Raw genomic sequence first — 54,542 nt, 5'->3', positions numbered from 1 at the left:
ACCTTGAAGGTTGCGAAAGTGGCTTTCGCAACGTCGCCGGGCCAGGGGCCGTACCCGAACGCCCCCTCCCATCGCACAGATCGCGTTTAGCCCGCTAAACGCAGGTCGGGCGGTCCCGCGAGCCGAAGTACATGAAGGCCCCCTTCCTGTACCTAGGCGCAAGGAAGGGGGCCTTCATGTACCTAGGCCGCATCGGATCGCGTTTAGCCCGCTAAACGCAGGTCAGGGCCGCACGGTCTCCAGGACGAGCGGAGCGGAGGCCGGGGCCTCCGAGGAGACGGCGTAGGCGTCTTCGAGCGCAGCGAGAGCCGAAGGAACAGCGTCCGGCGTATCGGTGTGCAGCTCCAGCAGCGGCTGCCCGGCCGACACGGCATCGCCCGGCTTCGCCAGGCACAGCACACCGGCCGCGGCCTGCACCGGATCCTCCTTGCGCGCCCGCCCAGCCCCGAGCCGCCAAGCGGCGACCCCGACCGAGTAGGCGTCCAGAGACGACAAGACGCCGTCCGAAGGCGCCGGAACCACGTGCACGTGCTTAGGCCGCGGCAAAGCAGCCTCCGGATCCCCGCCCTGAGCGGAGATCATCCGGCACCAAGTCTCGTAAGCCCGACCGGAAGCCAGCACCTCGGCCGGGTCCACATCGGACAATCCGGCCAGCGACAGCATTTCCCGCGCCAAAGCCACCGTCAGCTCGACGACGTCAGCCGGGCCGCCGCCGCGCAGCACCTCGACCGACTCCGCGACCTCGATCGCGTTCCCGACCGCATATCCCAGCGGCACGTTCATGTCCGTGATCAGCGCCGTCGTCGCGACGCCGTGCGCGGTCCCGATCTCCACCAGCGTCCGCGCGAGCTCACGGGCCTGCGGCAGCGTCTTCATGAACGCACCCGAACCCGTCTTCACGTCGAGCACCAGCCCGGCCGAACCCTCGGCGATCTTCTTGCTCATGATCGAGCTCGCGATCAACGGGATCGACTCCACCGTCGAGGTCACGTCCCGCAGTGCGTACAGCTTCTTGTCGGCGGGAGCCAGCCCGGAAGTGGCCGCGCAGACCACCGCGCCGACGTCTTCGAGCTGCCGGACGATCTCCGATGTCGACAAAGCGGCACGCCAGCCCGGAATCGACTCCAGTTTGTCCAGCGTCCCGCCGGTGTGCCCGAGCCCGCGCCCGGACAGCTGCGGCACCGCCGCGCCGCAGGCCGCGACGAGCGGCGCCAGCGGGAGCGTGATCTTGTCGCCGACCCCGCCGGTCGAATGCTTGTCGATCGTCGGACGGCTGACCTTCAGATCGAGCCGCTCCCCCGACGAGATCATCGCGCCGGTCCAGCGTGCGATCTCGCCGGAGTCCATGCCTCGCAGGAAGATGGCCATCGCGAGCGCGGCCATCTGTTCCTCGGCGATGTCGCCACGTGTGTACGCGTCGATCGTCCAGTCGATCTGTTCGTCGGACAGCCGTCCGCCGTCCCGCTTCGCGCGGATGACGTCGACGGCGGCGAACGCGCTCACGGCAGGTCGTCCGGCCCGAACGCGTCCGGCAGCACCGCCGACATCGGCAGGATGCCGCTCGGGGTGTCCACGAGACAGTCGGAACCGCCGTGCTCGAACAGGATCTGACGGCAGCGCCCGCACGGCATCAGCAGATCACCGGCGCCGCTGCGGCACGCGACGGCGACGAGCTTGCCGCCGCCGGTCAGCCGCAGCTGCCCCGCCATCGTGCATTCCGCGCACATTCCCAAGCCGTACGAGGCGTTCTCGACGTTGCAGCCGACGACGATCCGGCCGTCGTCCACCACCGCGGCGACACCGACGTGCAAGCCCGAGTACGGCGCGTACGCCGACTTCGCCGCCTCGATGGCCTGAGCCCGCAAGGCTTCCCAGTCGTACTCAGCCATGTCAGTCCTCACCTCGCCGATAGGTGGCGCCGATCGCCTTGGGCGGCCGCAGCCGCTGTGAGGCCACCGCCAGCACGATCAGCGTCACGAAGTGCGCGGTGTACGGGATGAGGTCGCTGGGCAGGTCGTCGTTGGTCCAGTAGATCGCGTACAGCGCGGCGGCGCCGACGACGCCGAGCGCGGAGGCGATCCACTGACGGCGGAACAGCTGCACCGCCACGATCACGGCCAGCAGGATCACCGCGCCGTACAGCAGCGCGAGCACCGCGGTGCCGCCACCGGCGAGCTGGAGACCGTCCGCGTACCCGAACAGCGCCGCGCCGCCGAGCAGGCCACCCGGCCGCCAGTTGCCGAAGATCATCGCCGCGAGGCCGATGTACCCGCGGTTGTTGGTCTGGTTCTCCAGGTAGTCCGCACCACCGGCGAGCAGCACCAGCGACGCGCCACCCATTCCGGCGAGCCCACCGGAGATGATCATGGCGACGTACTTGTGCAGGTAGACCTTCACACCGAGGGACTCGGCCGCGACCGGGTTCTCACCGCAGGACCGCAGCCGCAGGCCGAACCGCGTGCGCCACAGCACGAAATAGCTGATCGGCACCAGCGCGATCGCGATCATCGTCAACGGCGCGACCTCGGTGATCAAGCCGTTCAGGATGCCGGCCAGATCCGAGATGAAGACACGCTGCATCTTTTCCAGATCCGACAACCAGTCCGAGAGGAAGGTCGCCGAGTAGGTGTCGAACTTCGGCACCGGCGGCGACTGGCGCGGGTTCCCCGAAAGCGGGGTGAACACCAGGTTCGCCAGGTACTTCGCGACACCGAGGCCGAGCAGGTTGATCGCCACACCGGAGACGATGTGGTTGACGTTGAAGGTCACCGTCGCGACGGCGTGCAGCAGCCCGCCGAGCGCGCCGAACACGACCGCCGCGATCAGCCCGGCCCAGACACCGCCGTGGTACGCACCCCACGCGGCGCCCCAGGTGCCGAGGATCATCATGCCTTCGAGGCCGATGTTGATCACGCCCGCGCGTTCGGCCCAGAGACCGCCGAGCGCGCACAGCAGGATCGGCAGGGCCAGCCGCAGCGCGGTGTGCGCGGTGTTGGTCGAGGTCAGCGTGTTGACGCCGGTGGCGTACGACGCGATCGCGAGCACACCGACCGCCAGCAGGCCCCAGATGGCGCCCTTGAGCCAGCCCGGGATGCGCCGCTTCGGCGGCTTCACCGGCATGGTGGTGCCGCCGGTGTTGGGCGATAGAACGTCCGCGGTGGTCACACCGCACCTCCCTCGGACACGCTGGAACCCTTGCGGCCGTTACCCGCCAGCGCGCGACCCACGCGGCGTTGCTCGGCGGCCAGGTCCGCGCGGCGCACGATCTCGTACGCGATGACGACCGACAGCACGATCACGCCCTGCATGATCGTGGCGATCTCTTTGGACACGTTGATCTGTTCCAGCGAAACGGCGGACCGGTCGAGGAACGCCCACAGCAGGGCGCCCAGCGCGATCCCGGCCGGGTGGTTACGCCCGAGCAGGGCGACCGCGATACCGGTGAAGCCGTACATCTGGGTCGAGGTGATGCCGTAGCTGAAGTCGCGGCCGAGCAGTTCCGGCATCGCGACCAGGCCGGCGACACCACCGGAAAGCAGCATCGCGATCAGCGTCATCTTCTTGGCGTTGACACCACCCGCCGCGGCGGCCGTCGTCGATTCACCGGAGGCCTTGAGCTCGAAGCCGAACCGGGTCCGGTTGAGCATGAACCAGTAGGCCCCGCCGATCAGCGCCGCGATGACCACGAAGCCGAACAGCTCGCCGGACCCGATCGGGATTCCGGGGATCCGGCCGGTTTCGGCGATCTCGCGGGTGGCGATGTTGTTGCCGGTCTGCACGCCGAACTGGTCCGCGTTGACCAGGAACGCCACGATGCCGCCGACGATCGCGTTCAGCATGATCGTCGAGATGACCTCGGAAACGCCGCGGGTCACCTTCAACACGGCGGGAATGGCCGCGTAGAGCATGCCGCTCGCCACCGCGACGATCAGGATCGCGATCACGTGGATCACCGGCGGCAGTTGCAGCGCCCCGCCGATGATGGCGGTGACGATGGCGGCGAACCGGTACTGGCCCTCGACACCGATGTTGAAGAGGTTCATCTGGAAGCCGATGGCCACCGCGAGCCCGGACAGGTAGTAGACCGTCGCGAGGTTCACCGTGTCGACGGCCGTCGAGCCCTTGAAGAGCTGGCCGATCATCGTGCCGTAGGCCTGGAGCGGATCCGCGCCCGAGATGATCAGCGCGATGGCCGTCAGGATGACCGCGAAAACGATCGCGAGCAGAGGCGGCAGCAGCCTCGTACGCCAGCTACTCACGCTGCACCTTCTTCAGTGTCTTCGGAGGCACCCGTCATCGCGGAGCCCAGTTCCTGCGGGGTCACGGTGGCGGGGTCGGCCTCGCCGACCAGTCGTCCGCGCAGCATGACCTGGATGGTGTCGGAAAGCCCGATCAGCTCGTCGAGGTCGGCCGAAATCAGCAGGACGGCCAGTCCCGCGGCACGCGCCTGGCGGATCTGTTCCCAGATCAGCGCCTGCGCGCCGACGTCGACACCGCGCGTCGGATGCGACGCGATCAGCAGTACCGGGTCGCCGGAAAGCTCGCGCCCGACGATCAGCTTCTGCTGGTTGCCACCCGAAAGCGCGGCGGCCGGGACGTCGATACCCGGTGTGCGGACGTCGTACTCCTCGACGATGCGGCGGGTGTCCTCCCGCGCGCCGTCGATGTCGAGCAACTGTCCTTTCGCGACCGGCTTGCGGGTCTGGTAGCCGAGGATCCGGTTGACCCACAAGGGTTGTGTGAGCAGGAGGCTGTGCCGCGTGCGGTCTTCGGCGATGTAGCCGATCCCGGCCTCGCGGCGAGCGAGCGTCCCCAGTTTGTGCAGTTCGACGACCTTGCCGTCGACCTCGGTCAGTTCGATCCGGCCGCCGCCCTTGCGCATGCCCATGATCGTCTCGACGAGTTCGGTCTGGCCGTTGCCCTCGACGCCGGCGATCCCGAGCACCTCGCCCGCGTGCACGGTGAAGGAGATGTGGTCGAGCACGTTCCGCTCGGAACCCTCGACGCTCAGGCACACGTCGTCCAGGCGGAGGACGTCCCGATCGGTGACGGTCGACTCGCGGGTCTCCGGGCTGGGCAGCTCCGTGCCGACCATCATCTCGGCCAGCTGACGTGAGGTGATCGTCTTCGGATCCGCCGTGCCGACGGTGGTGCCGCGGCGGATCACGGTGACCGTGTCGGCGATCGCGCGCACCTCGTCGAGCTTGTGCGAGATGAAGATGAAGGTGAAGCCGTCCTTCTGCATGGCGCGGACGGTCTCGAACAGCGCGTCGACCTCCTGCGGCACGAGCACCGCGGTGGGCTCGTCGAGGATGATGATCCGCGCGCCGCGGTAGAGCACCTTGACGATCTCCACGCGCTGGCGGTCGGCGACGCCGAGCTCTTCCAGCAGCGCGTCCGGGCGGGCGCGCAGGCCGACGCGTTCGGCGAGTTCCGCCAGCTTCGCCCTCGCCGCGCGGCCGATGCCGTGCAGGTTCTCCGCGCCGAGGAAGACGTTTTCCCCGACGGTCAGGTTGTCGGCCAGCATGAAGTGCTGGTGGACCATCCCGATCCCGGTCTTGATGGCGTCCTGCGGGTTGCGCAGTTTCACCGGTTCGCCGTTGATCGCGATGTCGCCCTCGTCCGGCTGCTGCATGCCGTAGAGGATCTTCATCAGGGTCGATTTGCCCGCGCCGTTCTCGCCGCAGACGGCGTGCACCTCGCCCTTGGTGACGGTGAGGTTGACGTCGGAGTTGGCAACGACACCGGGGAATCGCTTCGTGATCCCGGTCAGCTGCACGGCCGGTTCACCCCGGTCGGGGGCGTCGGTGACCTCGGCCTGGGGAGCGCTCATGAAAAAGCCATCCAGTTCTGGGTAAACAGGTTGGGGCTCGGAAGGGGTTACCCTCCCGAGCCCCGTACCTGGCGAAGCTTACTTCTGCGGCTTGTCGGAAACGGTGATCGCCCCGGAGACGATCTGCGCCTTGTAGCCGTCGAGGACGTCCTTGATGTCATCGACCTTGCCACCGGAGGTGGCGTAGCCGATGCCGTCGACCTTGAGGTCGAACCGCTTCGGCAGGGTCGTCAGGTCGCCCTTCGCCAGCGCGCGCAGGTAGTCGAACACCGCCACGTCGACGCGCTTGAGCATCGAGGTGATGATGACGTCCTTCGACGCCTCGACCGTCTTCTGGTTGTACTGGTCGGAGTCGACACCGATGGCCATGGCGTTGTTCGACTTCGCGGCCTCGAAGACGCCCTTACCGGAGGCGCCGGCGGCGTGGTAGATCACGTCCGCGCCCTTGGCGATCTGCGCGGCGGCCTTCACGTTGCCCTTCGCCGGGTCCTGGAACCCGGAGAAGTCACCGGCCGGGGTGAGGTACTCGTCCTCGATCTTGGCCTTGCTCGAAGCGGCCTTCACGCCCTGGAGGAAGCCGGCCTCGAACTTCTGGATCAGCGGCGTGTTCACGCCACCGACGAAGCCGACGTGGCACTTCTTGGACTTGTAGGCGGCGGCGACACCGGCCAGGAACGAGCCCTGCTCCTCGGCGAAGACGAGCGGGGTGACGTTCGGCGCCTTGACGGAGTCGTCGTCGACGATCGCGAACTGGGTGTTCGGGTACTTCGGCGCGATGGCGCCGACGGCCTTGGCGTAGGCGAAGCCGACCGCGATGACCGGGCTGAAGCCCTGCGAAGCGAGCTGGTCGAGACGCTGCGACTTCGCGGCCTCGTCCTCGGTCGCGGCGGCGGTGCTCTCGGTCACCGAGGTGACGCCGAGTTCGGCCTTCGCCTTGTCGGTACCGGCGGCGGCGGAGTCGTTGAACGACGCGTCGCCACGGCCGCCGACGTCGAAGGCCAGCGCGACCTTGAGCTTGCTGCCGTCGACCTTCTCACCGGCCTGGCTGGAGCTGGTCGAGGCGGCCGCCGCGGCGGGCGGCTTCGGCGCCGTCACGCAGCTGGCGGACTGGTCCCCGGAGCTCGCGTTGTTGTTGTTCCCCCCACCCGAATCCTTCGCGCACCCGGCCAGTACCAGAGCACCGGCCAAGGTCGCGGCGGCCAGCGCGGTTCCACGCATGCGACGCAACGTGTGTCTCCCTCCCCGCTGATCCAGCGGATGGTCCGAAGAAAGCGACCCGGCGACACTGCCGGGTTCGACCGAGGAACGGTACCTAACGGCCGCTTTGCTGCCATAGGAAAGGCACGCTACGTAACACAAACGTTTACTCATGAGTCGTAAGCGCGACGAACGGAGTACGCACGGTGATCGGAATGGAGTAATCGCAGGCAGTGCGCGGCCCCCGGGCCGCGTGACGCGCCGAAGATCGTCACACACCGTTCAGACGCTCCGGTCGGCCGCTCGCGCGTCCACAGTGGACGAACCGGTGAGTTACCGGCCCGCGTCACTCGATCGTGCGAGGGCCCCGATGTCTGGTCCATCACACAGAGGAACCCGGAGGTGAGCCCACCGTGAGGTGCGGGTCTAGCATCCTTTTCATCCACGCTCGATGACCATGATCTCGGCACCGTCGCCGGAGCCGTCCCCAGGTGGACGTCCCGGCGGCAGGCGCGGAAACCAGCGGTCAGCGGGCCCAAGCCATGACGTTGGAGGCCGTTCACCGATGTCCACCACGGCTAGCACCGCCACTGAGGCGGCCGCGAGCGATCGGGCGGGTGCCTCACGCCGGCAGGGGACCTTCTACCGGGGCGACCCCGGTATGTGGTCCTGGGTGCTGCACCGCATCACCGGCGTGCTGACATTCTTCTTCCTCTTCGTGCACGTGCTCGACACCGCGCTCGTGCGCGTGTCGCCGGACACGTACAACGAGGTCATCGAGACCTACAAGACCCCGCTGGTCAACCTCCTCGAGGTCGGCCTCGTCGGCGCGGTGCTGTTCCACGCGCTCAACGGCATCCGGGTCATGCTGGTCGACTTCTGGGAAAAGGGACCGAAGTTCCAGAAGCCGATGCTCTGGACCATCCTGGCCATCTGGGTCGTGGTGATGATTCCCGGTGCCTTCTTCATGATGAAGCGCACCGTCGAAGTTATGTTCGGGGGGCACTGACCATGGCAACCGAAGTTCTCGCACTCGACAAGCCGCGTTCGCCGAAGCGCCCCGCTGCCCGCCGCAGCAACTTCGAGCTCTACAGCTGGCTGTTCATGCGCATCTCGGGCCTCGCCCTGATCGTGCTGGTGCTCGGCCACCTGTTCATCATGAACATCCTCGACGGCGGCGTGCACCGCATCAACTGGGGCTTCGTCGCCGGCCGCTGGGCCTCGCCGTTCTGGCAGTTCTGGGATCTGTCGATGCTCTGGCTCGCCGAGATCCACGGCGGCAACGGCCTGCGCACGATCATCGACGACTACGCCCGCAAGGACAGCACCCGGTTCTGGCTGAAGATCGTGCTCTACGTCTCGATGGTGCTGATCCTCGCCGTCGGCACGATGGTGATCTTCACCTTCGATCCCGGTATCTCGGCCAACTGACGCCCCACCACACGTTCAAAGCGGAGTCCTCAATGCAGTTCCACAAGTACGACGTGGTGATCGTCGGCGCCGGTGGCGCCGGCATGCGCGCGGCCATCGAATCCGGCCAGCGTGCCCGCACCGCGGTCCTCACCAAGCTCTACCCGACGCGTTCGCACACTGGCGCCGCACAGGGCGGCATGTGCGCCGCGCTGGCGAACGTCGAAGAGGACAACTGGGAGTGGCACACCTTCGACACGATCAAGGGCGGCGACTACCTGGTCGACCAGGACGCCGCCGAGATCATGGCGAAGGAAGCCATCGACGCGGTCCTCGACCTCGAGAAGATGGGCCTGCCGTTCAACCGGACGCCCGAAGGCAAGATCGACCAGCGCCGCTTCGGCGGGCACACCCGTGACCACGGCAAGGCCGCGGTGCGCCGCGCCTGCTACGCCGCGGACCGCACGGGGCACATGATCCTGCAGACGCTGTACCAAAACTGCGTCAAGCACGGCACGGAGTTCTTCAACGAGTTCTACGTACTCGACCTGGTACTGACCCCGGACGAAAACGGCAACCCGGCCGCCTCCGGCGTCGTGGCCTACGAGCTGGCGACCGGCGAGCTGCACGTCTTCCAGGCGAAGTCGATCGTGTTCGCCACCGGCGGCGCTGGCAAGATCTTCAAGACGACGTCGAACGCGCACACCCTCACCGGTGACGGCCTCGGCATCATCTTCCGCAAGGGCCTGCCGCTGGAGGACATGGAGTTCTTCCAGTTCCACCCGACAGGCCTGGCCGGGCTCGGCATCCTCATCTCCGAGGCCGTGCGCGGCGAGGGCGGCATCCTCCGCAACGCCGACGGCGAGCGGTTCATGGAGCGCTACGCCCCCACCATCAAGGACCTCGCGCCGCGTGACATCGTCGCCCGGTCGATGGTGCAGGAAGTGCTGCAGGGCCGCGGTTGCGGGCCGAACAAGGACTACGTCGTCCTCGACGTCACGCACATCCCGGAAGAGACGCTGAACGCGAAACTCCCGGACATCATGGAGTTCTCGCGGACGTACCTGGGTGTCGACCCGGTCACCGAGCCGGTGCCCGTGTTCCCGACCTGCCACTACGTGATGGGCGGCATCCCGACCAACATCCACGGCGAAGCGTTGCGGGACAACGAGAACGTCATCCCCGGCTTGTACGCCGCCGGCGAGGTCGCGTGCGTGTCCGTGCACGGCTCGAACCGGCTCGGCACCAACTCGCTGCTCGACATCAACGTGTTCGGCCGTCGCGCCGGCATCGCGGCCGCCGAGTACGCGCTGGCGCACGAGCACATCGAGCTGCCGGAGAACCCGACCAAGGTCGTCGAGGACCAGCTGGCGCTGCTGCTGTCGGAGCACGGTGACGAGCGCGTCGCCGACATCCGCACCGAACTGCAGCGGACGATGGACTCGCACGCTTCGGTGTACCGCACGGAGGACACGCTCAAGCAGGCGCTGACCGACGTGCAGGCGCTGAAGGAGCGGTACAGCCGGATCACCGTGTCGGACAAGGGGAAGCGGTACAACACCGACGTCCTCGAAGCCGTCGAGCTGGGCTTCCTGCTCGAACTCGCCGAGGTCCTGGTCGTCGGCGCCCTGGCGCGCAAGGAATCCCGCGGCGGGCACGCGCGCGAGGACTACCCGAACCGCGACGACACGAACTTCATGCGGCACACCATGGCCTACAAGGAGGGCGAAGGTCTCACCGCCGACGTCCGCCTGGACTACAAGCCGGTGACCTTCACCCGCTACGAACCGATGGAGCGGAAGTACTGATGACCACGGCAACCCCCGAGAAGTCGGAGGCCGTGTCCTCCGACCACACGCCGATCACCGTCACGCTGAAGATCCTCCGGTTCAACCCCGAGATCGACAACGAGCCGCACTGGGAGTCCTACGACGTCCCGGCGCAGCGCACCGACCGGCTGCTGAACCTGCTCTTCTACGTGAAGGACTACATCGACGGGACGTTCTCGTTCCGGCGCTCGTGCGCGCACGGCGTCTGCGGTTCCGACGCGATGCAGATCAACGGCATCAACCGGCTGGCGTGCAAGGTCCTCATGAAGGACCTGCTGTCGCAGGACGGCAAGAAGACGACGATCACCATCGCGCCGATCAAGGGCCTGACCACGCTCAAGGACCTTTACGTCGACATGGACCCGTTCTTCGAGGCGTACAAGGCCGTGAAGCCGTACCTGATCGCCTACGGGAACGAGCCCACGCGCGAGCGGATCCAGTCGCAGGCCGACCGCGACCGGTTCGACGACACGACCAAGTGCATCCTGTGCGCCTGCTGCACGTCCTCGTGCCCGGTGTACTGGAACGACGGCTCGTACTTCGGCCCGGCCGCGATCGTCAACGCGCACCGGTTCATCTTCGACTCGCGTGACGAAGGCGCCGAAGAGCGTCTCGACATCCTGAACGACTCCGAGGGTGTCTGGCGGTGCCGGACGACGTTCAACTGCACCGACGCGTGCCCGCGCGGTATCCAGGTCACCAAGGCTATTCAGGAAGTCAAGCGCGCTTTGCTCTTCAAGCGCGTCTGACGCCCCTGGCAGTTTGCTGGACTGTCCGTGAAGGCCTCCTTGAGGGACTCTGGGTCCCTCAAGGAGGCCTTCACGGATTTCTGGGCAGTTATCCACAAGGGGTGGGTTATCCACAGGTCGAAGAAGTGTGTCTGGTGATCGCTATGTCGACAGGCCCACTCTGTGAACATGAACAAGCGCGGCAGATGGGCTGAGCACCCCGAACTGCTCCAGCAGCGGAGCCGACACGGCGTCATCAAGGCGACGACCCTGGAGTCGCTCGACATGAGCAGCAAGGTCATCTATCGAAGATGCCTGCCCGGCGGTCCATGGCAACGCCTGCTACCAGGGATCATTCTGCTGCACCAGGCGCCCCCGACAATCGAAGAGCGGGTGATCGGCGCGCTACTGCACGCGGGCCCTCGCGCGCTCGTGACCGGCGTGGAGGCCTGCCGCCGGCACGGGCTTCGTCCCCGCGAGCTACCTCCGGACGAGGACATCCACGTCCTCATTCCCCACGAACACAAAATCCGCAGCGCTGAATTCGTAACTGTCGAGCGAACCCATCGTCTACCTGAAGCACGAATCCAGGAAGGCATTCCCCTCGCTCCGCTCGTTCGCGCGACCACAGACGCTTGCCGACGCCTGCGGACGGTCGAGCCCGTCGGACGTCTTCTCGTCGAAGCCATCCAGCGCGGTCGGTGTTCGCCTGAAGCGCTGGCCCACGAACTTGACAAGGGTTCCAAACGAGGCACTGCGATCCCGCGCAGACTTCTCGGTGAATGGAAAGATCTCTACTCGGTCGCGGAAGCAAGAGCCAAGATCTTGAGCCGCAGTCTCGTCGTTCAGCCGAGCCACTGGAATCCGGAGATCTGTGACAGTCGCGGCGGCTACATCGGTCGTCCTGATGCTTGGTGGGACGACATCGCACTCGCGTGGGAGATCGACTCGTTCGACTTCCATTTCTATCGCGAGGACTACAAGCGCACGGTCATGCGCAATACGCGCTACGCGACCGCCGGGATAGTCGTCGTACAGACCTTGCCTTCCCGCTTGTTGACTGACCCGGCCGGAGTCCTGGCCGAGCTGGAAGCGGCTCGTCTCGCAGCCTCCGCTCGCCCGCGCCCACCTGTCAGTCTGACCTCTCGTGCGGCTTGAGATCTGTCCGTGAAGGCCTCCTTGAGGGACCCTGGGTCCCTCAAGGAGGCCTTCACGGACAAGACGCCCTACTCCAGCACCCGGGCCAGAGCGGCGGAGTCGGCGGTGCCGGGCAGCAGGTCGAAGGCCTCCGGATCGATGCGCTCGACAGCCCCCGTGCTCACGTCCCGCAGCATGTTGTACAGCCCGGCCATCACCGCGCGCGTGAAGTGCTCCCGGTGCTGCTGCCCGAGCGTCTGCGTCTGCCCGCGCACCTCGAACAGCACCGTCCCCGTCCCGTTCAAAGCAAACGAACACCGCGCCTGCCCCGGCAGATCCCGGTCCGGCGCGTGCGGATACCGCGCGCCGACGAAGCCGCGCGACGTCATCCCGTTGAACGCGCTGATCGCCAGCTGCCGGGATTCGTCCTTTGTGTACACGTCACGGTACTGCGCGTACTTCTGGCCGGGTTCGAAGAACTTGTCGGGCAGCGGCGGATAGTCGATGCCGACGTCGAGCAGCCGGTTGCTGCCCTCCTGCCGGACGCAGGCACCTTGGTGGTGCAGGTCGACGTAGACGTCGGGCACCTTCCCGCGCCGAGCGGTCAGCTCCAGATACACCGAACGCAGAGCCCGCGCCTCGGGCGTGATGAACCAGCCCGGCTGATCCGGCGCGCCCGGGATGTCCTCCGCGCGCGGGACGTAGTTCAGGTCCGGATTGAAATCGCGGTTGACGTCGAACCCGGGCCGCTTCCGGTAGTCGTCGCCCTGGAGGACGCCGCTGAGGTAGTTCCAGGCAGGCGGACGGTCCTTCAGCTGAGGGAACTCCCGCTGCACTTCGGCCCACGACAGGTCGTTGCCGCGCCGGTCGAGTTCCGCGCCGTCCGGGTTCAGTTTCGGCACAGCCACGAAGGTGATCGTCTTCCGCAGCCGCTCGGCGTCCCGCGACTCCGAAGTCCCGAGGTAGTCGAGGATCCGCAGCAGGGCGTCGGTGCCGGTCTTCTCGTTCCCGTGGATCTCGCTGGAGACCACGAAGACCTTCGGCCCGGTCCCGACGGTCGCCTGATGGATCACCCGGCCGCGGTTGGACCGCCCGACCTCCTTGACCGCCACTCGCCCCTTGCTCGCGCGCTCGAGCCTGTCGAGTTCCCGCACCATCTCGCGATAGTCGGTGAACTGGTCGATGGGCAGCTCCCGCGGTTCCTCGCTGCAGGGTGCCACCGAAGGAGCCGCCGACGCGGGCGTGCCGGCAAGCGGGAGCATCGCCAGCCCCACCACCACGGGAACCAACCGACCGAGCAACGACATCGTGAACTCCCCACTGTCGAAGGTGCTCATAACGTAGCGAGAAGGACCCCCATCGCGAATCCGGCGAAAGTTCCCGAAACGAAACCGGGACCGGCCCACGAACGTGGACCGGCCCCGGCGAACGCGAAAAACTACTTCACCGCGTCCAGCGCGTTGACGCGGCCGTGACCGTAGTACGAGTTGTCCTTCGCCGGACCTTCACAGACCGGCGCCGCGGTCCCGCAGGGAACCGCGTCGGCCTGGTGCTCCAGCAGCCACCTCAGCGCCGCGGGCGGAGCGTGGCGGTAGCGCGACGCCAGCAGCGCGGCGACACCGGCGGCGTGCGGGGACGCCATCGAGGTGCCGCACTTGGCGCCGTAGCCGCCGTTGAAGATCGTCGACAGCGGGCAACCCACACCCTCACCGGTGGGGGGAAGCTGGGCGCGGTCGCCGCCGGGGGCGGTGACCGAAACGTCGTCACCGTAGTTGCTGTACGACGACTTCGTGCCCGCGTAGCCGATGGCCGAGACGTTGACGACGCCGTCGATCGCCTTGGGCAGGATGCCGCAGCTCTCGTCGACCGGGTGGGGGCGGTTCGGGTCGGTCGTCTGCTCGTCCGGGTCGAAGCCGCTGTTGCCGGCGGCGGCGACGTTCAGCACGCCACGGCCGGTCGAGTAGGTCACCGCGCGGCGGACGGCCTCGTACGCGGCCGCGTCGCCCGGCTCCTTCGAGCAGTAGAACATGCCCGGGTCGATGTAGTAGCTGTTGTTCGTGACCGGGAAGCGGTGCTTCGCCGCCCACATGAACCCGCACACCGCGGCCTCGGGGAGGATCAGGCCGTCGTCGTTCACGACCTTCACCGACGCCAGCTTGACGCCGGGCGCGACACCCGTGAAGCCGCGCGCCGCGTCCTTGCCCGCGATCGTGCCGGCGACGTGCGTGCCGTGGTCGGAGTTCGTGGGCGCCCAGGCGGCGGGGGTGGTGTCGGGCGCGCCGCTGTTGCAGCCGGCCGACACCGACGGGTCGAGGGCCGCCTTCAGCGCCGGGTGGGTGGGCTCGATGCCCGAGTCCAGCACGCCGACGGTCACCGAGCGGCTGCCGCCGGAGATCTTGTTCGCCTCGGGAGCCTGGATCGCCCGCATGTCCCACTGCTGGGCGGACAGGTCCTCCTCGACCGCGACGCTGGTGGTCTCTTCGTTCTCCTTGGTGTCGACCACGGCGGAGCGGGTCGAGCGAGTGGTGGCCGCAGGCGGGAACGCGACGTCACGGCCGCCCGAGTAGGCGCGGAAGACACCGATCTTCGCCTGGAAGTCGGCGTTGCGCGAGGTCGCCACCGCGACCCCGATCTCCGGGTAGTACGCGACCTTCTCGCCGCACTTCGCGCGCAGCTCGCTGTCGACCTTGCGCTCCGGGGTACGCGGGTTGTAGAGCACCACGTAGTTGAACGGCGCGCTCGCGGTGTCGCATTGCGGCGCGGGCGCGGCGCTCGCCGACGGGGCCGCGAACACGCTTCCCGCCGCCGCCGCGACGAGCGCGGGGACGAGCAGGCGTCTGATCCGGGACATTCCACCTCCATGATTCGGTGGAGTGAACGTAAGCGAGCCGGAGCCCGCCCAACACCGTCAAAAGGACGACAAAACCCGATCAGGCGTCAGCCTTTTCCGCGTCCCGTGACTTGGCGCCACGAAGCGTGCGCAGACCGATGACGCCGATGATGGTGCCGAGCACGAACGAGACCACCGTCAGCACCGCGTGCACGATGAAGTAGGCGGTGGGCGAGCCGTCCGCGGCCCAGGCGCGGTCACTGTCCCAGAGGTTCTTGGCGAACGTGATCCAGATGATCCACGACCACACGCCGAAACCCAGCAGGAACATCGAAGTACCTCGCGAAATGCGCATGCCCCTGAGTATGCAGCGGGCCCGGCGACGCTACATTGCTCGGGTGCACAGCGCTATCTCCCGGTCGCTCCTGGTCCTCGTTTCCGGTGTGCTCGCCCTCGCGGTGACGCCGGTGGCCACAGCCGCCCCGAAGCCACCAGCCCAGGCGCAGCCGTGCGCGAACAAGGTGACGCCTCCCCCGCCCATCGACACCTCCGAGAAGCCGCGCCCCGGCGAGGCCGCTCCCGCGCCGCTGCCGGTCCCGCCGGTTCCGGTGGGCGGCGACCGGATGGCCGAATGCGGGCTCGTGCTCCCGAAGCGCGCGCTGAACCCGCCCGAGGGGAGCACGGCCGCGGCCTGGGTGCTGCAGGACCTCGACAACGGCGACATCATCGCGGCGAAGGACCCGCACGCCCGTCAGCGCCCGGCGTCGCTGATCAAGGTCCTGCTCGGGCTGGTCGTGGTCACCGAACTCCCGCCGAACAAGGTCGTCGTCCCGACCAAGGAGGACGCCGAGCAGGAGTGCACCTGCATGGGCATCGCCGCGGGCGGGCAGTACACGGTGGACCAGCTGCTGCACGGCCTGCTGATGCATTCGGGCAACGACGCGGCGCACGCGCTCTCCACCGTGCTCGGCGGGGTGGACGCGACGCTCGCGAAGATGAACACGCTGGCCACCCGCATCGGCGCCACGGACACCCGGGCCGCGACCCCGTCCGGGCTCGACGGCCCCGGCATGTCGACCTCGGCCTACGACATGAGCCTGATCTTCCACTACGCGATGAAGAAGCCCGAATTCGCCAAGGTGGTCAAGACCAAGAGCTTCGAAATCCCGCCCACCGCGGGGAAACCGGTCATCACGATCTACAACGACAACAAACTCCTCGGCAGCTACCCCGGATTCACCGGCGGGAAGACCGGTTTCACCGACGACGCGCGCCACACCTACGCGGGCAGCGCGCTCCAGAACGGTCACCGGGTCGGCATCGTGATGCTTCGCGCCGAACAGCGTCCGACGCGGGTCGTCGAGCAGGCGGCGAAGCTACTCGACTACGGCATCGCGCTGCGCGAGGCCAAGGCCGAATCGGTGGGACGCATCGAATACCGGTCGCCGGAAACCGTGAACGCGGACCCGGCCAACGCCGCGCCGAACGCCGACGGAGCGTCGAACAGCGGCGCCGCGGCCGCGGCCGAAGACCCGTTCGGGGTGACGGGCTGGATCATCACGCTCGTCGTGTTCCTGATCATCGTGGCGTCGTTCGTCATCGGCCACCAGCGCAAGAAGGCCATGGCCGGCGAATAACGTCAGGACTTGCGGCGGCCGAACCAGCCCAGCAGCGCGCCGGTCGCGAAAGCCCCGCCGACGGCGCCGAGTCCCGGTCCCTGCTGAACGGTCACCCTCGGGTGGATCAGCACCGGGGCGGGCGGCTCGACGACCGTCTGCTGGTTCTCCTTCGCCGTCGCCGTCCAGGCGGTGACGAACAGCAGGAACCGCGAAACGAGGTTCGCGAACACGAGCAGACCGATCACCGGCCCGAACAAGGTGAACGCCGGTGATTTCGTGACGCTGCCGAGGTAAATGGTCGCGGCCTGCTGCAGCACGATGAACCCGACGGCGGCGAAGATCGCGCCCTTGACCGCGCTGCGCAGGGCGACATGTTCACGAGGCAGCCTCGCGATGACCCACAGGAACACGAGGGTGTTCGCGAGGAGGCCGAGCAGGATCGTCGCGACCTTCAACAGGAACACGGCCCAGCCCTGGTTCTCGAGGCCGACCAGTTCGAGCAGGAACCGCCCGACACCGCTGCCCGCCGCGGTGAGACCGAACGAGACCACCAGCGCGAGACCGAGCCCGACAAGGGACAGCAGGTCCTTGATGGTGGTCGAAACCAGCGGAAGCTTCTGCTTTTCCTGCCCCCACTGGGCGGTCAGCGCGTCACGCAGGTTCGACATCCAGCCGACGCCCGAGTACAGGGCGAGCAGCAGACCGAACACCCCGATACCGCCGCCGGATTTCAACGCCGCACCGACGATCTCGCCGACGAGACCCCGCAGCCCGTCCGGTACGGACTTCGTGATGCCGTCGACGAGTTGGTTCGTCACCGAGGTGTCGCCCCTGAGCACGATCCCGATGATCGCGAAGGCGACCATCAAGATCGGGATCACCGAAAGCACACTGAAGTAGGTGATGGCCGCGGCGTAGTGGTTGCCGTAGCGCTCGGTGAAGGCGTCGTTCGCCCGGATGAGGTGATCGAGCCAGCCGTACTTCCGCCTCAGACGCGGTAACAGCTTGTCCTCTTCCGGCTTCGCGCCGTCATCTTTCGCCACCTTCAAACGCTAACCACGCGGCCGCGACCGCGCAGCGCGAATCAGCCTGCCGGGGGAAGGAACCCGATGTTCTCGTAGACGTTCCGCAAAGTCACCGAAGCGACCTCTCGGGCCCGTTCCGCACCGAGTGCCAACGCCTTGTCGAGCTCGGCGACGTCGTCCAGGTACGAGCGGACGCGCTCCTGCACCGGCGTGACCCACTCGACGAACGCCTCCCCGACACCCTTCTTCAGGTCGCCGTAGCCCTTGCCCTCGTAGGAGTTCTCGAGTTCGGCGACCGGCTGGTCGGTCAGGGCGGACAGGATCGTCAGCAGGTTCGAGACGCCAGGCTTGTTCTCGGCGTCGAAGACGATCTCGCGGCCGGTGTCGGTGACCGCCGAGCGAACCTTCTTCGCCGACTTCTTCGGGTCTTCGAGCAGCTCGATGAGGCCGTTGCCGGTCGACGAGGACTTGCTCATCTTCGCGGTCGGGTCCTGCAGGTCGTAGATCTTCGCCGTGTCCTTGACGATATGCGGCTCCGGCACGGTGAACGTCTTGCCGTAGCGGTTGTTGAACCGCTGCGCGAGGTTGCGCGTCAGCTCCAGGTGCTGCCGCTGGTCCTCGCCGACGGGGACCTCGTTCGCCTGGTACAGCAGGATGTCCGCGGCCTGCAGAACCGGGTACGTGAACAGGCCGACACTGGCGCGATCCGTGCCCTGCTTCGCGGCCTTGTCCTTGAACTGCGTCATCCGGCCCGCTTCACCGAACCCGGTCTGGCACTCCAGCACCCAGCCCAGCTGGGCGTGCTCGGGCACGTGACTCTGGACGAACAGCGCGCTGCGGGCCGGGTCGACGCCGAGCGCGAGCAACTGCGCGGCCGAGCGGCGCGTGCGATCGCGCAGCACCTTCGGGTCCTGCTCGACGGTGATCGCGTGCAGGTCGACGACCATGTAGAAGGTGTCGTGGGTGTCCTGCAGCCGCACCCATTGCCGCAGCGCACCCAGGTAGTTGCCCAGGTGGAACGAGTCGGCGGTCGGCTGGATCCCGGAGAGCACGCGCGGGCGCTTCTGTTCGTCGGACACGCCCGGATTCTGTCAGGCCACGCCGCGGCGGGTCATCCGAGGTCGGCCCGGCCGAACGGACTAAACGGTTAACCGCCACATACTTCCGACGGTTCTGGCCACGGTGCCCGATTCCTAGCGTTCATGGCACCGGATCTTCCGGCCACACCGAAGGAGAACCCAGATGAAGGCACGATCCCTGCTGATGGGCTTGGCCATGGCGGCTGCGGCCGTCTTCTCGCTCTCCGGCGTCGCGGCGGCCGCCGAGCCCACCGGAGGCGTCCAGCCGAACATCGTCGGCGGCGGCAACGCGACCCAGGTCTACTCGTTCATGGTGTCCCAGCAGTCGAGCTCCGGTGGCCACCAGTGTGGTGGCTCACTGATCAGCTCGACCTGGGTGGTCACCGCGGCGCACTGTGGCACGCCGTACCAGGTGCGCGTCGGCACCACGAACCGCACCAGCGGCGGCAGCGTCGCCCGCGTGGCCCAGCGCATCGCCCACCCGACCGCCGACCTGGCGCTGCTGCGTCTCTCGACGGCGGTGTCGCAGGCGCCGGTCACGATCGCCGACACGTCCGGGGCCGTTGGCACCGCGACGCGGATCATCGGCTGGGGCCAGACCTGCCCCATCCGCGGTGGTTGTGGCGCCCCGATCAACCTCCAGGAGCTGAACACCTCGATCGTCGCCGACACCCGGTGCAGCGGCATCAGGGCCGCCAGCGAGATCTGCACCAACAACCCCAACGGCAACTCGGGTGCCTGCTACGGCGACTCGGGCGGCCCGCAGGTCAAGCAGGTCAACGGTGTCTGGCAGCTGGTCGGCGCCACCAGCCGCGCCGGGAACAACAGCAGCACCTGCGCGACCGGGCCGTCGATCTACGTGGACGTCCCCTACTTCCGCAGCTGGATCCGCACCAACTCCGGAGTCTGATCCGGTCCCCGCGTCGCCCCACCGTCCCCGGGGGCGACGCGGGCCGAGCCGGTTCAGCAAGGAACCGTGCGGTAGTTCGAAGAGCCGCTCCAGCAGCGCGACCGCCTTCAGGGAGTCGCACCGCTCGGGGCGGCTTCTTCCTGTCCGCCAGTAGCTCAAGGTCGCGACACTGATCCGGACGCCCTGCTGGGCGAGCCGGTGCCGGATCCGGTCGAGGCCGAGGCCGCTTTCCGTGATCGCCCGGTCCAGGGCGCGGGGGAAGGGGTCACCGGGCCGGCTGCGACGCCGCGTCACCGTCATGGACCCGAGCGTGGCGATCAGGGCGCGGCTAAACAATCCGGGCCGGACTAGGTGTACCTACCCAAGAAATCCGCCGACCTGCGTTTAGCGGTCTAAACGCGATCCGCCGAGCGCGTCGCCTTTAGCGGGCTAAACGCGATCTGAACCGGGGAAGCGCAGGTCAGGGGTGCTGCTGGCGGGTGAGGGCGTCGTCCGCGAGCACGGCCTCGGCCATCGCGGCGACGTGCGGGGCGGCGGGCTCGGCGGGAGCGGGGGCGACGGCGGCCGCGCGGGCCTTCCGGCGCTGACGGAACACACCGAAGGCCATGCCGACGATGCCGAGCGCGACGGCGATCAGGCCGACCGGGCCCAGCAGGCCGAACGCCATCTCCGAACGTGACGCCGACTCCGCGGCCGACGCCGGCACGGCGCCGGCGACGAGCAGCGCGACCGGGATCGCGATGACCGCCGCGGCCCTGGCCGCGGGCACGGACGATCGCATCAGGAGATGAACTGGGTTCCGCACCGGAGTGCCTCCCGTGACGTGACTTTGCCGAACCGGAACGCTAACCCGAACGAGTGAGCATTTCCAGGTTGCTGGTCAAAAAACTACCGAGCGTGTCAAGACCTGTGGGTTCTGATCAACTCGGGGCCCGAGACTAGCCCCTCACAGGGGGGATGTTTCGAGCACCCCTCGCCTCAGAGTTGTCGTGCAGGGAATCGGTTTCCGACAAAACCGGACAACGGTTAGGCCATTCGGTTGTCACACGCGGCCGAACAGGCAAGATCCGGCTTTCCCCGGTTGGTTTCTTGTGCGCAATGGTCTATACCTGTTGGCCATACCCCTTAAAAGGTATAGACCAATATCTCCCTGCATGGTCCCCTCGTACGAAGGAGCCACCGATGTCTCTTCGACGTATCCTCGCGGCGGTCGCCGCCACCTTCGCCGCCACCACGGTCGCCGTCGCCGTCCCGGCCCAGTCCGCCTCCGCCGCGGACTGCGTGGCGCCGTGGAACGCGAGTTCGGTCTACTGGGGCGGCAACACCGCCTCCTACAACGGGCACAACTGGTCCGCGAAGTGGTGGACGCAGAACGAAACCCCCGGTTCGGCGCAGGTCTGGGCCGATCAGGGCGCCTGCGGCGGCGGGACGACCAACCCGCCGAACCCGTCCGGCTTCGTGGTCAGCGAGGCACAGTTCAACCAGATGTTCCCGAGCCGGAACCCCTTCTACACCTACAACGGCCTGGTCACCGCCCTCAGCGCGTACCCGGCCTTCGCGGGCACAGGCAGCGACACCGTGAAGAAGCAGGAAGCGGCCGCCTTCCTGGCGAACGTCAGCCACGAGACCGGCGGCCTGGTCCACATCGTCGAGCAGAACGAGGCGAACTACCCGCACTACTGCGACACGAGCCAGTCCTACGGCTGCCCCGCCGGCAACGCCGCGTACTACGGCCGCGGCCCGATCCAGCTCAGCTGGAACTTCAACTACAAGGCCGCAGGCGACGCGCTGGGCCTGCCACTGCTGACCAACCCGTGGCTGGTGCAGAACGACGCGGCGGTCGCCTGGAAGACCGGCATCTGGTACTGGATGACCCAGAACGGTCCCGGCACGATGACCCCGCACAACGCGATGGTCAACAGCCGCGGCTTCGGCGAAACGATCCGCAGCATCAACGGCAGCATCGAGTGCAACGGCGGCAACCCCGCCCAGGTGCAGAGCCGCGTGAACAAGTACCAGCAGTTCACGGGGATCCTCGGCGTCGCCCCCGGCGGCAACCTGTACTGCTGATCCATCCAGGGAACTGAAGGGGCCCTTCGCCGCATGTGACGCGGCGAAGGGCCCCTTCAGTTTTCGTCGAGGGACGCCAGTAGCCGACGCAGTGAAGCGTCGAGGACACCGAGGTCCTTGCCCAGCGGCGAGAGCAGCTTCGCGACGTTCGCCGTGTGCTCCGTCATCGCGGCGTCGACGACCTCGAAACCGCGTTCGGTCAGCGTGACCCGGAAGCTGCGCCGGTCTCCGGGATCGAGTGCCCGCTCGACCAGCCCCGCCGATTCGAGCCGGTCGATCCGGCTGGTCATCCCGGCCCTGGACATCATCAGGGTCGCGGACAGTTCGGACGGGATCAGCGTGTACGGCTTCCCGGACCGCCTGAGCGCCGCGAGCACGTCGAACTCCCCTTGTTTCAAGCCGTGTTTCGCGAAGACGGCCTCGACCATCGGCGTGGTCAGCATCGTCACGCGGCCGAGGCGTCCCGCGACCCCGATCGCGGTCAGGTCCAGTTCCGGCCGCTCGCGGTGCCAGGCGTCGACGACGGCGTCGATCGCGTCGGCGCTTCGTTGTTCACTCACGAACGCAGTCTATTCGACGGGAGATAGTTTGACAGCGAACTATCAGCGGTGGAACTATCGCGGTCATGACACAGCGCATCGAAACCCGTGAACCCGTCCTCGTCCGTGCCGCCGAAGCCGAGACCGTCGGCGCGGCCCCCACCCTCGTCACACTGCTCGCCGACGTCTCGACCACAGGCGGAGTCATGAGCAGCGCGAGAACACGGCTGGGCATCGGCGCCGACGGCGCGGCGCCGCACTACCACACCGGCTCGTCCGAGATGTTCTTCATGCTCGGCGGAAAGCTGGAAGTCCTTGTGGGGGAAGAGATCGTGACCGTTTCCGAAGGGGACATGCTCGTCGTGCCGCCGCTGACCACCCACGCCTTCCGGGCGGCCGCAGACTCGCCGGCGGACGTTCTGGTCGTGTTCATCCCTGGTGTGGAACGGTTCGACTACTTCCGGCTGTTGGAGAAGGTCGGGCACGGCGAGGCGACCGTCCAGGATCTCTTGGACAACCAGGAAAAGTTCGACAACCACTTCGTCGAAAGTCCAGTGTGGACGGAGAACGCGAAGTCCCGTCAGTAACCGCGCGGCGGGTAGCCCGGCGGCGGATACTGCGGTGGGTATTGCTGCGGCGGATACGGCTGCCCGCCGTACTGCGGCTGCGGATACTGCGGCGGGTACGGCTGTTGCGAATATTGGTGCTGTTGCGAATATTGGTGCTGTTGCGAATATTGGTGCTGTTGCGGGTACTGGGGTTGCTGCGGGTACGGGGGCTGCGGCGGTGGCGCGGCGGGTTGCCCGCCGCCGAGGTGGAACGGCAGGAGCGACACCAGTTGCGCGAGCCTGCCGAGCGTGGAGAGCACCTCGTCCGGTTTGGTCCGGCCGAAGGTCGGATTCTCGACGTACACCAGTTCCGCGCCCACCAGCGACCACGTGTGCAGCTTCGACGACCGCATCGTGGCGGCGACCTGCGGCGTCAGCACTCCGACCGCGACGTTCGGGTCCGTGTCGATCAGCTTGTACCAGCGGTTGAACTTCCGGTCCGCGGTGGCGGGCTCCGGGTACTGATCGACCTCCCAGGCGGACTCGATACTCGACACGATCTGGAAGTTCGGCATCGGCGCGGGCAGGGTGACGACCCAGACCGTGTCGATCGAGATCGTGTCGAGCTCGTTGACCTTCTTGTTGGTCCACCGCGTGTGCACGCTCGTGACCGTGGGGCGGCGGTGGTAGTCGAAGACGGTGAAGCGAAGCCCGTTGTACGCGCCGCTCAGCGCGCCGAACGCCATCCGCTTGTCGCCGCGCTGGTTGAACGGCAGGACCGTCCAGCGCTCCAGCAGGTTCGGCGCGTCCGGGCTGAACTCCCACCCGTACTGGCCGGACATCGCGTAGCGCTCGGCGTTCGTCGCCTCGATACGCCTGGCTTCGTTCGTCTCCATCGCACCCCCGGATCTCGTGCGCGCAGATTATCCGGAGTACGTCATCGGTGCGTGGCCGGATCTAGGCATCCTGCAGCCGCCGCAGAACGTCGATCAATCCGGGAAGCCTCTCAGTGAGCACTTGCCACACCAAGGCATCGTCAACCGTCGCGTAACCGTGGATGAGGATGTTGCGAAAAGCGACGATTCGCCCGAGATCCGGCACCTGCGCCGCAAGGCCGCTATCCACTTTGGACAGCTGATTCAGCGCCTCACCGATGATTTCGAACTGACGCTCGACCGCCGAGCGCAGCATGGCGTTCGACCGGTAACCGTCGAAGTCCTCGCCCTCACTGAACTTGCTTAGCAGTTCCGCCGCCTTTGAGGCATCCCAAAGGTAAGCGCGAGCATCACGCTGCATAGAGAAGCTCCCGAGTCTCCAGCACCTGCCGCTTGAAGAACGGGTTGCGAATGCTGGTCACGCTGACGAGGTCGACCGGGCGACCCAGCACTCGCTCGAGGCCTTCCTTCAGGTCGAAGTAGTTCCCGAAGTAGTCGAACCCGGGCCCCGCGTCGAACTCGACGAGCACGTCGACATCGCTGGACCGCAGGTCGAACCTGTCACTCACAGCCGAGCCGAACAGATCGAGGCGGCGCACTGAGTTTGCCCGGCAAAGCTCCTCGATCTCACGTTTCTTGAGTTCGATCGACTCGTGCATGATCGCCACCTCCTGAGCATGATTGTGCCTGACCGGATCCCGAAGGTCACGGTGAAGGCCATGACTTCCACGGTCACCGGCCGAGCGCTCAGTTCCCGTACGTCGCCGTCACCGGCGCGTGGTCGGACCAGCGCTGGTCGTAGGACTCGGCGCGCTCGACCACGACGGAGGTGCACCGCTCGGCCAAGCCGGGGGTGGCGATCTGGCAGTCGATACGCCAGCCCGTGTCGTTGTCGAACGCCTTCCCGCGGTACGACCACCACGTGTACGGGCCGGGGCCTTCGGGATCGAGCTTGCGCTGCACGTCGACGTAGCCGGCCTCGCTGAACACGCGACCGAGCCACTCCCGCTCCTCCGGCAGGAAGCCCGAACTCTTCTGGTTCCCGCGCCAGTTCTTCAGGTCGATCTTGTCGTACGCGATGTTCCAGTCGCCCACGACGACGACCTCCCGGCCGCCGGCCTCGGCCTTGGCGCGCAGATCGACGAGATACGGCAGGAACGCCGCCATGAAGCGCTCCTTCTCGTCCTGGCGCGGTGTCCCGACGTCGCCGCTGGGCAGGTACAGGCTCGCGACCACGACGTTCGGCAGGTGGATCTCGGCGTAGCGGCCGCTGTCCTCGAATTCGGGCTCGCCGAAACCGATGCGGACCTCTTCCGGCTCCGCCCGGCTGAAGAGCATGACGCCGTTGCGCCCCTTCTGCACCGATGGCGCGTGCACCACGTGCCAGCCTTCGGGCGCGGCGGCACCGGCCGGGAGCTCCTTGAGCTCGGCCCGCACCTCCTGGCAGGCGACGACGTCCGCCTTCGTCGAGCCCAGCCACTCGACGAAGCCCTTTTTCGCGGCGGCACGGAGGCCGTTGACATTCACAGTGGAGACGGTCAGCACCCTTCGCACGCTACCCGGAGGGTCCGACAGAAACGGCACTGGGAGACTGCGCGCATGAGCGAGCTGACCGTGCTGGGCAGCTGCGGCGCCTGGCCGGAACCCGGCCGGGCCTGCGCCGGCTTCCTCCTGGTCCACGAGGGTTTCAAGGTGGTGCTCGACCTCGGCTACGGCGCCGCGTCACGGCTGTTCGAGTACTGCCCCGAAGGCCGGGTCGACGCGGTGGTGGTGACGCACGAGCATCCCGATCACTGCGCCGACGTGAGCGCGCTCGGCCGGGCCCGCGCGTACGGGCTGCCGGACGAGCCGAGGATCCCGCTGCACTGCACGCCGGGCACGGTGCGACGGCTCGAAGCGATGGAACCGCGACCGCATCCGACGACGATCTTCGACATTCACGAACTCGGCCCGCCGCGCGAGGTCGGGCCGTTCCGGATGACGACGTTCCTGCTCCCGCACCACGTGCCGAACCACGGGGTGCGGCTGACCGCGCCGGGGCTGACCGTCGCCTACACCGGTGACAGTGGGCCCAGCCCGATGCTCGCGGAGCTGGCGCACGACGCCGACCTGCTCATCGCCGACGCCACCCTCCAGGGATCGTCCCCCGACGAGACGCCGCGTCTGGTGTCGACGGCGGGCGAGGCCGGGTACTGGGCCGAGCGTGGGGGTGCCCGGCGGCTGTTGCTCACCCACTTCTGGCCCGGCTCCGACCGCGAGATCTCGGTGGCCGAAGCGCGGAAGGAGTTCAGCGGCGAGGTGCTGGCGGCCGCGGAAGGTGCCCACCTGCGTTTAGCGGGCTAAACGCGATCCCGCAGGCCAGCGCACCCCACTCGCCTTTAGCGGGCTAAACGCGATCCCGCAGGTCAACGCCCACTCGCGTTTAGCGGGCTAAACGCGAAAACGCAGGTCACGGGCCACATTTCGCGCCTTCGACCGGGCGCGCGAACTCGGCCGAAACCCATTTGCCCTCGGCGATCTTGCGGAAGCCGTTCTCGACCACCGGCTGCGCGTCGATCTTCGCGTCCTTGACGTACTTGCCGACGATCTTCTGCCCACCGGGGGCGTCGCGCGCGTTGAGCACGTCCGCCGTCACCACGACCTGGCAACCGGTCGGGCTCGACGCGCTCGACTCCCTGTCCTGTCCCGAGATGGCGACGACGACGATCAACGCCAGTCCGCCGCCGATGAACAAGACCGGTTTCGAGATGGCCATGATGGTCACTCCTCGAACAAGGGAATCGTTTTCCGTCCGGTCCAGAGTGGCAGAAGCCGGGGCGGGCGCCCAGATCCCGGATTGCCTACCACCCGGAGGCGCCAATCCCGCTACCCACCGTCACAGCGCGAAAAGGCCCCCTTCCGCGAGGGAAGGGGGCCTTCAGGCGCTTACGCGGCTCAGCCCTGGGCGATCTTCTTGGCCAGGTTGGCGTCCAGCGTCGCGAGGAACTCCTCGGTGGTCTGGAACGCCTGGTCCTTGCTGATCAGCAGCGCGAGGTCCTTGGTCATCTTGCCGCTCTCGACGGTCTCGACGACGACCTGCTCCAGCTTGTTCGCGAAGCCGATCAGCTCCGGGTTCGAGTCCAGCTTGCCGCGGTGCTCGAGACCACGGGTCCACGCGAAGATGGACGCGATCGGGTTGGTCGAGGTCGGCTTGCCCTGCTGGTGCTGGCGGTAGTGCCGGGTCACCGTGCCGTGCGCGGCCTCGGCCTCGACGGTCTTGCCGTCCGGGGTGCGCAGCACCGAGGTCATCAGGCCCAGCGAGCCGAAGCCCTGCGCGACCGTGTCGGACTGCACGTCACCGTCGTAGTTCTTGCAGGCCCAGACGTAGCCGCCCTCCCACTTCATCGCCGCGGCGACCATGTCGTCGATCAGGCGGTGCTCGTAGGTGATGCCCTTTGCGTCGAAGTCGGCCTTGAACTCGGCCTGGTAGATCTCCTCGAACACGTCCTTGAACATGCCGTCGTAGGCCTTCAGGATGGTGTTCTTGGTCGACATGTAGACCGGGTACTCGCGGTCGAGGCCGTACTGCAGCGAGGCACGCGCGAAGTCCTCGATGGACTTGCGGAAGTTGAACATGCCCATGGCGACGCCGCCGCCCTCGGGGTACTGCGCGACCTGGAACTCCATCGGCTCGGAACCGTCGGCCGGGGTGTAGGTCATCGTCAGCGTGCCCGGACCGGGGACCTTGAAGTTGGTCGCCTTGTACTGGTCACCGTGCGCGTGACGGCCGATGATGATCGGCTTGGTCCAGCCCGGTACCAGGCGCGGGATGTTCTGGATGACGATCGGCTCGCGGAAGATCACGCCGCCGAGGATGTTGCGGATCGTCCCGTTGGGCGAGAGCCACATCTTCTTCAGGCCGAACTCTTCGACGCGCGCCTCGTCCGGCGTGATGGTGGCGCACTTGACGCCGACGCCGTGCTTCTTGATCGCGTTGGCGGAGTCGATGGTGATCTGGTCGTCGGTGCGGTCCCGCTCCTCGATGCCCAGGTCGTAGTACTCCAGGTTCACGTCCAGGTACGGGTGGATCAGCCTGTCCTTGATGAACTGCCAAATGATGCGGGTCATCTCATCACCGTCGAGCTCGACGACGGTGCCCTGGACCTTGATCTTGGCCATGAGCAGCGGTGCTCCTTCCGCGGATCTTCGCGTTCTTCTTCAGTCTCTCCGGTAGCGGTACAAGCGTACTGCTTAACGGTCCTGGATGGTTCCAGTAGTGGTCGGTATCAAGTCTCCACGAGGCGGATGTGTCGGACGTCACCCGGTCGCACGACGGCCATCCGGCCGTCACGGGAACGACGGCGACCGCGTCATCATCGAACCGAACCCGACAATCGGCACGTCGGCCACCGGAAAGGCGGGACCTCATGACCACCGACCCCTACGCCGTGCCACCGCACGGGCAGCAGGCGACACCGGAGCCTTACCTCCAGCCTAGGCAAAGCAGCCGGGCGGTGCCCCGGGTGATCAGTGGTCTCGGCGGTGTCCTGCTCACGCCGGTCGCGCTGAGCGTGACGATCTACGGCGGCTCGCTCCTGCAGCGGGGTTTCTCGCGCTCCCTGTCCATCAGCGACGATCCGCTCGGCATCGTCCTGTTGTTCCTCGGTGGGCTGCTCCTGCTCGGCGTCGCCTTCCTCGGGGCACTGTCCGGGCTCGGGCCGGTGGTGGGCGGACTGCTGTGGGGTGTGCTGCCGGGGGTGGCGTTCCTCCTGAGCCCCCGCGACGTCATGAGCCTCATCTACGACGCCGGCGGCAGCGGGCTCGGCGTCGGGCTGGTGACCTGGCTGGTGATGGGCGCGCTGGTCGGGAGCGGTTTCCTGTTGATCGGGGCGGGTCTGGTCGGCACCCTCTCCCGGCGTCGCTCAAATCGCGTTTAGCGGGCTAAACGCGCTCCGCGAAGATCGAAGTGAACCGAAGGGGGCCGAGGGCCGTAGTCCGGTTAAGGGAGGTGACCCGCCCATGTCATCGCACCGGTACGTCGCGGAGTACGACGACGAGGACTACCAGGAGTACGGCGAGTACGAGCAACCCGAAAACCCGCGAGACCCCCGGAGGCCGTACGAGGACGTCGAGTCGTATGAACCGTACGAGCCTTTCGACGACGACCTGGGCGCCGAAGACCCGCGCGCCGGCCGAGGCGTACGTCGCGTCCTCAGCGGCGCGGGCGGTCTGATCCTGACGCCGGTCGCCCTCGGCCTGCTGGCTTGGGGCGGGCTGCGGCAGCAGATGCTCGTCCAGGCGACGCTCAGCACCCAGCGTGACGTCTTCAGCATCGGCCTGCTCGTGGGCGGCGGGATCCTCCTGCTGGCCGTCGGGCTGCTCGGCGCGCTCTCGGCGACCGGCCCGATCCTCGGCGGTCTCGTCTGGGGCGTCGCACCCGGCGTGGCCACCATCGCCGTCCCGGAGTGGGGTTTCCGGCTGGTGAAACTGCTGCCGCAGAACGATGTCACCTACGGCGTCACGAGCTGGCTGTTCATCGGCGGCCTGCTCGCGACCGGCTTCCTCCTGATCGGCGCCGGCCTCGCGTCGAGACTCGCCCGGAGGCGCCGCTGAGCGGGCTGGGACCATCGGCGCATGGGTCTGTTCACCGTTCCCGAAGCCCGCGCCGAGCTCGCCCGGCTACGCCCGGTGCTCGACGAGCTCGTCCGTCTCCGCGCCGACGCGGCCGAGCTCGCCGCTTCCCTGCGCCCCGGCGGCAGGGAGACCTCGCTCGGCGGAATGCCGGAGTGGAAGGCCGCGCAAGCCCGGTTGGACGATCTGATGACCACCGTCCAGCGGACGGGTGCGGAGCTGAAGGGATTCGCCCCGCTCCTGGTCGACTTCCCCGCCGAGCTCGACGGCGTCGACGTCCTGCTGTGCTGGCTCGAAGGCGACCAGGAACTCTGCTGGTATCACCGCGTCGACCTGGGTTTCGCCGGACGCCGCCGTCTCCCGGATAGGGTCGCGGTCGTGAGCGAGGAGATCGCGGCCGGGCTGTTCGACGGCATCGCCGCCCACTACGACGAAGACACCTTCCACGGCCTCGTGGCCGACGCGCTCGTCGACGGTCTCGGCCGCACGGCACCCGAACGTGTACTCGACGTCGCGACCGGGACCGGAGTGGCCGCGTTCGCCGCGCTGCGCCTGGAGCCGGGCGAAGTGCTGGCGATCGACATCTCGCCGGGCATGATCGCCCAGGCCGAGGCGAAGGCAGCGACCCACGATCCCGGCAAGCGCATCACCTGGCAGGTCGCCTCCGCGGTCCCGGCGCCGGTGGAGGACGAGGGCGCGGACGCCGTGCTGTGCGCCTCTTCGCTGCATTTCCTCGGCGCGGCCGCCCTGCGCGACTGGCTGCGTGCCCTGCGCCCGGGCGGGCGGGTCGGTTTCAGCCTGCCGCTGGCGTCGGCGTTCCGGCCGTCGGAGGCGTTCGCCGCGATCGTCCCCGCCGACCTGAAGCTGCCGGAAACCGAGGACGACGCGGCGGAACTGGCCTCCGAAGCCGGCTTCACCGAGGTGACCGTGAAACGCCTCGACGTCGAGAGCGGGGATCGGGTCCGGTCGGTGTTCGTGGTGCACGCGACCAGGCCCTGAGCCCTACAGCGGCGCGAAGAACGGCACGCACTTCGGCGCGGGCGCGTTCTCCGGGTCGAGCGCCTTGAGGATCAGGCTCGTCACGTTCGGGTCGATCGCCTGGCTCAGATGCCCGGAAACGTCGGAGCCACATTTGTCCTGCAGCACGATGTCGGTCGCGCCCGGCTCGTCCAGCACCCCGCTGGTGTACGGCGTGACCACGAGGTCGTACTTGCTGACGATGCTCGTGTACGTCGGCCCTGGCACCGTCACGCCGTTACGTGCGAGATCGTCGAGGAAGTCCGACGGCGCCAGGTATTCGCGGCACGCCCCGCAGACGCCGTCGGCGAGCAGATCGATGCCGGGCAGGGAGAGCACGGCCTTGGCCAGGCCGGAGAAGCCGTTGAGCGACGTGCCCTTGAAGTTCGAGCCGAAGCCGACGAAATGCTTCACCTTCTCCGCGCCTCCCTCGAATTTGAGGTAGTACGCGGGCATCGTCGTCCCTTCGGAATGCCCGACGATGTCGACCTTGTCCGCGCCGGTGCTCGTTCGCACCCGGTCGACGAACGCGCCGAGTTCGACGGCGCTCTTCCGCATGGAGGCGAGCCCGCCGAACAACTGTCCGCCCAGGACGGTGGCGCCGTAGGTCAGCGAATAGACGCAGTACCCGGCGTCCTTGAGCTTCGGCGCGTGATGGAACCAGTTGGTCGTCGCGTTGCCGCCGAGGCCGTGCACCAGCACGACCGGCTCGGGATGGCTCGCGCTCGGCTTGCACGACCAGTCGTTCCACCCGCTCGACGGCGCCGCGCTCGCCACCGCCGGGGCGGCGATCGTGAACGTCAAGGCCGCGATCAGCGTAGTGAGGATCCGCGAGCGCATCCCTACCTCCGGTTACTCGTCAGTATGTGATGCGAGTCATCATGCGTCACAAACCGACGGCCGGATCCGGGAGAACGACCAGACTTGCCCGCGGCTTCTTGTGATGGATCACAAGGGCAGCAGCACTCGCCGTTCGATCGGGCTGGACATCACGATCGACGTCGTCGTGGCGCCCAGCGCGGACAAGTCCTCCAGCAGTTCTTCCAGGTGGCCGGTGTCGCGCACGGCGATCTTGAGGATCCAGCAGTCCTCGCCCACCACATGGTGCAGTTCGAGGATTTCGGGGCGGTCCATGATCTTCCGGGTGCGCGGATGCCGGACGGTGAACCCGCTGTGCGGCGCCATCCGCACGAACGCCCGCAGCCCGAGGCCGATCCCGGACGGCGAAACGAGCGCGGCGTAGCCGGTGATGGTGCCGTCGGCTTCGAGGCGTTTGACGCGTTCACCGACGGCGGCGGGGCTCAGCGAGACACGTCGCCCGAGTTCGCTCAGGGTGATGCGGCCTTCCTCCTGAAGGAGTTCGAGGAGTCGCCGGTCGATCACGTCCAGTGAGCTTTCAGTCGAACCTCGATTTGACCGAGATTCTTTCAGCGATTCCGCCATTTCACCCATGTTCTCCCCTTCAAACACCCGGATCGCCACCGTAACACTGGCGGACATGAAGAAAGTGCTCGTTCTCGGCGGAAGCCGGTACTTCGGCCGCGGGGTGGTCGAGCGGCTGCGCGATGCCGGGATGGACGTCACCGTCCTCAACCGCGGCTCCACCCCCGCGCCGTCCGGCGTCGCCCACCTGATCGCCGACCGCGACGACGAAGCCGGGCTCAAGGCCGCGCTGGGTTCCCGTTCTTTCGACGTCGTGCTCGACCAGGTCTGCTACACGCCGGTCCAGGCGGAAATCGCGCGCCGCGTCCTGCGCGCGGACCGGTACGTGATGACGTCCACGATCGAGGTCTACGACCAGATCCGGGCCGAGACCCCGATGGCCGAATCGCTGCTCACTCCGGCGACCGCCGAGCTTCCTGAGTACGACTACGGCGAGGGCAAGCGCCAGGCCGAGGCGGTCTTCGCGCGCGGAGACACGCCTTTCGTTTCGGTGCGCGTCGCCCACGTCCTCGGTGGCGAGGACTTCACCGGGCGGCTGCGGCATTACGTCGAACGGCTGGACGCCGGCGACGCCGTGGACATCCACGCGGATCCGCGACCCTCGACGTTCATCCACGCGCGTGAGATCGCGGACTTCCTGACCTGGGCCACGCTCGCGGACTTCACCGGTCCGGTCAACGCCGGTTCGCACGGCGAGCTTTCGGCACTCGATCTCGCCGCCGCCATCAGCGCCGAGCCCCGGTTCCGGGTCGTCGACCGGGACGCCTCGCCGTTCTCGTTCGACCGCTACGCCGTCTTGGACACCTCTCGCGCGACCGGTCTCGGCTTCTCCTTCTCCACCACCGCCGACTGGCTCGGCGAAGCCGTCGAAGAACTCAGAAAGGCTTGACCCACATGCGTTACCGCATCATCGGAGACGTCGAAGTGAGCGCGATCGGCCTTGGCGCGATGCCGCTGTCGATCGAGGGCCGTCCGGATCGGGATCGCGCGATCGCCACGATCCACGCCGCGCTCGACGCCGGGGTCACGTTGATCGACACGGCCGATTCCTACCACTGGCACGCGGACGAAATCGGCCACAACGAAGAGCTGATCGCCGAAGCTTTGGCCTGCCACCGCGGCTCGGACCCGGTGCTCGTCGCGACCAAGGGCGGCCGTGGCCGTCCCGGCGACGGCTCGTGGACCGTCACCGGGACTCCCACGCACCTCAAGAACGCCTGCGAGGGCTCGCTCAAACGGCTCGGTGTCGACGCGATCGGGCTCTACCAGCTGCACAAGCCCGACGAGAACGTGCCGTGGGCGGAGTCCGTCGGCGCGATCAAGGAGCTGGCCGACGAAGGCAAGATCCGGCTCGCCGGGATCTCCAACGTGTCGCGGGCACAGATCCTCGAAGCACGGGAGATCCTCGGCGACACACTGGTTTCGGTGCAGAACGAGCACGCGCCCGCGCAGCTGGCGCACGAACCCGAGCTGGCGCTGTGCACCGAACTCGGGCTCGCGTATCTGCCGTGGGGCCCGCTCCGCGGCATCGGCGGGGAATTCCATTCCGTGGCCGAGGAATACGGCGTCAGTCCCCAGCGGGTGTGCCTGGCCTGGCTGCTCGCGAAATCGCCGTCGATGATCGCGATCCCCGGCTCGACGAGGCCCGCCACGATCCGCGATTCGGCGGCCGCGGCCGAGCTCGTGCTCACCGCCGCCGACCTGGCCCGCCTGCCGTGATCAGGCGCTGGCGACCAAGGTCACGCCGAGCGCGATCATCGTCGCGGCGACCAGGCCGTCCAGCACCCGCCACGACGACGGTTTGCGGAAGAACCCGCTGAGCAGCCGCGCGCCGAAACCGAGCGCGAGGAACCAGAGCACGCTGGCCGACACGGCACCGACCCCGAACGCCCATCGGTCGCTGCCGTGCCCGGCGGCGACCGCGCCGAGCAGGAGGAGGGTGTCGAGGTAGACGTGCGGGTTCAGCCAGGTGATCGCCAGGGTGGTCAGCACGATGCGGCGCAACGATCCGCCGGTCTCCGGGCCGCCGGTTTCCAGCGCGGCAGGCTTGAACGCGCGACGGGCCGCGAGAGCGCCGTAGCAAAGCAGGAAGGCACCGCCGATCAGGGCGACGACGGTCAGCGCTTCGGGTGACGTCCCCACCAGCGCGCCGACCCCGCCGACGCCGAGGCTGACCAGGATGGCGTCCGAGAAGATGCAGATCAGCACCACCACGAGGACCGCCTCACGACGGATGCCCTGGCGCAGCACGAACGCGTTCTGCGCGCCGATCGCCACGATGAGGGCCATGGTGGCGCCGAATCCGGCACCCAGGCTGAACAGAACGTCTCCCATACGGACCAGGCTAGGAAGCCGATCGTCAACAGTACAGCTAAAGATTCTTACGTAAGATTAGCGTTCGTGATGACAGATCTGCCGCTCGACCTGGTTCGCACGCTGCTGGTGGTCGCCGACGAAGGCACGTTCGACGCGGCGGCCTCGGCGCTGCACGTGACCCCGTCGGCGATCAGCCAGCGGGTCAAGGCGCTCGAACAGCGCACCGGCCTCGTCCTGCTGATCCGCACGAAACCGGTGCGCCTGACCGAATCCGGGCAGGCGGTGGTGCGGTTCGGCCGCCAGCTGGCCCTGCTGGAGGCCGACACCCGGGCCGAACTCGGGCTGACCGCCGGCGACGAACCGGTCCGGCTGCCGATCGCGGTCAACGCGGATTCGCTGGCGACGTGGTTCCTGCCCGCGCTCACGCGGGTGCCGCCCGAGCAGAAGATCTGCTTCGAACTGCATCGTGAGGATCAGGACCACACCACGACCCTGCTGAGGGAAGGCCTGGTGATGGCCGCCGTGACGTCGTCACCCGATCCGGTCGCGGGGTGTTCGGTGCACCGGCTCGGGCATATGCGCTACCTGGCCGTCGTGAGCCCGGCGCTCGGCACGGATCTCGACCTCGCCGAAGCACCCGTCGTCGTCTTCGACCGCCGTGACGACCTTCAAGACCGCTTCGCTCGCGAGCGCGGCACACTCGCGAGCCCGCTGCGGCACTACGTCCCGTCGTCCGAAGGGTTCTTCGACGCCGTCGCGGCCGGAATGGGCTGGGGCATGGTGCCGCTCGCGCAGATCGGCGACCGCCTGCGCGACGGCACCTTCCTCTGCCTCGACCCGGATCACCCGATCGACGTACCGCTGTTCTGGCAGCAGTGGAAACTCGACTCCCCCGCGCTGGCGGCGGTGTCGGAGGCCGTCACCACGGCCGCCGCGGACCTGCTAGGCGCTGTCCTGTGAGGCTGTTCGATGGGCTTCGTGATCCAGGTGCTTCCTGGCGGTGCGGGCGGATCGGCCTCGTACCGGGTCGTACTCGGCCGCATCCGCCCGTGCCACCAGGGACCACCTGGGCGCGAAGACCGCGAACAGACTCACAGGACAGCGCCTAGGACCCACACGGATGAGGACGCGCGTACCGGCCCGGTCGTGAGATCCTGGGCGCATGACGCGCGCATTGCACCTGGTCGGAGACGAGGAAGCGGACCGGCTGCTCACCGAAGACCCGTTCGCGCTGCTCGTCGGGATGCTCCTCGACCAGCAGTTCCCGATGGAACACGCGTTCCGCGGCCCGCAGAAGATCGCGGACCGGATGGACGGTTTCGATATCAAGAAGATCCACGCGATGGACACCGAGACCTTCGTCGAACTGTGCGTGGTCCCGCCCGCGATCCACCGCTACGGCGGCTCGATGGCCCGCCGGGTGAAGGATCTCGCCCAGCATGTCGTCGAGGTCTACGACGGTGACGCGGCCGGCATCTGGACCGCCGGACGGCCCAAGCCGGACGGCCCCGAAGTCCTCAAACGGCTCAAGGCGCTGCCCGGCTACGGCGACCAGAAGGCCGCGATCTTCCTCGCGTTGCTCGGCAAACAGCTCGGCGTGCAGCCCAAGGGCTGGCGCGCGGCCGCGGGCGCGTACGGCGACCGTGGTTCACGGCGTTCGATCGCCGACGTCGTCGACGCGAAGACCCTCGGCGAGGTACGCGCGTTCAAGAAGGCGGCGAAGGCGGCCGCCAAGGCTCCGGCGAAGTAGCTACTTCTTCCCGGCTCCCGGCCACGGTCCCGGCGTCTCGGCGGGCAGTTCGGCCTGCTCGACCTCGGTGCGGAACAGCCGGAAGCCGCGCGCCTGGTAGTTCTTGAGCGCGGCCGGGCCATCGGTGGTGCAGGTGTGGACCGTGACGCGGCGCGTCGGCGTCTTGCCCGGCCAGCGCTCCGCGAGCGCCCACGCCTCCCGCAGCGCGACGGTCAGCAGATGCCCTCCGAGGCCCTTGCCCACGAAGGACGACATCAGGCCGAAGTACGCGAGTTCCACTTCGCCCTCGACAGTGCCGTCGAGCTCGAAGTAACCGCACGGCGTCCCCTGCGCGTACGCCACCCAGGTCTCGACGCCCGGCCTGTCCAGCCACTCGATCCACTGATCCCACGACCAGCCGAGCCGGTCGATCCAGAACCAGTCGCCGCCGACGGCGGTGTAGAGGTAGCGGTTCAGCTCCGGGCTGACCAGCTCGGCACGGGTGACCGTCACCGGGACGGCGGGCGGCCTCGCCGCGCTCAAATCGTCCGGCGAGGTCTGTTCGAGGTGCCAGGTCGTGATCTCCATACGGCGATCATTTCAGCCAGACCCGCAGCGGTCCCAGAGCCGTGTAGCCGTTACGGAGGGCGGCGTCGAGATCTTCGCCGCGTTCGTATCCCGTGATCGGCAAGCCGGGGAAGCTCGCCGCGACGGCCGAGGTCGCACCGCGCCATGCCTCGTCCAGATCGCCGTGAGTGTACAAATTGGACAGTCCGGCGAAGCCGCCGTCCCGATTGGCCGTCACCCCGGCGACGCCGTTCGACCACACGGCGACGGACGGATCGTCGAACTGGTCGCCGACTCGGGCCCAGCCCGGTTCGAGCGGCACATCGGCCATCCGCGCGATCCACGTGGCCTCGAAGAGCACCTCGAAACCTTCGCGCGCGAGATCCAGGCAGCCGAAGCTGTCCTTCACCGCGCAACCCGGCGAGGTATCGATCCCCTCCAGCACCTCTGCCGCCGTCGCGTCCGGGACCAGGGTCACCGCGTCGGGATACAGCGGCGGTGTCCGGGTCGCCGACTTCCAAACACGGGTGGTGAAGACGCCCGTCCGGCACACCACATCGCACCAGCGGGCGTTGACGCGCGCGGCGTCGGCTACACCCGCGCGAACCACAGCACGTCCGGTTCTCCTTGCGGCACCGGGATCTTCAGCTCCCGCACCTCGCCGAACCGCGCCCGCAGCCGTTTCGCGAAGGACGGCACGGACTCGGCGCTCCACACCGCGAGCACCCCGCCCGGCCGCAACCGTTCGGTGAGCATGTCGAGCCCGTCGTCGGAATACAGCTTCGCGTTGCCGTCGGTGACCGTCCACTCAGGACCGTTGTCGATGTCCAGGCACAGCGCGTCGAACCGTTCTTCCGTCCGGCTCAACCACTTCACCAGATCGGCCTCGACCACGGTGGCCCGTTCGTCGGACAGGGCGTCGTCGTGGACGTCCTTGAGCGGGCCCTCGCGGTTCCAGCCGATCACGGCGGGCTCCCGCTCGACGACCACGATCTCGCCGACGCCTGGGTGGTCGAGCGCGGCGCGCAGCGAATAGCCGACGCCGAGACCGCCGATCAGCATCCGCGCCTTGCCCGGCACCAGATCCGCCGCCACCGAGACGAGCAACCGTTCGGATTCACCGTTACGGGTGTCCATCAGGAAGACGCCGTTGGCGATGACCTCGAAATCGTCACCCGCCCGGCGGAGCACCAATTCGCCGCTCTTCCCGGCCACCTTGTCGAGTACGTCGGTCATCCGGGCAGCCTATCGGCGACGGTCACAGCAAGCCCGCCAATTTGTACAGCACCAGGCTGCCCGCGACGGCGACGTTGAGGCTCGCGCCGGTGCCCACCATCGGGATTTCGACGACGGTGTCGAGAAGGTCGAGCGCGTCCGGCGGAATCCCCTGCTGTTCGTGGCCGAGCACGGCGATCGTCCGGCCGCGCGCGGGTGGGAGATCGGCGAGGCGCACGGCTTCGTCGGCGAGTTCGACGCCGACGATCGCCGTGCCCGCCGCCTTCTCCCGCATCAGCCAGCCGGGTGGATCGTGCACCCAGTGCACACAAGCCGGACGCCGCAACGTGTTCCCGCGGCGCAGCGCCTCCGGCACCCAGGGAAACCTCGGCACGGCAAGGCAAGCGCCCACGGCGTCGCAGGTCCGCAGCAGGGTGCCGAGATTCGCGCCGTGCAGCGGCCACAGCGGTGCCGCGACGAGATGGCCCCAGCAGGAATGGGATTTCCTTCTTCTGGCCGCACGCAGCTCCGCGGGCGTGCGGACCCGGATCGACGGGCTCACCGGAGGTGAGGCGTCGCGCCTCCAAGGATTTCGAGGATCATGCCGACACTGTAGCGGGATCAGTCCGACGCTCCTAACCTTGAAACGTCGGAGGTGATTCTCATGCAGGCGACCGTCGGAGACGAAATCCACGTGCACGGACGCACGGTCGGCTCGGCCGAACAGCACGGCGAGATCCTCGAGGTACGCGGCGAACACGGTGCTCCGCCGTATCTCGTCCGGTTCGCGGACGGACACGAAGGGCTGGTCTTCCCCGGCCCCGACTGCGAAGTCCAGACGCGCGCCGAGTAGCCGTCACTCGGCCATGGCGGGCTGCTTCACGCGGCTCCGCCAGCCCGCCACGACCACGACCGCGCCGATCGCGGTCAGCACCGCCGCGATCTCGGGCAGCAGGAGCGGCCCGCCGCCGCTGAGCACCGCTCCCCCGACCAGGCCGGAGAGGCCGACGCCGAGGTAGATCGCGGACGCGTTGAGCGAGAGCACGAGTCCGGCGTTCTGCTTGGACAGCTCGATCAGCCGGTGCTGGATCGGCGGGTTCACCGACCAGGTGGCCAGACCCCAGAGGAAGAGGACGACGGCCGCGCCCGCGACGGTGGTCGCCACCAGCGGAAGCATCGCGAGCACCACGGTGATCCCGCCGAACACGATCAGCAGCGGTCCCCTGGCGCCCCAGCGGTCGGTCGCGCGGCCGCCGATGATGTTGCCGAGCGCGCCGCCCGCGCCGTAGACGAACAGCAGCAGGCTGACCGTCGTGCCGTGGATACCCGCGGTGGCCGACAGGACCGGCGAGATGAACGTGTAGACGGAGAACGCGGCGAGGCAGCCGAGCACGGTCGCGCCGAGCATGGCGAGCACGCGCGGGTCCTTGGCGACGGTGAACCGTTCGGCCAGCCGGACCGCGGGCGGCGCCGGGACGGCGGGCAGGACCAGCCGGACGGCGAAGGCGCCGAGAAGCGAGAAGGCCGCGACGAGCGCGAAGACGGCCTGGTAGCCGACGCTCTGCGAAAGGACGCTGCCGAGCGGGACCCCCAGGATCGTCGCGACGGTGAGCCCGCCGAAGACGAGCGCGACCGCGCGGCCACGGCGTTCCGGCGAGGTGAGTTCGGCGGCGACGGCACTCGCGGCCGGTGTGAAGACCGCCGCGCCGATCGCGGTGACGACCCGCGCGAGGAGCAGGGTCACGTAACCGGGCGCGAGGGCGGCGAGGGCGTTGCCGATGGCGGTGACGACGAGCGCGGCGACCAGGAGGGTGCGGCGTTCCCAGCGGCCCGTGACCGCGGCGAACAGTGGCGAGCCGACCGCGTACGCGATGGCGAAGGCGGTGACCAGCTGGGCGGCGGCCGTCTCGGAGACCGCGAGCTCGCCGGTCAGCGCCGGCAGCAGCCCCGCGACGACGTAGCCGCTGGTGCCGACCGCGAAGGTGCCGAGCGCCAGCACCGCGGTCCTGGGTGGTGCGAAAGTCATGACTCCCCAGCTCCAGACCCCGCGGACCGCGTTTAGCCCGCTAAACGCAGGTCGGCGCCGGATCGCGTTTAGCCCGCGAAAGGCGACACGGGGTCGTTGTTCGATGGTTGTCGTAGTTCGATGGTGACCGTACTACGAACTCGCGGGAAGTTCGAGGGGCGTCGTACTATGGACGAATGGCCGCGACGACCCCGCAGTACGTCTATCCCGATCAGGACGAGATCCGGATCGAGGCGGTCCTCGCCGCGCTCGCGGACCCGGTCAGGCTCGACATGGTCCGCCAGCTGGCGGAATCCGAAACCGAGATCTCGTGCAGCGGTTTCGACGTCGCGGTGACCAAGTCCACACTCACCCATCACCTGCGCACCCTGCGCGAAGCGGGCGTCATCATGGGCCGCCAGCAGGGCACCACCCGCTACAACTCCTTGCGCCGCAACGATCTCGACGAGCTCTTCCCCGGCCTGCTCCAGGGCGTGCTCGCCGCCCGCCGCTGAGGGTGGTCAGCCTCACCCGAAACCGGGATGACAAACGCCCCCTCGATCCGTTGAACTGGACGCAGGACAGCTCGTCGACGCTGGGGCCGCACGCGCTGTCTTCTTTTGTGCCCGAGACCTAAATCGATTCAGCTCCCCATCCGCGACGCTGGGCGAGTAATCGTTTACTCACGTACGACCCTCGAAGGGAGAGCCGTGCCCGTCGCGCTGCTCGCGCTCGCCATCGGTGCCTTCGGCATCGGGACCACCGAATTCGTCATGATGGGCGTGCTGCCCGAAGCCGCCGCCGACTTCGGCGTGTCGATCCCGTCCGCCGGTTACCTCATCTCCGGCTACGCCCTTGGCGTCGTGGTCGGTGCCCCGCTGCTCACCGCCGCCGCCGTGCGGCTGCCACGCAAGACGATGCTGCTGGCGATGATGGGGCTGTTCACGCTCGGCAACATGCTCTTCGCGCTTTCGCCGAACCAGGAGTTCGGCGTCGCCTTCCGCTTCCTCGCCGGCCTGCCGCACGGCGCGTTCTTCGGCGCCGGCGCGGTCGTCGCGTCCAGCCTGGCCAAGCCGGGCGAACGCGCGAAGGCCGTCTCGATGATGTTCCTGGGCCTGACCCTCGCCAACGTCGTCGGCGTGCCGCTGGGCACCCTGCTCGGCCAGAAGGTCGGCTGGCGCGCGACCTTCGGCGTCGTCGCCGTGATCGGCCTGATCGCCATGGCCGCGATCGCGAAACTGGTCCCCCACCAGGGCAAACCGGCCGAGCCGTCGCTGCGCGGCGAACTCGGCGCCTTCCGCCGTCCGCAGGTGTGGCTCGCGCTCGCGATCGTCACGTTCGGCCTCGGCGGCGTATTCGCCTGCCTGTCCTACATCGCGCCGATGCTGACCGACGTCACCGGCTACTCGCCGTCGGACGTCACCCTGCTGCTCTCCCTGGCCGGGATCGGCATGACGATCGGCAACATCCTGGGCGGCAGGCTCGCCGACAAGGCGCTGATGCCGAGCCTCTACGTCTCGCTGTTCGGGCTCGCTTCGGTGCTGGCGATCTTCACCTTCACCGCGAACGGCAAGGTCGGCGCGGCGGTGACGATCTTCTTCGTCGGCCTCGCCGGGTTCATGATCGGCCCGATGATGCAGGCCAGGATCATGGAGAAGGCGGGCGGGACGCCGTCGCTGGTCTCCGCGGCCGTGCAGTCGGCGTTCAACATCGCGAACTCGATCGGCGCCTACCTTGGCGGCCTGGTGATCGCGGGCGGCTTCGGCCTGGTCGCGCCGAACTGGGTCGGTGCGTCGCTGGCCGTCCTTGGGCTCTCGCTGGCCGCGGTGTCCGGCGGCTTGGACCGCCGCGAAGCGCGCCTGGCGCCCGCGATGGCCTCCTGAGCTTTTAAAGCGCGTGAAGGCCCCCTTCCCTCGGCTGAGCCGAGGGAAGGGGGCCTTCACGCGCATTAGGACAGGGGCCCGCCGGTGATCGTGAAGGCGATGAACAGGATCAACACCGACAACGCGCCGTAGGTCAGGACGTCGACCGGCTTGCCCCGGATCGCCAGCAACCCGGCCTTCGCCTCGGGCAGCGCCGCCCGGAGCAGGCCGGCGAGCAGCAACGCGCCGCCGATCAGCGCGGCGCCCTGCCGCCAGTGGTACTGGCCGATCCGCAGGGCGGCGACGGCCACCACCAGCATCACCAGCAGAAACGGCAGGTGATGGAGCAGTGCCCCACGGTCACGCCGCTGTCCGGCCACCGCCATCAGTCCTCGTCCTTCAGGGTCTCGCCGGCGAATCGGTTCACTCCGTCAGTATCCCGGGTGAGTGATCCGGCAGCAGGTCAGGGCGTCTTCCGAGCTGTCAATAGCGGCAAAACCCACATGCGGGGTGCACAGGAGCGCGGATACGGTCAAAATGTGACCGTGGCACAACCGACGACTCAGTTGAACGCGACCGAGCAGGACACCCTGGTCAAACAGATCGGCCTCGCCCTGCTGCGGGCCGCTCCGCGTGATTGGCGGAAGGTGACCGCCGAGTACCGAGCCGTCGGCAGGTACCACGAGATGACCGGCGAGATCATCACCGAGGACGGCACCTCGCACGAATGGGTCGCGACGCACGACATCGCGACGCTGTTCGGCAGGCTCCGTGCCGGGATGTACCGCGACGGCCGCGGCACCTGGTTCAACGCCCGTTACCAGCTCGACCACCCGTCCAGCTACAACCTCGAGTACAACCGCGACGAACCGCAGTGGCGCCTCGCGCCGCCTCCGCAGGCGCTCTCCGACGAGCTGCGCATGTTCCCCCGTTCCGAGGAGAACGTGCCCGAATGGCTGATCCGGCGCATGTCCGGCCTCGGCCCCGAGCAGCCCGGACCGCATTTCCGCATCGCCCGCATCTTCGACACCATCGGCCCGGCCGGACGTCCGGTGATCAACCGGCCCGACCTGGAGATCGAGGAGCAGGACAGGCTGCTCGACTACCTCGACCGCGCGCCGCTTGTGGTCACCGAACGCGGCTACGACATCGACAGGCTCGCCCAGACGCCCGAGGCCACCGTCCCGGTCGCCTTCCACAGCGACGGGCAGTGGATCTGGCCCGCCGCCGTCAACTTCTACCTGCGCGAGTACGGCGTCTCGCCGGAACTCGACCTGATCGACCACGTCCGGCAGAACGACTTCACGCTGCCCGAGGTCGACGGTCCGACGCTGCAGGCCGCGGCGGGGTACCTCACCCGGGGGAATCAGCCCCCGCAGCAACGCCCCGGCGGTCCGGGTGCGCCCAACGGCGTGCCACAGGGCCCGCCTCCGCAGGGCCCGCCGCAGAACGGCCCGGCGCCGTCGCCGCAGGCAGGCCCCGGGCAGCCCGGTCCCGGACCGAACCAGCCCGCCGCCCAGCCGCCCGTCCCGCCGCCGCATCAGCAGGGTCCGGATCCGGCCGCGGTGGCCGCCGAATCCGCCGTCCCGGATCAGGCCGAGCAGGCCCAGCGGTACGAAGACGACTACGACACCCAGGACTACCAGGCGCAGGACTTCCACGAAGCCGCCGCCGAGCAGCAGTACGAAGAAGGCTACGAAGACCCGTACGCGTCCGAACAGGACACCTACGCGGACGAGGCCCGTCAGGACACCGAGCCCGAGCCGGAACCGCAGATCGCCGACCCGGAGGCGACCACGTACGCACGGGCCCCGCAGCAGCCTCCCCACCAGGAGGAGCAGGCGGCGTACGCCCGGCAGGAAGAAGAGCAGCCGTACGCGCCCCCGGAGGAGGAGACGACCACCGGTTACACACCGGTCGAGCAGGCCGACGCCGGTCCTGAGCTGCCTCTCCTGACGCACGACGCGGAGCCGAACGTGGCGCCGCCGCCGTCGGATTCCGAGGTCACGCAGGTCGACGGCCCACCGCAGGAGCGGGGGACCTTTGCTACCACCCCCGCACCCCAGCCGGAGCCGGAGCCGCGACGCGAGGAAGCGCCGCAGCGCCGCGCCGAGCACCCCGTGCCGGTGCTGAACGAGCTGCAGGCGAGGTTCGACGACCTCGACGTGCCCGAAGACGTCTACCGCATCGGCGCCCCCACCGAACACGGCTGGAGCGTCGAACAGGTCGACGGTGGCGGCTGGCGGGTCGGCTGGTACGACGGGAAGCTGACCAACCCGGCGGTGTTCGGCGACGCCGAGGACGCGGCCGCGTTCATGCTCGGCAAGGTCCTGCTGAACCCGAACGGCGCCCCGCCTCCCGAGGAGCCGCCCGCCGCCGAAGAACAGCCTGCCGAGGAGCCGGCTCCGGCGCCGCCCGTGCTGGCGACGCTGTCCCCGGAGGTCGCGACCGGTTCGCATCCGGTGCCGCCCCGGGAGGCGATCCCGGCACAGGAACAGACCGCGTTCACGACGGCCGAGGAGTTGCTCGGGGACGATTTGGACGACGAGCCCGCCCCCGCTCCCGTCCCGCCCGCGCCCCCGTCGCGGCCGAACCCGGTGCTGGCGAGCCCGCCGCCCGCGCCGCCGCGGCGTGAGCCGCCGGTGACGCCGCCTCCTCCGCCGCCGATGCGGCGCGAGGAACCGGCCCGTCCGCCGGTCGCGGCGAACGCCGGTGCTCCCGACGCCAAGCAGAACTGGCCGATCTCGCCGCTCAACGGCGAGCCGCCGCTGACGCTGTTCCGCGGCAAGGAGTTGCGTGAGCTGCCCGCCGGCAGCGAACTGGACCGCTTCGGCGGCCCGAACGGCAACCTGACCTACGCGGCCGGGACGCCGTTCGAGGAGCGCTCGCTCGTGCCGGAGTGGGTGAACCGGCCGTACCACGTGTACCGCGTGCAGCGTCCGCTCGAAGCCCTCGCCGGTGTCGCGATCCCGTGGTTCAACCAGCCGGGTGGCGGGTCGGCATACCTGCTGCCCGCGTCCATCGAGGAGTTGCTAGCCGAAGGCGACCTCATCGAGCTGGACCCGGGCGAACCGCCGATCGACTAGGTCCTTCGGACGCGATGAACGGGCCGTTCCTTGCGAACGGCCCGTTCATCGCGTCCGGGGTTAGTGGATGACGAGGCCGTGCGCGGCGGCGTAAGCGATCGCGGTCTCGGTGTCCACGTGGACACCCGAGAGGTTCGCCTGCACCAGACCGTTGGCGTCGAGCCGCGCGCTGCGCAGATCCGCGCCCTCCAGTTTCGCGCCGGCCAGCCGGGCACCGGTGAGATCCGCGCCGCGCAGGTCGGCGCCGGTCAGATCGGCGTCCAGCAGGTTCGCCTCGCGCAGCCGCAGGCCACCCAGGTCCACTTTGGACAAACGAGCCTTGCTGAGCGAGACCAGCGAGAGATCGCATTCGGTGAAGGCGATCTTTTGGAATCGGCAGTCCACAAAGGACGATCCGAGCATCGAGCAGGAGGTCCACCGTGTGCCCGCCAGTACGCTGCGGTCGAAGGTGCACGAACGGAACGCGGACGCCTCATGGCGCGAGCCTTCGAAGTCGACCTTGGTGAAGTCGCACTGGTCGAAGGTGCAGCCCTGAGTACGCAGCCCGCGCAGGTCGGCCTCGGTGAAATCACAGCCGACGAAACTGCGTTTTTCCCACCATTGCTCGGAAAGAACGGCTTCTCGGTAGTCCTCCGCGGTCTCGATCACCCGTCCAGGATCGCATACCCGCTCACGTCCAGGTGATCCCGCCGAACAAGTCCCGCAGCTTCGCCGCCCGTGCCTGCGAAGACGCGGCGATCCAGCCGATCCGGCCGAGCAGATGGGCACGGAAGTCCGGATGCCCGGCCCGGTTCTGTGCTTCCGGGCCGGTCCGGACACAGTTGTGGAGCAGCGCGCGCAAGGCGTCGTAGTCGGCCCTCGTCGCGGCGGGCGCGCTGTTGACCACCAGGCCCGCGACCCGTTGGCGTTGGTGCGCGCCGGCGATCGACGTCTTGTCGTCCCGCAGCCGGAAACCCTCGCCGGTCACGATCCGCCGGACCCCGGGCAGCAACCGGTGCAACGGCAGGGAATCCCCGGAGAACGCCAGATCGTCGGCGTACCGCGTGTACGTCGCGCCCAGTGCGCGCGCGAGCCCGTCGAGCCGCCGGTCCAGATGATGCGTGACCGCGTTCGCGACCGCGGGCGAGGACGGCGCGCCCTGCGGCAGATGCGTGGCAGCCAGGTTGTTCAGCAGCCGAGTTCGCGCCGGATCACGCCGTCCCCCTGGCACGGTGGTGAGGACATGGGGCGGGACGGCGGTGGTGAGCACGCCCGCCAGCGCTTCCGCCACCGGGGGCGGATAGCCGGCGAGTGCGAGCAGAGCCGAGATCCGGCGCGCGGACACCGCCGGGAAGAACCCTTCGAGGTCCATCCTGACCACGGTCTCCCGGCCCGCGTGCGGCGCGGCGCACGACAGCGGCGAACGTCCGCGCCGGAACCCGTGCGCGGCCTCGTGCACCGGCAGCGCGCCGACGACGTGCCGCACGATCCGGCGCTGCAGTTCGGCGAGCCGCGGTTTCGGCCGCTCGATGAGCCGCACGCCGCCCGAAGCGGTCGGGATCCAGCGGTACGTGTAATGCCGGACCGGCTCGGCCGCACGCCTGTTCCAGCCCTTCGCGTCGGCGAACCACGAGAGTTCGCCGGGGGTCAGGTCGAGCGCGGCGGCGCATTCGTCGAACGTCGCCCAGCGGGCCACCTGGAATCGCCAGACCGGCGGCAAGGGTTCGAGAAGCGACGCGGAGGTGACTCTTTCTCCTGTCATCCGCGCGGACTCGCACGCGAAGCATGCCGCGCTCGCGCGGGGCGCCTTGTCTCGCTGACTTCGTACTCCCCGGGGTTGCCCCGGAGTGGGTGGCGATCCACCGGCTCACCTCCGCGTCGCTATCGCCACCCTACCGACTTCAGCGGCTCGGGATGATCTCCGTGCCGGATACGTAGCGCATGGCCTCGACGAACTTCGGGTCGTTCATCCGGCGCTCCATTTCCGAATGGTCGAGGTCGACCAGCCTGGTCTGGATCCACCAGAGGTTGCCGAACGGGTCGAGGACCCGCCCGACACGGTCGCCGAAGAAGAGTTCGGTCTGCTTCGTGACCTCTTTCGCCCCCGCCTCGATCGCCCGGCGCTGCGTCTCGATGCTGTCCTCGACATAGAGCCGCAGGTACGCCGGAGTGTCGACCCAGTGGTCACGAGAGTCGAACAGCATGACCACCGAGTCGCCGATCCGGACCTCGGCGTGCCCGATCTTCCCGCCTTCGACGTAGACCGCATCACCGATCGGTTCGGCGTCGAAAACCCGCTTGAGGAAGTCGATCATGCCCGCGGTGTCGCGCGAGATGATCCACGGGGTGACCGAGTGGTAGCCGTCGGGGATCGGGTTGGCCATCGGGGTTCTCCTCTGTCGTCGTGTGCGATGAGAAGAACGCTAGAGGCCGTATAGGACAGATCGTGACCTAATGTGATTTCAGCAGGAAAGGCGGCTTCGACTCCTGCCACTCCGGCATGTCCAGCGAGTTGAGCACCTCGACGATGCGCTTCTCCTCGTACCGGAAATGCGTCTCCATGATCGCGGTGAGCCCGTCCAGTTCCCGTTGGACGTCGAGGATCTCGTCCTGACTCGACCCGGGGCCGACCCCGGCGACCAGCTCTTCGAGCCGTTCGATGATCCCGGTCATGACCTCGTGGTCGTGCGCGAGCTCTTCGAGCGATGGCCGCAATTCGGGGAATTTGTCCGCCAGCACAAGGAAAGCGCCGCCGTCCTCGCCGGTGTGGTGCCTGGTCAGCGCCGAGCAGAAGGTGAGGCAATGCGCCCGGAGATCGCGCAGCCGCTCGGCACGCCCCTCCGCGACCGACCCGAGGTCGTCGTGCAGCAGGGCCAGCTCTTTACGCAGCCAGTCGTGAACCTGAACGAGTTGATTTCCGAACGCCGTCAGCCGGCCGTTCGTCCGAGAAGGGGTTTCCATGATTTCCCATGGTCCGGCGCCTCCATGCCCGCGACGGTCTCTTTGCCGGGTGCACTGCGACGCTGGCGAAACTTCAGCACAGCCCCCGGGTGATCGTCAAGAGGGTTTCAGTGGAAGTCACGGGACTTGGCGGTGATCCGCAGCGGCAGATGCCGGATCTGTTCGGCGAGGACGTTCACCACGTCACCGGTGCGTTCGACCACGCCCCGGACCAGCAGCGCGGGGCTGCCGCGGGCGACCCGGTGATAGCGCTGCCACACGCCCATCGTGCAGATGACGTTGATCATCCCCGTCTCGTCTTCGAGGTTCACGAAGGTGACACCGCCCGCGGTCGCCGGCCGCTGGCGATGGGTCACGGCGCCTCCGGTCAGCACCTGGGCACCGTGCGGGATCTCGCGCAGGCCCGCCGCGGTGACGACGCCGAGTTCGTCGAGGTGCTCCCGGATGAACTGCGTCGGGAAGCTGTCCGGCGACACCCCGGTGGCCCAGACGTCCGCCGCCGCGATGTCGATCTCGTCCATTCCCGGCAACATCGGCGCTTTGGCCCCGGTGACGAGCCCCGGCAGTTTCTCCGGGCTTTCGTCGGCGACCGCGCCCGCCGCCCAGAGCGCGCTTCGCCTGCTCTCGCCGAAACAACCGAACGCCCCGGCCGCGGCCAGCGCCTCGACCTGCGGTTTGGTCAGCCGCACCCGCCGGGCGACCTCCGCCAGATCCGCGAACGGGCCGTCGCGTTCCCGCTCCTCGACGATCTTCCGTGCCAGGTTCTCGCCGATCATCCGGACGGTGGACAGCCCGCCCCGCACGGCGAGCAGTTCTCCCCCGTCCGGCAAGGGTTCCAGCGTCGCGTGCGGGAGGCTCGCGTTGATGTCCGGGCCGAGCACGCGCACTCCGTGCCGCCGCGCGTCGGCGACCAGCGACTGCGGCGAGTAGAACCCCATCGGTTGCGCGCGCAGCAAACCCGCCAGGAACGCGTCCGGGTGGTAGTACTTGAAGTACGAGCTCGCGAACACCAGCAGGGCGAAACTCAGCGCGTGGCTCTCCGGGAAGCCGAAATTCGCGAAGGCCTTGAGCTTGCCGAAGATCTTCTCCGCCAGCTCTTCCTCGACGTCGTTCTTCGCGGCGCCTTCGAGGAAACGCCGTTTGAGCCTTTCCATCTTGTGTTCGGAACGTTTGGCACCCATGGCGTGCCGCAGCTGGTCGGCCTCCGCCGGGGTGAAGTCGGCGATATCCAGGGCGATCTGCATCATCTGTTCCTGGAACAACGGGACACCGAGTGTCTTCCCCAGCGCGTTGGCCAGTTTCGGATGGTCGAAATCCCATTTCTCCTGGCCGTTCTTTCGCCGGATGTAGGGATGCACCGAACCACCCTGGATCGGGCCGGGCCGGATGAGCGCGACCTCGACCGCCAGATCGTAGAACGTCTTGGGGCGCAAGCGAGGCAGCGTGGCCAGCTGCGCGCGGCTCTCCACTTGGAAGACACCGATCGCGTCGGCGCGGCAGAGCATTTCGTAGATGTTCTGATCCTTGAGATCCAATTCGGAGATGTCGACCTCTTCCCCTTTGTGGTCACGAACCAGATCGATCATATAGTGCAGGGCCGACAACATTCCGAGCCCGAGCAGGTCGAATTTGACCAGTCCGGCGGCGGCGCAGTCGTCCTTCTCCCACTGCACGACACTGCGATTCTCCATCCGGGCCCATTCGATCGGGACCACCTCGCTCACCGGCTGTTCGCAGATCACCATGCCGCCGGAATGGATACCCAGATGCCGAGGGAAGTCTTCGAGCGCGCAAGCCAGCTCCACGACCTCCTCCGGGATGTCGTGATCGTGATCCTTCTCCGTGGCCCGCAACGCGCCCCAACGGTCGATCTGCTTGCTCCACGCGTCCTGCTGGCCGGGCGAGTATCCCAGCGCCCGCGCCGCGTCCCGGACCGCGGACCGCGCCCGGTAGGTGATCACGTTCGCCACCTGCGCGGTGTTCAGCCGCCCGTATTTCCGGTAGACGTACTGGATCGCCTCCTCACGGCGATCGGATTCGATGTCGAGGTCGATATCCGGGTAACCGTCGCGCTCCGGGGCGAGGAACCGTTCGAAGAGCAGGCCGTAACGCACGGCGTCGACCTTGGTGATGCCGAGCGCGTAACAGACCGCCGAGTTCGCGGCCGATCCCCGGCCCTGGCAGAGGATGTCGTTGTCCCGGCAGAACTTCACGATGTCCCAGACGATCAGGAAGTAGCCGGGGAAACCCAGTTCTTCGATGATCTCCAGCTCGTGCTCGATCAGCTTCCTGGCCTTCTCACGGTATTCGGCGTCTTTGTTCTTCTCGTGCTCCTTCGCACCCGCGTAGGTGAGCTCCCGGAGGTAGGAAGCCTCGGTGTGGCCTTCCGGAACGGCGAACGGCGGCAGCTTCGGCTCGATGTGGCGGAGTTCGAACGCGCACTCCCGCCCGAGCAGCGCCGCCCGCTGCACCGCTCCCGGATACCGCGCGAAGATCTCGGCCATCTCCTCCCCCGACCGCAGGAACGCCGTCCCCGCGGCGGGCAGCCAGCCCTCCATGTCCTCCAGGCCCCGCCGGGCGCGGATGGCGCTGAGCGCGTCGGCGAGCGGGGCCCGCTCCGGCCGGGCGTAGTGCGCGGCCGTGGTCGCCACCGTCGGCAGGCCGAACTCGTCGGCCATCTCGCTCAGCAGGTCGTTGTGCGTGCTGTCCAAGGGAAGGCTGTGATCGATGAGTTCGACGTAGACGTTTTCCCTGCCGAAGCAGTCGATGAGTTCCTTCAACCGCACGACGGCCGCCGCGGGGCCTTCGGTGACGAGCGCCTTGCGCACCGCGCCCTTGCGGCACCCGGTGAGCACCACGCATTTCCCGCGCACCTCCTCGGCGACCGCGCGCAGGTCGTAGACCGGCCTGCCCTTCTCCGCCCTTTCCTTGGGGGACAACGACCGCCTGTCGAAGCCGTGCAGCTGTCCGGCGGTGATCGCCCGGTTCAGGCTCAGATAGCCGTCCTTCTGTTTGGCCAGCAAGAGCAGGTGCTCACCCTCGGGGTCGGTGAACCCGTTCTGCGGGCCGGACAGGCCGAAACTGAGCTCCGTACCGAAGACGGTGTGCACGCCCAGCTCCCTCGCCGCTTCGGCGAAACGCACCACGCCGTACATGCCGTCGTGATCGGTGAGCGCGATCGCGTCCAGACCCAGCCGCGCCGCCTCCTCCACCAGCTCCTCGGGATGGCTCGCGCCGTCGAGGAAGCTGAAGTTCGAATGGCAGTGCAGTTCGGCGTACGGCACCCGGCACGCGGTGGCGCCGTCATCGTCACCGATCAGCCCGGTCAGATCCGCCGGCCGCTGGTATCCCTGCCGTTTGGCGCTCCAGGCGGGGCTGTCACCGCCGTCGCCGGGCGGCACCTCGCCCGCGAGCTCGCGGGCGAGGTCCTTCCACGGCCGAGGAGGGTTGTTCCAGCCCATCGGTCACCGGTTCTCGGTCGAGCTTCTCGGCGCGGGGACGAACACTTCCGCGCGCGGGACGCACGCCGCCCAAGCCGTGTCCAACTCGGCGCGTTGGACCGGGATGGCGGGCTCCTCCAGCCAGCGCCGCACCAGCCGCGTGTACTCCTCGTTCATGTTCAGTCGTACTTCCCTTCCAGTGTCCACATCGGATTCTTGTGGTGCTCGAAGCGGAGCAGCACCGCTTCCTCGGCGTCTTGCCCGTCGGCCAGCAGCACCTGCAACCGCATCCGGGTCGCCGACCGGGCGTGCCCCGCCCCGGCCCGGACACCGACGAACCACGGCCCCGCCCAGGCGATGACCTCGCGCGGCTCACCGCCCTCGAAGCTCACGAGGAACGGCGCGGCGGTGACCCGGCGCCGCGCGGTGATCTCCACGACGCGCCCGTTCTCGTCCAGCACCTGAGCGGGCACCGGGCGGGCGAACACCGTCGCCGGGGAGGGCGACGGGAGCCGCCCGGCCCAGTTCGCGTCCGCCTGCGCCGACTGCTCCCGCCTGTCGCCCCACGGCACCAGCCGGACCCGCTCGGCGGGGCCGTGCCCGCCGTCGAGCACCGCGGTGAAGACGCTCTCCGGACCGAGCAGCCCCTGCACCCGCACCAGGGCGCGGCCCGCCCGTTCACCGGACAGGTCTTCGTCCTCTGTGGACGGTCGCAGCACACCCGTCGCGCCCGCCTGCCACAACCCGAGCTGCAGCGACCGGCCTTCGACCGTCTCCTCCGGCTCCAGCCGCAGCCGTACCACCCCGGAATTGGGGCGCTCTTTGGCTTTCAGCCAGCCTTCGAACTGCCAGCGCACCCTGTCCGCGACGCCGAGCGGGGTCAGCGGCTCGGCACAACGCCACACCCGGCCGAGCTGTTCACCGGTCTCGGTGGTGGCGTAGATACCGAGCCGGGTGCAGGCCAGCCCGTACGCGGCGAGCCCGGCATGGAAGCGCTCGCCGAGCCCTTTCGCCACGAACGCGGCGGCGTCGACCCGGTCGATCGGCGGGTCGAACGCCTTCGCGAGCGAGAGTTCCGGCGGCGGACGGCGGCGCGACGGCGGCCGCTCGGACCGTCCTCGTGCCAACCGATGCGCGAGCACACCCTCCATGCCGAAACGCGCGGAGACATCGCTTTCACCGAGCGCCGCGAAGGCACCCAGCGTGTGCAGACCGAGCTGCTTGAGCAAGGTGACCAGCTCGGCGCGGCCCGCCTCGGGCTGGTCGAGTTCGCGGATGGGCAGCGGGGCAAGGAATTCCGCCGTCCCACCGGGTTCGACCAGCGTCGACCGGCGGGCGGCGAGCGTCGCGGCGAACAGGCCGTCGGCCACGCCGACCTGGCTCTCCACTCCCGCCGCCACCGACACCTCGTCCACCAGTCTTTCGAGGAGGCCGTGCTCGCCGCCGAAGTAGCCGGCCGCGCCCTCGACCGGGACGGCGACGATCCCCGGGCGCACCACCTCGACGCCGACGGCCAGCTCTTCCACCGCCCGTGCGACGGATTCGAAGAGCCGGGCGTCGCGACCGTCGTCCTCACCGAAGACCGCCAGCTCCGGACAGCAGGACTGGGCCTCACGCCGCCGCATCCCGCGGCGGACGCCGTAGCCCCTGGCCACCGCGGTGCAGGCGACCACGCGGTTCGCCGAGAAGACCGCGGCCGGGCGGCCGACGGGTTCGCCCGCGACGGCCGCGGCGGCGACCGCGGGCCAGTCCGGGCACCACAGCACCAGCATGCGCACCGGTGGGTTCATGCCGTCCCCCACCTGGTCGTGGGGAAGTCCGCCCGTTCGACCTCGCCCTGGCCGGGAAAGCGCAGCAAGGCCGACATCGGCCGGGCCGCCGCACCCCGGCCGCCCGCCCGCACCTCCACCTCACGAGCGCGCAGATAGCCCGCGCCACCGCCGGTGAAACCCGTCCAGCGCGAACGGCGGCAGCTCAGCTCGACCTCCGCACCGGGCCAGGAACCCAGCGAAAGCAGCACCGAGCCACGGTTGCGCGCGCGGGCGGACAGCCTTCTCGCCACCTCGGGCCGGGCGAGCCCCGGACCGACGACCACGAGATCGAAACCGTCGAGCAAGGCCGCGGTCACCGCCGGGAACTCGGCACCGGGGCGGGGGACCAGCGCCAGCCTGCCCACCTCGACCCCGAGCTCCGCGGCGGCGACCACCCCGAGCGCGGGCAGGCCGACCGCGACCGCCCACGCACCGCCGGCGGTCGCGGCGGCCAGCAGGGTGAGCATCAGTGACGTGGACCCCAGCACCGAAACGGTGCTCCCGCGCCGGAGCCCCGCGGCGGGCAGCAGACCGGACAACGCCGGGGACACCGGGAGCACCCTTCCCGTCGTCCTCGCGTGTTCGGCCGCGGAAGCCACGCCACTGGCCGTGCTCACTCCCGGCAAGGCCGCCAGCCTCGCCAACGGCAAGGCCCGTGCCTCGACCACCTCCGCCGTCACCGGACCTCGCCTCCCCACGACACCTAGACCGTCCTTTGTGGACGGCATCCGGCGTGCCACGGGGAAGGCGACACTTCGAACGCTTGTTCGATGCCTCCAGTAGACCGGGTGGCGCAGCGGTTGTCAAGCGAGCCGGAACGATCACCGGACCTGTCACGTCCGAGACCGGGGGTCTTCCCGTCAGGAAAGGAAAACCGCAGTGGACGACGCTTGGCCCGAGACGGTGAACGGCTGGGAACTCGCCAGGGAAGGCCATATCGAGAACTACCGCAAACGCCTGGCCAACCGGGTCACGGTCACCGCGATCTGGGAGAACGGGACCGGGCGGGGCCAGGTGGACGCCCGCACCGAGCCGCTGGGCGGCGGCCGGACCCTGACCAGCAGCCGCAAGGACTTCCGGGACAAGGACGCGTTCTGGACCGCCGCGACGTGCGTACTGGAGATGGCCGCGAACCTGCCGTCGCTGGAGTGGCACACGAGCCCGGCGCCCACGGCGCTGGCCGGGACCGTGGCGGGCATGGTCGAGGCGGAACCCGGCACCAGCGGTTATCCGGAGGCCGAACTGACGTTCACCTTGACCGACGGGCAGACCGTGACGCTGTGCATGACCGACGAACAGGCCTTCGACCTGAGCAACAGCATCTACCGGCTCGATCACCACGTCTGGTCCGAAGAACGCGAAGACGAGGAAGAAGATGAGGACGACGACTACGACGATGTCGATTCCGTCGTCGAAGACGAGACGCCGGACGTCAGCGAGGTCCGGTCCGGTCCGGACACCGGGCACGACCTGGTCACAGTTCTGGAAGAACGGTTCGGCGTCACCGAGGACAACCTGCTGGCGCACGTCGACTGGTCCGCGCTCATCGTGGTGGGTGAACCCGCGGTGAGCTCCCTCGTCGACCGGGGTGACGAGCTGACCGCCGCGGTCGCGCCGCGATGGTATCCGGTCGTGGCGGACCGGCCCGGTGAGCGCTGGGTCGTCCTGAAGCGCACCGGCCTGCGCTACCACGGGGAATGAGCCTCGTGAGTGGCGAGGACGGTTAGAACCGTCCTCGCCCCAAACCCCACCCCCCCCCGGGAGGAGCGCGCCGCGCTCCCGGGCCGCGGGGGAGAGGAGAGAAATAAAAAA

The 54,542-nt window shown here is 68.4% G+C and carries 58 protein-coding genes; 22 read left to right on the top strand and 36 right to left on the bottom strand.

The features are described 5' to 3' along the window. Window positions 1-222 precede the first annotated feature (222 nt). From ACFWIW_RS32710 to ACFWIW_RS32685, 6 genes are all read right to left on the bottom strand, one after another. Window positions 223-1,503 (bottom strand): thymidine phosphorylase, encoded by a 1,281-nt coding sequence (locus tag ACFWIW_RS32710; RefSeq protein ID WP_378372005.1) that lies wholly within the window; start codon window positions 1,501-1,503, stop codon window positions 223-225. Further along, complete coding sequence (locus ACFWIW_RS32705; protein WP_378372004.1) at window positions 1,500-1,889, bottom strand: cytidine deaminase; 390 nt, start codon at window positions 1,887-1,889, stop codon at window positions 1,500-1,502. Before ACFWIW_RS32705 ends, ACFWIW_RS32710 begins: the two co-directional genes overlap by 4 nt. Before the next feature lies 1 nt (window position 1,890). Continuing rightward, complete coding sequence (locus ACFWIW_RS32700) at window positions 1,891-3,165, bottom strand: ABC transporter permease (RefSeq protein ID WP_016331263.1); 1,275 nt, start codon at window positions 3,163-3,165, stop codon at window positions 1,891-1,893. Continuing rightward, window positions 3,162-4,259: an ABC transporter permease gene (locus ACFWIW_RS32695; protein ID WP_125691325.1), complete on the bottom strand. Its 1,098-nt coding sequence runs from the start codon at window positions 4,257-4,259 to the stop codon at window positions 3,162-3,164. The genes ACFWIW_RS32700 and ACFWIW_RS32695 overlap by 4 nt, the downstream gene beginning before the upstream one ends. Further along, entirely contained in the window at window positions 4,256-5,833 is a 1,578-nt protein-coding gene (locus ACFWIW_RS32690) for an ABC transporter ATP-binding protein (protein ID WP_378372003.1), read from the bottom strand. Before ACFWIW_RS32690 ends, ACFWIW_RS32695 begins: the two co-directional genes overlap by 4 nt. Before the next feature lie 78 nt (window positions 5,834-5,911). Continuing rightward, window positions 5,912-7,051, bottom strand: coding sequence for a BMP family protein (locus ACFWIW_RS32685; protein WP_378372002.1), 1,140 nt, complete (start codon window positions 7,049-7,051; stop codon window positions 5,912-5,914). Window positions 7,052-7,595: 544 nt separating this feature from the next. Here ACFWIW_RS32685 and sdhC point away from each other — a divergent pair. From sdhC to ACFWIW_RS32660, 5 genes are all read left to right on the top strand, one after another. Then, window positions 7,596-8,039, top strand: coding sequence for a succinate dehydrogenase, cytochrome b556 subunit (gene sdhC / locus ACFWIW_RS32680; RefSeq protein ID WP_081809635.1), 444 nt, complete (start codon window positions 7,596-7,598; stop codon window positions 8,037-8,039). 2 nt (window positions 8,040-8,041) lie between these two features. After that, window positions 8,042-8,461, top strand: a complete 420-nt coding sequence (locus ACFWIW_RS32675; protein ID WP_034304594.1) for a succinate dehydrogenase hydrophobic membrane anchor subunit — start codon at window positions 8,042-8,044, stop codon at window positions 8,459-8,461. 32 nt (window positions 8,462-8,493) lie between these two features. After that, window positions 8,494-10,248 (top strand): succinate dehydrogenase flavoprotein subunit, encoded by a 1,755-nt coding sequence (gene sdhA, locus ACFWIW_RS32670; RefSeq protein WP_038519440.1) that lies wholly within the window; start codon window positions 8,494-8,496, stop codon window positions 10,246-10,248. Beyond that, complete coding sequence (locus ACFWIW_RS32665; RefSeq protein WP_038519442.1) at window positions 10,248-11,018, top strand: succinate dehydrogenase iron-sulfur subunit; 771 nt, start codon at window positions 10,248-10,250, stop codon at window positions 11,016-11,018. The genes sdhA and ACFWIW_RS32665 overlap by 1 nt, the downstream gene beginning before the upstream one ends. A gap of 168 nt (window positions 11,019-11,186) precedes the next feature. Beyond that, window positions 11,187-12,155: a hypothetical protein gene (locus ACFWIW_RS32660; RefSeq protein ID WP_378372001.1), complete on the top strand. Its 969-nt coding sequence runs from the start codon at window positions 11,187-11,189 to the stop codon at window positions 12,153-12,155. A gap of 68 nt (window positions 12,156-12,223) precedes the next feature. On the opposite strand, the gene ACFWIW_RS32655 is transcribed toward ACFWIW_RS32660, so the two are convergent. From ACFWIW_RS32655 to ACFWIW_RS32645, 3 genes are all read right to left on the bottom strand, one after another. Then, a complete protein-coding gene (locus tag ACFWIW_RS32655; RefSeq protein ID WP_378372000.1) occupies window positions 12,224-13,441 on the bottom strand; it encodes a M14 family zinc carboxypeptidase in 1,218 nt (405 codons plus the stop codon). 131 nt (window positions 13,442-13,572) lie between these two features. After that, the gene (locus tag ACFWIW_RS32650; RefSeq protein WP_378371999.1) at window positions 13,573-14,985 is read right to left on the bottom strand and encodes a S8 family serine peptidase; all 1,413 of its coding nucleotides are present in this window, start codon (window positions 14,983-14,985) and stop codon (window positions 13,573-13,575) included. Between the two features lie 79 nt (window positions 14,986-15,064). Then, window positions 15,065-15,319: an SCO4848 family membrane protein gene (locus ACFWIW_RS32645; protein WP_125732324.1), complete on the bottom strand. Its 255-nt coding sequence runs from the start codon at window positions 15,317-15,319 to the stop codon at window positions 15,065-15,067. A 43-nt stretch (window positions 15,320-15,362) separates the two neighbouring features. On the opposite strand from ACFWIW_RS32645, the gene ACFWIW_RS32640 reads away from it, so the two are divergent. Next, window positions 15,363-16,601 carry a D-alanyl-D-alanine carboxypeptidase family protein gene (locus ACFWIW_RS32640; RefSeq protein WP_378371998.1) on the top strand — a complete coding sequence of 413 codons (1,239 nt, stop codon included), beginning with the start codon at window positions 15,363-15,365 and terminating at the stop codon, window positions 16,599-16,601. A gap of 2 nt (window positions 16,602-16,603) precedes the next feature. Here the strand turns inward: ACFWIW_RS32640 and ACFWIW_RS32635 are convergent, their stop codons facing one another. Together ACFWIW_RS32635 and trpS are read right to left on the bottom strand one after the other, a co-directional pair. After that, window positions 16,604-17,632 carry a YhjD/YihY/BrkB family envelope integrity protein gene (locus ACFWIW_RS32635; protein ID WP_378371997.1) on the bottom strand — a complete coding sequence of 343 codons (1,029 nt, stop codon included), beginning with the start codon at window positions 17,630-17,632 and terminating at the stop codon, window positions 16,604-16,606. Window positions 17,633-17,667: 35 nt separating this feature from the next. Then, window positions 17,668-18,687 carry a tryptophan--tRNA ligase gene (trpS, locus tag ACFWIW_RS32630; protein WP_378371996.1) on the bottom strand — a complete coding sequence of 340 codons (1,020 nt, stop codon included), beginning with the start codon at window positions 18,685-18,687 and terminating at the stop codon, window positions 17,668-17,670. 163 nt (window positions 18,688-18,850) lie between these two features. Here trpS and ACFWIW_RS32625 point away from each other — a divergent pair, with 163 nt between their 5' ends. Further along, the gene (locus tag ACFWIW_RS32625; RefSeq protein ID WP_378371995.1) at window positions 18,851-19,597 is read left to right on the top strand and encodes a S1 family peptidase; all 747 of its coding nucleotides are present in this window, start codon (window positions 18,851-18,853) and stop codon (window positions 19,595-19,597) included. Window positions 19,598-20,057: 460 nt separating this feature from the next. Here the strand turns inward: ACFWIW_RS32625 and ACFWIW_RS32620 are convergent, their stop codons facing one another. Further along, the gene (locus ACFWIW_RS32620) at window positions 20,058-20,378 is read right to left on the bottom strand and encodes a hypothetical protein (RefSeq protein WP_378371994.1); all 321 of its coding nucleotides are present in this window, start codon (window positions 20,376-20,378) and stop codon (window positions 20,058-20,060) included. Between the two features lie 401 nt (window positions 20,379-20,779). On the opposite strand from ACFWIW_RS32620, the gene ACFWIW_RS32615 reads away from it, so the two are divergent. Then, window positions 20,780-21,667, top strand: a complete 888-nt coding sequence (locus tag ACFWIW_RS32615; protein ID WP_378371993.1) for a glycoside hydrolase family 19 protein — start codon at window positions 20,780-20,782, stop codon at window positions 21,665-21,667. A gap of 56 nt (window positions 21,668-21,723) precedes the next feature. Here the strand turns inward: ACFWIW_RS32615 and ACFWIW_RS32610 are convergent, their stop codons facing one another. Then, on the bottom strand, window positions 21,724-22,227 hold the full coding sequence (locus tag ACFWIW_RS32610) for a MarR family winged helix-turn-helix transcriptional regulator (protein WP_378371992.1): 504 nt from the start codon (window positions 22,225-22,227) through the stop codon (window positions 21,724-21,726). Between the two features lie 65 nt (window positions 22,228-22,292). Here ACFWIW_RS32610 and ACFWIW_RS32605 point away from each other — a divergent pair, with 65 nt between their 5' ends. Further along, window positions 22,293-22,793, top strand: a complete 501-nt coding sequence (locus ACFWIW_RS32605) for a cupin domain-containing protein (protein ID WP_378371991.1) — start codon at window positions 22,293-22,295, stop codon at window positions 22,791-22,793. On the opposite strand, the gene ACFWIW_RS32600 is transcribed toward ACFWIW_RS32605, so the two are convergent. From ACFWIW_RS32600 to ACFWIW_RS32585, 4 genes are all read right to left on the bottom strand, one after another. Continuing rightward, window positions 22,787-23,650 (bottom strand): hypothetical protein, encoded by an 864-nt coding sequence (locus ACFWIW_RS32600; RefSeq protein ID WP_378371990.1) that lies wholly within the window; start codon window positions 23,648-23,650, stop codon window positions 22,787-22,789. The genes ACFWIW_RS32605 and ACFWIW_RS32600 overlap by 7 nt on opposite strands. Before the next feature lie 61 nt (window positions 23,651-23,711). Next, a complete protein-coding gene (locus ACFWIW_RS32595; protein WP_378371989.1) occupies window positions 23,712-24,050 on the bottom strand; it encodes a DUF86 domain-containing protein in 339 nt (112 codons plus the stop codon). Further along, entirely contained in the window at window positions 24,040-24,348 is a 309-nt protein-coding gene (locus ACFWIW_RS32590) for a nucleotidyltransferase family protein (RefSeq protein ID WP_378371988.1), read from the bottom strand. Before ACFWIW_RS32590 ends, ACFWIW_RS32595 begins: the two co-directional genes overlap by 11 nt. An 88-nt stretch (window positions 24,349-24,436) precedes the next feature. Then, complete coding sequence (locus tag ACFWIW_RS32585; protein ID WP_378371987.1) at window positions 24,437-25,243, bottom strand: exodeoxyribonuclease III; 807 nt, start codon at window positions 25,241-25,243, stop codon at window positions 24,437-24,439. A gap of 45 nt (window positions 25,244-25,288) precedes the next feature. On the opposite strand from ACFWIW_RS32585, the gene ACFWIW_RS32580 reads away from it, so the two are divergent. Then, window positions 25,289-26,032, top strand: a complete 744-nt coding sequence (locus tag ACFWIW_RS32580) for an MBL fold metallo-hydrolase (RefSeq protein ID WP_378371986.1) — start codon at window positions 25,289-25,291, stop codon at window positions 26,030-26,032. A gap of 106 nt (window positions 26,033-26,138) precedes the next feature. Here the strand turns inward: ACFWIW_RS32580 and ACFWIW_RS32575 are convergent, their stop codons facing one another. Further along, window positions 26,139-26,444 (bottom strand): SH3 domain-containing protein, encoded by a 306-nt coding sequence (locus tag ACFWIW_RS32575; protein WP_378371985.1) that lies wholly within the window; start codon window positions 26,442-26,444, stop codon window positions 26,139-26,141. Window positions 26,445-26,623: 179 nt separating this feature from the next. Beyond that, window positions 26,624-27,847: an NADP-dependent isocitrate dehydrogenase gene (locus ACFWIW_RS32570; protein ID WP_378371984.1), complete on the bottom strand. Its 1,224-nt coding sequence runs from the start codon at window positions 27,845-27,847 to the stop codon at window positions 26,624-26,626. A gap of 248 nt (window positions 27,848-28,095) precedes the next feature. On the opposite strand from ACFWIW_RS32570, the gene ACFWIW_RS32565 reads away from it, so the two are divergent. The 3 genes from ACFWIW_RS32565 (at window position 28,096) to ACFWIW_RS32555 (ending at window position 30,298) form a co-directional block, all read left to right on the top strand. Beyond that, window positions 28,096-28,605 (top strand): hypothetical protein, encoded by a 510-nt coding sequence (locus ACFWIW_RS32565; RefSeq protein ID WP_378371983.1) that lies wholly within the window; start codon window positions 28,096-28,098, stop codon window positions 28,603-28,605. A gap of 82 nt (window positions 28,606-28,687) precedes the next feature. After that, complete coding sequence (locus tag ACFWIW_RS32560; RefSeq protein ID WP_073847406.1) at window positions 28,688-29,281, top strand: hypothetical protein; 594 nt, start codon at window positions 28,688-28,690, stop codon at window positions 29,279-29,281. 21 nt (window positions 29,282-29,302) lie between these two features. Further along, complete coding sequence (locus ACFWIW_RS32555; protein ID WP_378371982.1) at window positions 29,303-30,298, top strand: DUF2203 family protein; 996 nt, start codon at window positions 29,303-29,305, stop codon at window positions 30,296-30,298. 3 nt (window positions 30,299-30,301) lie between these two features. On the opposite strand, the gene ACFWIW_RS32550 is transcribed toward ACFWIW_RS32555, so the two are convergent. Continuing rightward, window positions 30,302-31,156 carry an esterase/lipase family protein gene (locus tag ACFWIW_RS32550; protein WP_378371981.1) on the bottom strand — a complete coding sequence of 285 codons (855 nt, stop codon included), beginning with the start codon at window positions 31,154-31,156 and terminating at the stop codon, window positions 30,302-30,304. Window positions 31,157-31,264: 108 nt separating this feature from the next. Continuing rightward, window positions 31,265-31,699 (bottom strand): Lrp/AsnC family transcriptional regulator, encoded by a 435-nt coding sequence (locus ACFWIW_RS32545; protein ID WP_378371980.1) that lies wholly within the window; start codon window positions 31,697-31,699, stop codon window positions 31,265-31,267. A 115-nt stretch (window positions 31,700-31,814) separates the two neighbouring features. Between ACFWIW_RS32545 and ACFWIW_RS32540 the strand changes: the two genes are divergently transcribed. Both ACFWIW_RS32540 and ACFWIW_RS32535 read left to right on the top strand, forming a co-directional pair. Then, window positions 31,815-32,648, top strand: a complete 834-nt coding sequence (locus ACFWIW_RS32540; RefSeq protein ID WP_378371979.1) for an NAD-dependent epimerase/dehydratase family protein — start codon at window positions 31,815-31,817, stop codon at window positions 32,646-32,648. A 5-nt stretch (window positions 32,649-32,653) separates the two neighbouring features. Beyond that, a complete protein-coding gene (locus ACFWIW_RS32535; protein ID WP_378371978.1) occupies window positions 32,654-33,478 on the top strand; it encodes an aldo/keto reductase in 825 nt (274 codons plus the stop codon). On the opposite strand, the gene ACFWIW_RS32530 is transcribed toward ACFWIW_RS32535, so the two are convergent. Further along, window positions 33,479-34,093, bottom strand: coding sequence for a LysE/ArgO family amino acid transporter (locus tag ACFWIW_RS32530; RefSeq protein ID WP_378371977.1), 615 nt, complete (start codon window positions 34,091-34,093; stop codon window positions 33,479-33,481). A 66-nt stretch (window positions 34,094-34,159) separates the two neighbouring features. On the opposite strand from ACFWIW_RS32530, the gene ACFWIW_RS32525 reads away from it, so the two are divergent. Continuing rightward, entirely contained in the window at window positions 34,160-35,035 is an 876-nt protein-coding gene (locus tag ACFWIW_RS32525) for a LysR family transcriptional regulator ArgP (RefSeq protein ID WP_378371976.1), read from the top strand. Window positions 35,036-35,237: 202 nt separating this feature from the next. After that, on the top strand, window positions 35,238-35,825 hold the full coding sequence (locus ACFWIW_RS32520) for an HhH-GPD-type base excision DNA repair protein (RefSeq protein ID WP_016331228.1): 588 nt from the start codon (window positions 35,238-35,240) through the stop codon (window positions 35,823-35,825). On the opposite strand, the gene ACFWIW_RS32515 is transcribed toward ACFWIW_RS32520, so the two are convergent. The 4 genes from ACFWIW_RS32515 to ACFWIW_RS32500 are packed head-to-tail and all read right to left on the bottom strand — an operon-like array spanning window position 35,826 to window position 38,148. Beyond that, window positions 35,826-36,392 carry a GNAT family N-acetyltransferase gene (locus ACFWIW_RS32515; RefSeq protein ID WP_378371975.1) on the bottom strand — a complete coding sequence of 189 codons (567 nt, stop codon included), beginning with the start codon at window positions 36,390-36,392 and terminating at the stop codon, window positions 35,826-35,828. A gap of 7 nt (window positions 36,393-36,399) precedes the next feature. After that, window positions 36,400-36,981: a hypothetical protein gene (locus tag ACFWIW_RS32510; protein WP_378371974.1), complete on the bottom strand. Its 582-nt coding sequence runs from the start codon at window positions 36,979-36,981 to the stop codon at window positions 36,400-36,402. Next, window positions 36,963-37,607 carry a spermidine synthase gene (locus ACFWIW_RS32505; protein ID WP_378371973.1) on the bottom strand — a complete coding sequence of 215 codons (645 nt, stop codon included), beginning with the start codon at window positions 37,605-37,607 and terminating at the stop codon, window positions 36,963-36,965. Before ACFWIW_RS32505 ends, ACFWIW_RS32510 begins: the two co-directional genes overlap by 19 nt. Window positions 37,608-37,629: 22 nt before the next feature. After that, window positions 37,630-38,148, bottom strand: coding sequence for a TrmH family RNA methyltransferase (locus tag ACFWIW_RS32500; RefSeq protein WP_378371972.1), 519 nt, complete (start codon window positions 38,146-38,148; stop codon window positions 37,630-37,632). 102 nt (window positions 38,149-38,250) lie between these two features. Between ACFWIW_RS32500 and ACFWIW_RS32495 the strand changes: the two genes are divergently transcribed. Beyond that, window positions 38,251-38,439: a DUF1918 domain-containing protein gene (locus ACFWIW_RS32495; protein WP_125680051.1), complete on the top strand. Its 189-nt coding sequence runs from the start codon at window positions 38,251-38,253 to the stop codon at window positions 38,437-38,439. Between the two features lie 3 nt (window positions 38,440-38,442). On the opposite strand, the gene ACFWIW_RS32490 is transcribed toward ACFWIW_RS32495, so the two are convergent. Further along, window positions 38,443-39,612 (bottom strand): MFS transporter, encoded by a 1,170-nt coding sequence (locus tag ACFWIW_RS32490; protein ID WP_378371971.1) that lies wholly within the window; start codon window positions 39,610-39,612, stop codon window positions 38,443-38,445. A gap of 176 nt (window positions 39,613-39,788) precedes the next feature. Between ACFWIW_RS32490 and ACFWIW_RS32485 the strand changes: the two genes are divergently transcribed. Both ACFWIW_RS32485 and ACFWIW_RS32480 read left to right on the top strand, forming a co-directional pair. After that, window positions 39,789-40,106, top strand: coding sequence for an ArsR/SmtB family transcription factor (locus ACFWIW_RS32485; protein ID WP_378371970.1), 318 nt, complete (start codon window positions 39,789-39,791; stop codon window positions 40,104-40,106). A gap of 195 nt (window positions 40,107-40,301) precedes the next feature. Next, window positions 40,302-41,474, top strand: coding sequence for an MFS transporter (locus tag ACFWIW_RS32480; protein ID WP_378371969.1), 1,173 nt, complete (start codon window positions 40,302-40,304; stop codon window positions 41,472-41,474). A 65-nt stretch (window positions 41,475-41,539) separates the two neighbouring features. Here ACFWIW_RS32480 and ACFWIW_RS32475 read toward each other — a convergent pair whose 3' ends face one another. Continuing rightward, window positions 41,540-41,839, bottom strand: a complete 300-nt coding sequence (locus ACFWIW_RS32475; RefSeq protein WP_007032100.1) for a DUF3017 domain-containing protein — start codon at window positions 41,837-41,839, stop codon at window positions 41,540-41,542. A gap of 180 nt (window positions 41,840-42,019) precedes the next feature. Between ACFWIW_RS32475 and ACFWIW_RS32470 the strand changes: the two genes are divergently transcribed. Beyond that, window positions 42,020-44,539, top strand: coding sequence for a glycohydrolase toxin TNT-related protein (locus ACFWIW_RS32470; protein WP_378372006.1), 2,520 nt, complete (start codon window positions 42,020-42,022; stop codon window positions 44,537-44,539). Between the two features lie 60 nt (window positions 44,540-44,599). On the opposite strand, the gene ACFWIW_RS32465 is transcribed toward ACFWIW_RS32470, so the two are convergent. From ACFWIW_RS32465 to ACFWIW_RS32430, 8 genes are all read right to left on the bottom strand, one after another. Continuing rightward, entirely contained in the window at window positions 44,600-45,187 is a 588-nt protein-coding gene (locus ACFWIW_RS32465; protein ID WP_378371968.1) for a pentapeptide repeat-containing protein, read from the bottom strand. 22 nt (window positions 45,188-45,209) lie between these two features. Continuing rightward, a complete protein-coding gene (locus ACFWIW_RS32460) occupies window positions 45,210-46,280 on the bottom strand; it encodes a reverse transcriptase family protein (RefSeq protein WP_378371967.1) in 1,071 nt (356 codons plus the stop codon). Between the two features lie 139 nt (window positions 46,281-46,419). Next, window positions 46,420-46,902 carry a VOC family protein gene (locus ACFWIW_RS32455; RefSeq protein WP_378371966.1) on the bottom strand — a complete coding sequence of 161 codons (483 nt, stop codon included), beginning with the start codon at window positions 46,900-46,902 and terminating at the stop codon, window positions 46,420-46,422. Window positions 46,903-46,969: 67 nt separating this feature from the next. After that, entirely contained in the window at window positions 46,970-47,479 is a 510-nt protein-coding gene (locus ACFWIW_RS32450; RefSeq protein WP_378371965.1) for a hemerythrin domain-containing protein, read from the bottom strand. A 107-nt stretch (window positions 47,480-47,586) separates the two neighbouring features. Next, window positions 47,587-50,940, bottom strand: coding sequence for an error-prone DNA polymerase (locus tag ACFWIW_RS32445; protein WP_378371964.1), 3,354 nt, complete (start codon window positions 50,938-50,940; stop codon window positions 47,587-47,589). A gap of 3 nt (window positions 50,941-50,943) precedes the next feature. After that, window positions 50,944-51,096, bottom strand: coding sequence for a hypothetical protein (locus ACFWIW_RS32440; protein ID WP_378371963.1), 153 nt, complete (start codon window positions 51,094-51,096; stop codon window positions 50,944-50,946). 2 nt (window positions 51,097-51,098) lie between these two features. Then, the gene (locus tag ACFWIW_RS32435; RefSeq protein WP_378371962.1) at window positions 51,099-52,709 is read right to left on the bottom strand and encodes a DNA polymerase Y family protein; all 1,611 of its coding nucleotides are present in this window, start codon (window positions 52,707-52,709) and stop codon (window positions 51,099-51,101) included. Then, complete coding sequence (locus ACFWIW_RS32430; protein ID WP_378371961.1) at window positions 52,706-53,410, bottom strand: hypothetical protein; 705 nt, start codon at window positions 53,408-53,410, stop codon at window positions 52,706-52,708. The genes ACFWIW_RS32435 and ACFWIW_RS32430 overlap by 4 nt, the downstream gene beginning before the upstream one ends. A gap of 199 nt (window positions 53,411-53,609) precedes the next feature. Here ACFWIW_RS32430 and ACFWIW_RS32425 point away from each other — a divergent pair, with 199 nt between their 5' ends. Beyond that, on the top strand, window positions 53,610-54,431 hold the full coding sequence (locus tag ACFWIW_RS32425) for a hypothetical protein (protein WP_378371960.1): 822 nt from the start codon (window positions 53,610-53,612) through the stop codon (window positions 54,429-54,431). The last annotated feature ends 111 nt before the right edge of the window (window positions 54,432-54,542 follow it).

This window comes from Amycolatopsis sp. NPDC058340 (assembly GCF_042723975.1).
Lineage (GTDB): Bacteria > Actinomycetota > Actinomycetes > Mycobacteriales > Pseudonocardiaceae > Amycolatopsis.
Note: the sequence above shows the minus strand (reverse complement) of the source record. Positions and strands in the feature narration are given on the sequence as shown.

What these genes read in the sequence shown, in the direction of transcription:
- ACFWIW_RS32705 (WP_378372004.1), bottom strand. Translation starts at nt 1,889, where the DNA reads ATGGCTGAGTACGACTGGGAAGCCTTGCGGGCTCAGGCCATCGAGGCG.
- ACFWIW_RS32690 (WP_378372003.1), bottom strand. Translation starts at nt 5,833, where the DNA reads ATGAGCGCTCCCCAGGCCGAGGTCACCGACGCCCCCGACCGGGGTGAA.
- ACFWIW_RS32685 (WP_378372002.1), bottom strand. Translation starts at nt 7,051, where the DNA reads ATGCGTGGAACCGCGCTGGCCGCCGCGACCTTGGCCGGTGCTCTGGTA.
- sdhC (WP_081809635.1), top strand. Translation starts at nt 7,596, where the DNA reads ATGTCCACCACGGCTAGCACCGCCACTGAGGCGGCCGCGAGCGATCGG.
- ACFWIW_RS32675 (WP_034304594.1), top strand. Translation starts at nt 8,042, where the DNA reads ATGGCAACCGAAGTTCTCGCACTCGACAAGCCGCGTTCGCCGAAGCGC.
- sdhA (WP_038519440.1), top strand. Translation starts at nt 8,494, where the DNA reads ATGCAGTTCCACAAGTACGACGTGGTGATCGTCGGCGCCGGTGGCGCC.
- ACFWIW_RS32665 (WP_038519442.1), top strand. Translation starts at nt 10,248, where the DNA reads ATGACCACGGCAACCCCCGAGAAGTCGGAGGCCGTGTCCTCCGACCAC.
- ACFWIW_RS32660 (WP_378372001.1), top strand. Translation starts at nt 11,187, where the DNA reads ATGAACAAGCGCGGCAGATGGGCTGAGCACCCCGAACTGCTCCAGCAG.
- ACFWIW_RS32655 (WP_378372000.1), bottom strand. Translation starts at nt 13,441, where the DNA reads ATGTCGTTGCTCGGTCGGTTGGTTCCCGTGGTGGTGGGGCTGGCGATG.
- ACFWIW_RS32650 (WP_378371999.1), bottom strand. Translation starts at nt 14,985, where the DNA reads ATGTCCCGGATCAGACGCCTGCTCGTCCCCGCGCTCGTCGCGGCGGCG.
- ACFWIW_RS32645 (WP_125732324.1), bottom strand. Translation starts at nt 15,319, where the DNA reads ATGCGCATTTCGCGAGGTACTTCGATGTTCCTGCTGGGTTTCGGCGTG.
- ACFWIW_RS32625 (WP_378371995.1), top strand. Translation starts at nt 18,851, where the DNA reads ATGAAGGCACGATCCCTGCTGATGGGCTTGGCCATGGCGGCTGCGGCC.
- ACFWIW_RS32620 (WP_378371994.1), bottom strand. Translation starts at nt 20,378, where the DNA reads ATGCGATCGTCCGTGCCCGCGGCCAGGGCCGCGGCGGTCATCGCGATC.
- ACFWIW_RS32615 (WP_378371993.1), top strand. Translation starts at nt 20,780, where the DNA reads ATGTCTCTTCGACGTATCCTCGCGGCGGTCGCCGCCACCTTCGCCGCC.
- ACFWIW_RS32605 (WP_378371991.1), top strand. Translation starts at nt 22,293, where the DNA reads ATGACACAGCGCATCGAAACCCGTGAACCCGTCCTCGTCCGTGCCGCC.
- ACFWIW_RS32600 (WP_378371990.1), bottom strand. Translation starts at nt 23,650, where the DNA reads ATGGAGACGAACGAAGCCAGGCGTATCGAGGCGACGAACGCCGAGCGC.
- ACFWIW_RS32595 (WP_378371989.1), bottom strand. Translation starts at nt 24,050, where the DNA reads ATGCAGCGTGATGCTCGCGCTTACCTTTGGGATGCCTCAAAGGCGGCG.
- ACFWIW_RS32590 (WP_378371988.1), bottom strand. Translation starts at nt 24,348, where the DNA reads ATGCACGAGTCGATCGAACTCAAGAAACGTGAGATCGAGGAGCTTTGC.
- ACFWIW_RS32580 (WP_378371986.1), top strand. Translation starts at nt 25,289, where the DNA reads ATGAGCGAGCTGACCGTGCTGGGCAGCTGCGGCGCCTGGCCGGAACCC.
- ACFWIW_RS32575 (WP_378371985.1), bottom strand. Translation starts at nt 26,444, where the DNA reads ATGGCCATCTCGAAACCGGTCTTGTTCATCGGCGGCGGACTGGCGTTG.
- ACFWIW_RS32570 (WP_378371984.1), bottom strand. Translation starts at nt 27,847, where the DNA reads ATGGCCAAGATCAAGGTCCAGGGCACCGTCGTCGAGCTCGACGGTGAT.
- ACFWIW_RS32565 (WP_378371983.1), top strand. Translation starts at nt 28,096, where the DNA reads ATGACCACCGACCCCTACGCCGTGCCACCGCACGGGCAGCAGGCGACA.
- ACFWIW_RS32560 (WP_073847406.1), top strand. Translation starts at nt 28,688, where the DNA reads ATGTCATCGCACCGGTACGTCGCGGAGTACGACGACGAGGACTACCAG.
- ACFWIW_RS32555 (WP_378371982.1), top strand. Translation starts at nt 29,303, where the DNA reads ATGGGTCTGTTCACCGTTCCCGAAGCCCGCGCCGAGCTCGCCCGGCTA.
- ACFWIW_RS32550 (WP_378371981.1), bottom strand. Translation starts at nt 31,156, where the DNA reads ATGCGCTCGCGGATCCTCACTACGCTGATCGCGGCCTTGACGTTCACG.
- ACFWIW_RS32540 (WP_378371979.1), top strand. Translation starts at nt 31,815, where the DNA reads ATGAAGAAAGTGCTCGTTCTCGGCGGAAGCCGGTACTTCGGCCGCGGG.
- ACFWIW_RS32535 (WP_378371978.1), top strand. Translation starts at nt 32,654, where the DNA reads ATGCGTTACCGCATCATCGGAGACGTCGAAGTGAGCGCGATCGGCCTT.
- ACFWIW_RS32530 (WP_378371977.1), bottom strand. Translation starts at nt 34,093, where the DNA reads ATGGGAGACGTTCTGTTCAGCCTGGGTGCCGGATTCGGCGCCACCATG.
- ACFWIW_RS32520 (WP_016331228.1), top strand. Translation starts at nt 35,238, where the DNA reads ATGACGCGCGCATTGCACCTGGTCGGAGACGAGGAAGCGGACCGGCTG.
- ACFWIW_RS32515 (WP_378371975.1), bottom strand. Translation starts at nt 36,392, where the DNA reads ATGGAGATCACGACCTGGCACCTCGAACAGACCTCGCCGGACGATTTG.
- ACFWIW_RS32505 (WP_378371973.1), bottom strand. Translation starts at nt 37,607, where the DNA reads ATGACCGACGTACTCGACAAGGTGGCCGGGAAGAGCGGCGAATTGGTG.
- ACFWIW_RS32495 (WP_125680051.1), top strand. Translation starts at nt 38,251, where the DNA reads ATGCAGGCGACCGTCGGAGACGAAATCCACGTGCACGGACGCACGGTC.
- ACFWIW_RS32490 (WP_378371971.1), bottom strand. Translation starts at nt 39,612, where the DNA reads ATGACTTTCGCACCACCCAGGACCGCGGTGCTGGCGCTCGGCACCTTC.
- ACFWIW_RS32485 (WP_378371970.1), top strand. Translation starts at nt 39,789, where the DNA reads ATGGCCGCGACGACCCCGCAGTACGTCTATCCCGATCAGGACGAGATC.
- ACFWIW_RS32475 (WP_007032100.1), bottom strand. Translation starts at nt 41,839, where the DNA reads ATGGCGGTGGCCGGACAGCGGCGTGACCGTGGGGCACTGCTCCATCAC.
- ACFWIW_RS32460 (WP_378371967.1), bottom strand. Translation starts at nt 46,280, where the DNA reads ATGACAGGAGAAAGAGTCACCTCCGCGTCGCTTCTCGAACCCTTGCCG.
- ACFWIW_RS32455 (WP_378371966.1), bottom strand. Translation starts at nt 46,902, where the DNA reads ATGGCCAACCCGATCCCCGACGGCTACCACTCGGTCACCCCGTGGATC.
- ACFWIW_RS32450 (WP_378371965.1), bottom strand. Translation starts at nt 47,479, where the DNA reads ATGGAAACCCCTTCTCGGACGAACGGCCGGCTGACGGCGTTCGGAAAT.
- ACFWIW_RS32445 (WP_378371964.1), bottom strand. Translation starts at nt 50,940, where the DNA reads ATGGGCTGGAACAACCCTCCTCGGCCGTGGAAGGACCTCGCCCGCGAG.
- ACFWIW_RS32440 (WP_378371963.1), bottom strand. Translation starts at nt 51,096, where the DNA reads ATGAACGAGGAGTACACGCGGCTGGTGCGGCGCTGGCTGGAGGAGCCC.
- ACFWIW_RS32435 (WP_378371962.1), bottom strand. Translation starts at nt 52,709, where the DNA reads ATGAACCCACCGGTGCGCATGCTGGTGCTGTGGTGCCCGGACTGGCCC.